At 51.1% G+C, this 57671-nt stretch carries 56 protein-coding genes (1 of these 56 running past the window's edge); 31 read left to right on the top strand and 25 right to left on the bottom strand.

Annotation, left to right across the window (positions count from 1 at the left end; all coding sequences use genetic code 11):
• From A0G03_RS08845 to trpS, 5 genes are all read left to right on the top strand, one after another.
• A protein-coding gene (locus tag A0G03_RS08845; protein ID WP_048262750.1) for an SPOR domain-containing protein crosses the window boundary here: on the top strand, positions 1 to 586 show its 3' portion. 431 nt of this gene lie to the left of the window's left edge; 586 of the gene's 1017 nt are visible here — the last part of the coding sequence; the start codon falls outside the window, past its left edge; its stop codon occupies positions 584 to 586.
• A 79-nt stretch (positions 587 to 665) separates the two neighbouring features.
• Positions 666 to 1478, top strand: coding sequence for an adenine-specific DNA-methyltransferase (gene dam, locus A0G03_RS08840; RefSeq protein ID WP_048262748.1), 813 nt, complete (start codon positions 666 to 668; stop codon positions 1476 to 1478).
• A 123-nt stretch (positions 1479 to 1601) separates the two neighbouring features.
• On the top strand, positions 1602 to 2279 hold the full coding sequence (gene rpe / locus A0G03_RS08835; RefSeq protein WP_005969459.1) for a ribulose-phosphate 3-epimerase: 678 nt from the start codon (positions 1602 to 1604) through the stop codon (positions 2277 to 2279).
• Positions 2272 to 2976, top strand: coding sequence for a phosphoglycolate phosphatase (locus A0G03_RS08830; protein WP_048262746.1), 705 nt, complete (start codon positions 2272 to 2274; stop codon positions 2974 to 2976). Before rpe ends, A0G03_RS08830 begins: the two co-directional genes overlap by 8 nt.
• Positions 2973 to 3977 carry a tryptophan--tRNA ligase gene (trpS, locus tag A0G03_RS08825; RefSeq protein ID WP_048262745.1) on the top strand — a complete coding sequence of 335 codons (1005 nt, stop codon included), beginning with the start codon at positions 2973 to 2975 and terminating at the stop codon, positions 3975 to 3977. The genes A0G03_RS08830 and trpS overlap by 4 nt, the downstream gene beginning before the upstream one ends.
• 74 nt (positions 3978 to 4051) lie before the next feature.
• On the opposite strand, the gene A0G03_RS08820 is transcribed toward trpS, so the two are convergent.
• The 9 genes from A0G03_RS08820 to A0G03_RS21750 all read right to left on the bottom strand — a co-directional run bounded on the left by A0G03_RS08820 (position 4052) and on the right by A0G03_RS21750 (position 14050).
• Positions 4052 to 5509 (bottom strand): M20 family metallopeptidase, encoded by a 1458-nt coding sequence (locus tag A0G03_RS08820; protein WP_048262742.1) that lies wholly within the window; start codon positions 5507 to 5509, stop codon positions 4052 to 4054.
• Positions 5510 to 5601: 92 nt separating this feature from the next.
• Positions 5602 to 6471, bottom strand: coding sequence for a transporter substrate-binding domain-containing protein (locus A0G03_RS08815; RefSeq protein ID WP_048262741.1), 870 nt, complete (start codon positions 6469 to 6471; stop codon positions 5602 to 5604).
• 226 nt (positions 6472 to 6697) lie between these two features.
• Complete coding sequence (locus tag A0G03_RS08810) at positions 6698 to 7462, bottom strand: ABC transporter ATP-binding protein (RefSeq protein WP_048262738.1); 765 nt, start codon at positions 7460 to 7462, stop codon at positions 6698 to 6700.
• Positions 7459 to 8193 carry an ABC transporter permease gene (locus A0G03_RS08805; protein ID WP_048262736.1) on the bottom strand — a complete coding sequence of 245 codons (735 nt, stop codon included), beginning with the start codon at positions 8191 to 8193 and terminating at the stop codon, positions 7459 to 7461. The genes A0G03_RS08810 and A0G03_RS08805 overlap by 4 nt, the downstream gene beginning before the upstream one ends.
• Positions 8193 to 8909, bottom strand: a complete 717-nt coding sequence (locus tag A0G03_RS08800; protein ID WP_048262734.1) for an ABC transporter permease — start codon at positions 8907 to 8909, stop codon at positions 8193 to 8195. Before A0G03_RS08800 ends, A0G03_RS08805 begins: the two co-directional genes overlap by 1 nt.
• Positions 8910 to 9415: 506 nt before the next feature.
• Positions 9416 to 10795, bottom strand: a complete 1380-nt coding sequence (gene cysG, locus A0G03_RS08795; RefSeq protein ID WP_048262732.1) for a siroheme synthase CysG — start codon at positions 10793 to 10795, stop codon at positions 9416 to 9418.
• Positions 10796 to 10880: 85 nt separating this feature from the next.
• Complete coding sequence (gene nirD, locus A0G03_RS08790; protein WP_048262730.1) at positions 10881 to 11249, bottom strand: nitrite reductase small subunit NirD; 369 nt, start codon at positions 11247 to 11249, stop codon at positions 10881 to 10883.
• A complete protein-coding gene (nirB, locus tag A0G03_RS08785) occupies positions 11246 to 13798 on the bottom strand; it encodes a nitrite reductase large subunit NirB (protein WP_048262729.1) in 2553 nt (850 codons plus the stop codon). Before nirB ends, nirD begins: the two co-directional genes overlap by 4 nt.
• 54 nt (positions 13799 to 13852) lie before the next feature.
• A complete protein-coding gene (locus A0G03_RS21750) occupies positions 13853 to 14050 on the bottom strand; it encodes a hypothetical protein (protein ID WP_048262727.1) in 198 nt (65 codons plus the stop codon).
• Between the two features lie 383 nt (positions 14051 to 14433).
• Here A0G03_RS21750 and A0G03_RS08775 point away from each other — a divergent pair, with 383 nt between their 5' ends.
• The 7 genes from A0G03_RS08775 (at position 14434) to ppiA (ending at position 21918) form a co-directional block, all read left to right on the top strand.
• Positions 14434 to 15588 (top strand): mandelate racemase family protein, encoded by a 1155-nt coding sequence (locus A0G03_RS08775; protein WP_048262991.1) that lies wholly within the window; start codon positions 14434 to 14436, stop codon positions 15586 to 15588.
• Between the two features lie 98 nt (positions 15589 to 15686).
• Positions 15687 to 17297, top strand: coding sequence for an ABC transporter substrate-binding protein (locus A0G03_RS08770; protein ID WP_048262725.1), 1611 nt, complete (start codon positions 15687 to 15689; stop codon positions 17295 to 17297).
• Positions 17298 to 17429: 132 nt separating this feature from the next.
• Complete coding sequence (locus tag A0G03_RS08765) at positions 17430 to 18470, top strand: ABC transporter permease (protein WP_011095549.1); 1041 nt, start codon at positions 17430 to 17432, stop codon at positions 18468 to 18470.
• Between the two features lie 38 nt (positions 18471 to 18508).
• The gene (locus A0G03_RS08760) at positions 18509 to 19390 is read left to right on the top strand and encodes an ABC transporter permease (protein ID WP_167389295.1); all 882 of its coding nucleotides are present in this window, start codon (positions 18509 to 18511) and stop codon (positions 19388 to 19390) included.
• Complete coding sequence (locus A0G03_RS08755; RefSeq protein WP_080965267.1) at positions 19362 to 20249, top strand: ABC transporter ATP-binding protein; 888 nt, start codon at positions 19362 to 19364, stop codon at positions 20247 to 20249. Before A0G03_RS08760 ends, A0G03_RS08755 begins: the two co-directional genes overlap by 29 nt.
• A 44-nt stretch (positions 20250 to 20293) precedes the next feature.
• Positions 20294 to 21070 (top strand): ABC transporter ATP-binding protein, encoded by a 777-nt coding sequence (locus A0G03_RS08750; protein ID WP_189315160.1) that lies wholly within the window; start codon positions 20294 to 20296, stop codon positions 21068 to 21070.
• 278 nt (positions 21071 to 21348) lie between these two features.
• Positions 21349 to 21918, top strand: a complete 570-nt coding sequence (ppiA, locus tag A0G03_RS08745) for a peptidylprolyl isomerase A (RefSeq protein WP_048262719.1) — start codon at positions 21349 to 21351, stop codon at positions 21916 to 21918.
• 86 nt (positions 21919 to 22004) lie between these two features.
• Here the strand turns inward: ppiA and pelZ are convergent, their stop codons facing one another.
• The 4 genes from pelZ to pelA all read right to left on the bottom strand — a co-directional run bounded on the left by pelZ (position 22005) and on the right by pelA (position 27958).
• A complete protein-coding gene (gene pelZ / locus A0G03_RS08740; RefSeq protein WP_048262717.1) occupies positions 22005 to 23282 on the bottom strand; it encodes a pectate lyase PelZ in 1278 nt (425 codons plus the stop codon).
• Between the two features lie 168 nt (positions 23283 to 23450).
• On the bottom strand, positions 23451 to 24575 hold the full coding sequence (gene pelC / locus A0G03_RS08735) for a pectate lyase PelC (RefSeq protein WP_048262716.1): 1125 nt from the start codon (positions 24573 to 24575) through the stop codon (positions 23451 to 23453).
• 595 nt (positions 24576 to 25170) lie between these two features.
• A complete protein-coding gene (pelB, locus tag A0G03_RS08730) occupies positions 25171 to 26295 on the bottom strand; it encodes a pectate lyase PelB (RefSeq protein WP_048262714.1) in 1125 nt (374 codons plus the stop codon).
• 538 nt (positions 26296 to 26833) lie between these two features.
• Positions 26834 to 27958, bottom strand: a complete 1125-nt coding sequence (gene pelA, locus A0G03_RS08725) for a pectate lyase PelA (RefSeq protein WP_048262712.1) — start codon at positions 27956 to 27958, stop codon at positions 26834 to 26836.
• Between the two features lie 681 nt (positions 27959 to 28639).
• On the opposite strand from pelA, the gene A0G03_RS08720 reads away from it, so the two are divergent.
• Positions 28640 to 29215, top strand: coding sequence for an aminodeoxychorismate synthase component II (locus tag A0G03_RS08720; RefSeq protein ID WP_048262989.1), 576 nt, complete (start codon positions 28640 to 28642; stop codon positions 29213 to 29215).
• A gap of 119 nt (positions 29216 to 29334) precedes the next feature.
• A complete protein-coding gene (gene argD, locus A0G03_RS08715; protein ID WP_048262710.1) occupies positions 29335 to 30561 on the top strand; it encodes a bifunctional acetylornithine/succinyldiaminopimelate transaminase in 1227 nt (408 codons plus the stop codon).
• A gap of 154 nt (positions 30562 to 30715) precedes the next feature.
• On the opposite strand, the gene crp is transcribed toward argD, so the two are convergent.
• Positions 30716 to 31348 (bottom strand): cAMP-activated global transcriptional regulator CRP, encoded by a 633-nt coding sequence (gene crp, locus A0G03_RS08710; RefSeq protein WP_005969523.1) that lies wholly within the window; start codon positions 31346 to 31348, stop codon positions 30716 to 30718.
• Between the two features lie 375 nt (positions 31349 to 31723).
• Here crp and A0G03_RS08705 point away from each other — a divergent pair, with 375 nt between their 5' ends.
• The gene (locus A0G03_RS08705; RefSeq protein ID WP_048262709.1) at positions 31724 to 32131 is read left to right on the top strand and encodes an OsmC family protein; all 408 of its coding nucleotides are present in this window, start codon (positions 31724 to 31726) and stop codon (positions 32129 to 32131) included.
• A gap of 100 nt (positions 32132 to 32231) precedes the next feature.
• On the opposite strand, the gene A0G03_RS08700 is transcribed toward A0G03_RS08705, so the two are convergent.
• From A0G03_RS08700 to A0G03_RS08690, 3 genes are all read right to left on the bottom strand, one after another.
• Positions 32232 to 33101, bottom strand: a complete 870-nt coding sequence (locus tag A0G03_RS08700; RefSeq protein WP_048262707.1) for a phosphoribulokinase — start codon at positions 33099 to 33101, stop codon at positions 32232 to 32234.
• A 124-nt stretch (positions 33102 to 33225) separates the two neighbouring features.
• A complete protein-coding gene (locus tag A0G03_RS08695; RefSeq protein WP_048262706.1) occupies positions 33226 to 33462 on the bottom strand; it encodes a YheU family protein in 237 nt (78 codons plus the stop codon).
• 1 nt (position 33463) lies between these two features.
• Positions 33464 to 34483 carry a hydrolase gene (locus A0G03_RS08690; RefSeq protein ID WP_048262704.1) on the bottom strand — a complete coding sequence of 340 codons (1020 nt, stop codon included), beginning with the start codon at positions 34481 to 34483 and terminating at the stop codon, positions 33464 to 33466.
• Positions 34484 to 34589: 106 nt separating this feature from the next.
• Here A0G03_RS08690 and A0G03_RS08685 point away from each other — a divergent pair, with 106 nt between their 5' ends.
• Positions 34590 to 35192: a LysE family translocator gene (locus A0G03_RS08685; protein ID WP_005969536.1), complete on the top strand. Its 603-nt coding sequence runs from the start codon at positions 34590 to 34592 to the stop codon at positions 35190 to 35192.
• A gap of 97 nt (positions 35193 to 35289) precedes the next feature.
• Here the strand turns inward: A0G03_RS08685 and A0G03_RS08680 are convergent, their stop codons facing one another.
• The 3 genes from A0G03_RS08680 to A0G03_RS08670 form a co-directional block, all read right to left on the bottom strand.
• Positions 35290 to 36303, bottom strand: a complete 1014-nt coding sequence (locus A0G03_RS08680; protein WP_080965266.1) for a 5-bromo-4-chloroindolyl phosphate hydrolysis family protein — start codon at positions 36301 to 36303, stop codon at positions 35290 to 35292.
• 34 nt (positions 36304 to 36337) lie between these two features.
• On the bottom strand, positions 36338 to 37411 hold the full coding sequence (locus A0G03_RS08675) for a toxic anion resistance protein (RefSeq protein ID WP_048262985.1): 1074 nt from the start codon (positions 37409 to 37411) through the stop codon (positions 36338 to 36340).
• 334 nt (positions 37412 to 37745) lie between these two features.
• Positions 37746 to 39653, bottom strand: a complete 1908-nt coding sequence (locus tag A0G03_RS08670) for an ABC transporter ATP-binding protein (protein WP_048262702.1) — start codon at positions 39651 to 39653, stop codon at positions 37746 to 37748.
• A gap of 125 nt (positions 39654 to 39778) precedes the next feature.
• Here A0G03_RS08670 and kefG point away from each other — a divergent pair, with 125 nt between their 5' ends.
• The 4 genes from kefG to slyD all read left to right on the top strand — a co-directional run bounded on the left by kefG (position 39779) and on the right by slyD (position 43119).
• Positions 39779 to 40330 (top strand): glutathione-regulated potassium-efflux system ancillary protein KefG, encoded by a 552-nt coding sequence (gene kefG / locus A0G03_RS08665; RefSeq protein WP_015731339.1) that lies wholly within the window; start codon positions 39779 to 39781, stop codon positions 40328 to 40330.
• A gap of 1 nt (position 40331) precedes the next feature.
• Positions 40332 to 42143 (top strand): glutathione-regulated potassium-efflux system protein KefB, encoded by a 1812-nt coding sequence (gene kefB, locus A0G03_RS08660; protein WP_048262700.1) that lies wholly within the window; start codon positions 40332 to 40334, stop codon positions 42141 to 42143.
• A gap of 76 nt (positions 42144 to 42219) precedes the next feature.
• Positions 42220 to 42414: a YheV family putative zinc ribbon protein gene (locus A0G03_RS08655; protein WP_048262698.1), complete on the top strand. Its 195-nt coding sequence runs from the start codon at positions 42220 to 42222 to the stop codon at positions 42412 to 42414.
• A gap of 120 nt (positions 42415 to 42534) precedes the next feature.
• Positions 42535 to 43119, top strand: coding sequence for a peptidylprolyl isomerase (slyD, locus tag A0G03_RS08650; protein WP_048262697.1), 585 nt, complete (start codon positions 42535 to 42537; stop codon positions 43117 to 43119).
• A 123-nt stretch (positions 43120 to 43242) separates the two neighbouring features.
• Here the strand turns inward: slyD and A0G03_RS08645 are convergent, their stop codons facing one another.
• Positions 43243 to 43461, bottom strand: a complete 219-nt coding sequence (locus A0G03_RS08645) for a protein SlyX (protein ID WP_048262695.1) — start codon at positions 43459 to 43461, stop codon at positions 43243 to 43245.
• Between the two features lie 282 nt (positions 43462 to 43743).
• On the opposite strand from A0G03_RS08645, the gene fkpA reads away from it, so the two are divergent.
• Positions 43744 to 44562 (top strand): FKBP-type peptidyl-prolyl cis-trans isomerase, encoded by an 819-nt coding sequence (fkpA, locus tag A0G03_RS08640; protein ID WP_048262693.1) that lies wholly within the window; start codon positions 43744 to 43746, stop codon positions 44560 to 44562.
• A 183-nt stretch (positions 44563 to 44745) separates the two neighbouring features.
• Here the strand turns inward: fkpA and pdxR are convergent, their stop codons facing one another.
• Positions 44746 to 46242: a MocR-like pyridoxine biosynthesis transcription factor PdxR gene (pdxR, locus tag A0G03_RS08635; RefSeq protein ID WP_048262692.1), complete on the bottom strand. Its 1497-nt coding sequence runs from the start codon at positions 46240 to 46242 to the stop codon at positions 44746 to 44748.
• 103 nt (positions 46243 to 46345) lie between these two features.
• Here pdxR and A0G03_RS08630 point away from each other — a divergent pair, with 103 nt between their 5' ends.
• Together A0G03_RS08630 and glyA are read left to right on the top strand one after the other, a co-directional pair.
• Positions 46346 to 47182, top strand: a complete 837-nt coding sequence (locus A0G03_RS08630) for a YggS family pyridoxal phosphate-dependent enzyme (protein ID WP_048262690.1) — start codon at positions 46346 to 46348, stop codon at positions 47180 to 47182.
• Positions 47183 to 47192: 10 nt separating this feature from the next.
• Positions 47193 to 48464 carry a serine hydroxymethyltransferase gene (gene glyA / locus A0G03_RS08625; RefSeq protein WP_048262688.1) on the top strand — a complete coding sequence of 424 codons (1272 nt, stop codon included), beginning with the start codon at positions 47193 to 47195 and terminating at the stop codon, positions 48462 to 48464.
• A 71-nt stretch (positions 48465 to 48535) separates the two neighbouring features.
• Here glyA and pmrB read toward each other — a convergent pair whose 3' ends face one another.
• The 3 genes from pmrB to eptA are packed head-to-tail and all read right to left on the bottom strand — an operon-like array spanning position 48536 to position 51938.
• Positions 48536 to 49630, bottom strand: a complete 1095-nt coding sequence (gene pmrB, locus A0G03_RS08620) for a two-component system sensor histidine kinase PmrB (protein ID WP_048262687.1) — start codon at positions 49628 to 49630, stop codon at positions 48536 to 48538.
• A complete protein-coding gene (gene pmrA / locus A0G03_RS08615; RefSeq protein WP_048262686.1) occupies positions 49627 to 50295 on the bottom strand; it encodes a two-component system response regulator PmrA in 669 nt (222 codons plus the stop codon). The genes pmrB and pmrA overlap by 4 nt, the downstream gene beginning before the upstream one ends.
• On the bottom strand, positions 50292 to 51938 hold the full coding sequence (gene eptA, locus A0G03_RS08610; RefSeq protein ID WP_048262684.1) for a phosphoethanolamine transferase EptA: 1647 nt from the start codon (positions 51936 to 51938) through the stop codon (positions 50292 to 50294). Before eptA ends, pmrA begins: the two co-directional genes overlap by 4 nt.
• 373 nt (positions 51939 to 52311) lie before the next feature.
• On the opposite strand from eptA, the gene A0G03_RS08605 reads away from it, so the two are divergent.
• The 8 genes from A0G03_RS08605 to A0G03_RS08570 form a co-directional block, all read left to right on the top strand.
• Positions 52312 to 53034: a helix-turn-helix transcriptional regulator gene (locus A0G03_RS08605; protein WP_010296984.1), complete on the top strand. Its 723-nt coding sequence runs from the start codon at positions 52312 to 52314 to the stop codon at positions 53032 to 53034.
• Positions 53034 to 53423: a sulfurtransferase complex subunit TusD gene (gene tusD, locus A0G03_RS08600; RefSeq protein WP_048262683.1), complete on the top strand. Its 390-nt coding sequence runs from the start codon at positions 53034 to 53036 to the stop codon at positions 53421 to 53423. Before A0G03_RS08605 ends, tusD begins: the two co-directional genes overlap by 1 nt.
• 9 nt (positions 53424 to 53432) lie before the next feature.
• Positions 53433 to 53792 carry a sulfurtransferase complex subunit TusC gene (tusC, locus tag A0G03_RS08595; protein WP_048262681.1) on the top strand — a complete coding sequence of 120 codons (360 nt, stop codon included), beginning with the start codon at positions 53433 to 53435 and terminating at the stop codon, positions 53790 to 53792.
• Between the two features lie 18 nt (positions 53793 to 53810).
• A complete protein-coding gene (gene tusB / locus A0G03_RS08590) occupies positions 53811 to 54098 on the top strand; it encodes a sulfurtransferase complex subunit TusB (protein ID WP_048262679.1) in 288 nt (95 codons plus the stop codon).
• Between the two features lie 131 nt (positions 54099 to 54229).
• Positions 54230 to 54604, top strand: a complete 375-nt coding sequence (gene rpsL, locus A0G03_RS08585) for a 30S ribosomal protein S12 (RefSeq protein ID WP_005969567.1) — start codon at positions 54230 to 54232, stop codon at positions 54602 to 54604.
• A 96-nt stretch (positions 54605 to 54700) separates the two neighbouring features.
• The gene (gene rpsG / locus A0G03_RS08580) at positions 54701 to 55171 is read left to right on the top strand and encodes a 30S ribosomal protein S7 (RefSeq protein ID WP_005969574.1); all 471 of its coding nucleotides are present in this window, start codon (positions 54701 to 54703) and stop codon (positions 55169 to 55171) included.
• Positions 55172 to 55267: 96 nt separating this feature from the next.
• Complete coding sequence (fusA, locus tag A0G03_RS08575) at positions 55268 to 57382, top strand: elongation factor G (RefSeq protein WP_048262677.1); 2115 nt, start codon at positions 55268 to 55270, stop codon at positions 57380 to 57382.
• 69 nt (positions 57383 to 57451) lie between these two features.
• A partial coding sequence (locus tag A0G03_RS08570; protein WP_045142993.1) for a GTP-binding protein occupies positions 57452 to 57671 on the top strand: 220 nt, incomplete at its 3' end.

Here is a 57671-nt window from a genome sequence, read left to right as displayed (position 1 = left end):
ACCGCCAGTGGCAGGCCAACAGCGCATTGAGTTGCCGGGCAACATCACTGATGCGCTGTCGCAACAGCAAGGGCGCGTTAGCGAGTTCTCCCAGGGCGCGACAGGAAATTCGACGCTGCCGACGGCACCTGCGACGGTTGTTCCAACGGGGAAAACGCCTGCGACATCGTCCGCTAAAAATACGCACAATACGACGCCTGCACACGCTAGCAACGCTAAGCCTGCCGCAAACAATGCGCCAAAAGCGCCAGTAGTAAGCAAGCCTGCAGCGAATGCAAAAGCTGCTCCGGCGACTGCTGGGCAGAACGTTTCCGTACAGAATGCCCCAGCCAGCCACTTTACTTTGCAACTGAGCAGCGCTTCACGCTCGGACACGCTGAAAGCCTACGCGAAACAGCATAACCTCGCCCATTCGTGGGTGTATGAAACGAAACGAGACGGAAAATCCTGGTATGTGTTAGTGACCGGAGTCTATGCTTCTTCTGCGGAAGCGAAACAGGCGATTGCCGCCTTGCCCGCAGAGGTACAAGCGAAAAAACCATGGGTTAAGCCGATCCGCCAGGTGAAGCAGGACTTGAATAAGTAACACCAATTTTAGCCCTGATGTGCTGTCTGACACAGAGTACAATCCGCGGCTCTGAAACGTATGAGTAACTAACGACGGCATGAAGAAGAACCGCGCTTTTTTAAAATGGGCTGGTGGTAAATATCCGCTGGTAGAAGAAATTCGTCGCTATTTACCCGCAGGAGACTGTCTGATTGAGCCTTTTGTTGGCGCGGGTTCCGTATTTCTGAATACGGAATACGATCGCTACATACTGGCTGATATTAATAGCGACCTGATTAACCTCTACAATATCGTTAAATCGAATGCAGATGAGTTTGTTACCGATGCTCGTAAACTTTTTACGGATGAGGTAAACACGTCAGAGACGTTCTATTTGCTGCGTGAAGAATTTAACCTTTGTCGCGATGCCTATCGGCGTGCGCTGCTGTTTCTCTATTTGAATCGCCACTGTTATAACGGCCTGTGCCGTTACAACATGCGCGGTGAATTCAATGTTCCTTTCGGGCGCTACAAAAAACCCTATTTTCCTGAAGAGGAAATTCGCTGGTTCGCCTTGAAAGCGCAAAATGCCACGTTCATCTGTGAGCATTATCAGGACACGCTGGAAAAAGCAGAGAAGGGGTCGGTTATTTATTGCGATCCGCCTTATGCACCGCTGTCTGCTACCGCGAACTTTACGGCCTATCACACCAATAATTTCAGTCGTGCCGACCAGCAGAGTTTGGCGTTATTGGCACGTCGTTTGTCCGTAGAAAGCCAGATTCCCGTGCTGATTTCCAACCATGACACGGTGCTGACGCGTGAATGGTATCAGGAGGCCGTGCTGTATGTTGTTAAAGCACGCCGAACGATTAGTCGTAATATTTTAGGGCGTAGTAAAGTCAGTGAGTTACTCGCCTTATATCGGTAATACCATATTGTGTACAGGTGGGGTAAACAGAGCGCAGTGAATCGGTTAATGTCGTCAGAGAGGCGTTATTAGTCGAGAATAGGTTACCCGCAGGCATTCAGACTTTACCGTTTGGAGAAATGAATGAAACCGTTTTTAATCGCGCCGTCCATTTTGTCGGCTGATTTTGCCCGTCTTGGTGAAGATACTGCTAACGTATTGGCTGCCGGGGCTGATGTGGTCCATTTTGATGTCATGGATAACCACTATGTGCCAAATTTAACGATTGGCCCACTGGTTCTGAAATCCCTACGCGATTACGGCATTACCGCGCCGATTGATGTTCATCTGATGGTGAAACCCGTTGATCGTATCATCCCCGATTTCGCCAACGCGGGAGCCAGTTTCATTACCTTTCATCCCGAAGCCACGGATCACCTCGATCGTTCACTGCAACTGATCAAGGATCACGGCTGCAAAGCCGGGCTGGTGTTTAACCCTGCGACCCCGCTAAGTTACCTCGATTACGTCATGGATAAGCTGGATATCATTCTGCTGATGTCGGTTAATCCTGGATTTGGCGGTCAGTCCTTTATTCCCAGCACGTTGGATAAATTGCGTCAGGTTCGTCGCTTGATCGACGACAGCGGTTACGACATTCGACTGGAAGTCGATGGTGGCGTTAAGGTGGAGAATATCGGCGCGATTGCTGAAGCTGGCGCGGATATGTTTGTAGCGGGATCGGCTATTTTTGGTCATCCAGATTACCGAACTGTCATTGATCAAATGCGTAATGAAATTTCAAGGACGAAACATGACTGAATTAGCCGCGATTCGCGGGTTGGCTTTTGATTTGGACGGTACGTTGATTCATAGCGCACCGGGTCTGGCGGCGGCTATCGATCAGGCATTAGTCGCACAATCGTTGCCTGCGGCGGGCGAAGCCCGTGTCGCAACCTGGATTGGTAACGGTGCGGACGTGATGGTTGAACGAGCGCTACGCTGGGCTGGTGTTGAGCCGACTACCGTACGCTTGCAGGAAACCCGTGAGCGGTTCGATAGCTATTATGCGCAGACGGTGGATAGCGGCAGCACGCTGTTCCCGCAGGTCAAAGAGACGCTGGCGCAGTTGGCACAGCAAGGTGTTCCGATGGCAGTGGTGACCAATAAACCCACGCCGTTTGTTGCGCCGTTGCTGGCAGGATTAGGGATCGGCGATTATTTTTCGCTGATCATCGGTGGCGATGACGTCATCGTGAAAAAACCTCACCCTGCGCCGCTTTATCTGGTGCTGGGTAAGCTGGGATTACGCACGAGTGAACTCTTGTTCATCGGTGATTCCCGCAATGATATTCAGGCGGCACAGGCGGCAGGTTGCCGCAGTGTTGGCATGACGTATGGTTATAACTATGGTGAAGCGATCGAGCTGAGTCAGCCGGACGTCGTTCTGGATCGTTTTGCCGATATTTTGCCCCTGATCGGGCACTCCTCTTCACACAATCAGGAACCCTTAGTATGAGCAAGCCCATTGTATTTAGCGGTGCGCAACCGTCTGGTGAATTGACCATTGGTAACTACATGGGGGCGTTACGTCAGTGGGTCAGCATGCAGGACGATTACGACTGCATCTATTGCATCGTGGATTTGCATGCCATCACGGTGCGTCAGGATCCGCAGGCGCTGAGAAAAGCGACGCTGGATACCCTGGCGTTGTATTTGGCCTGTGGTATCGATCCGAAAAAGAGCACCATTTTCGTTCAGTCTCACGTGCCTGAGCATAGCCAACTGAGCTGGATATTGAACTGCTACGCGTATTTCGGCGAGTTGAGCCGCATGACGCAGTTCAAGGATAAATCTGCGCGTTATGAAGAGAACATCAACGCCGGTCTGTTTGATTATCCGGTGCTGATGGCGGCGGATATCTTGCTGTACCAAACAAATCAAGTGCCAGTGGGCGAAGATCAGAAGCAGCATCTGGAATTGAGTCGCGACGTTGGTCAGCGCTTCAACAGCCTGTATGGCGATATTTTCAAAGTGCCTGAGCCGTTCATTCCGAAGTCGGGCGCACGTGTGATGTCGCTGCTGGAGCCTACCAAGAAGATGTCCAAGTCCGACGATAACCGCAACAATGTTATCGGGCTGCTGGAAGATCCGAAAGCAGTGGTGAAGAAGATCAAACGCGCGATGACCGATTCCGATGAGCCGCCAGTCGTGCGCTATGACGTTGCGAATAAAGCCGGGGTATCGAATTTGTTGGATATTCTGTCTGGTGTTACGGGAAAAAGCATCCCTGAGCTGGAGCAGGAGTTTAATGGCCAGATGTATGGTCACCTGAAAGGTGCGGTAGCGGATGCCGTATCCGGCATGCTGTCTGAGCTGCAAGAACGTTATCACCGTTTCCGTAACGATGAGGCTTTCCTGCAACAGGTGATGCGTGAAGGGGCTGAAAAAGCCAGCGCTCGCGCACAGGAAACGCTGAAGAAAGTGTACGACGCAGTCGGCTTTGTTTCTCGCCCGTAAGTCTTAATTACCGTCAGGAGGATCTCTCCTGACGGTTTTCTGATACGTCTTATTTATCCCTTCAAATCAGCTTCTTATTCCTGCGGGATAGGCGCAAACACGTCGTCTGGAATCGGGTTCTCAAACGGTGTGTGCTGCAATCGTTCCTGGTGGTCGGCTTTTGCCTGTGCAATCAGTTCAGGCGTTACCAGCAGATCGATAGCCAGTGATGCCATCGCCTTTGCCGCATATTCCATGCCTTTGTGTGCTGCGCCAGTTTTCCCTTGTGCAACCAATTGCCACGAATGCGCCGGTGTACCAATAGCGTAGGTGGCGCTGCGGATTTGCACGGTCGGCACAACCCAACTGACCGTTCCCACATCGGTGGAACCGATGAAGGCTTCATTCGGGCTATACAGTGGATAAATCCCGTCGTGCAGTGTTAAACCCGGTTGAGGTTTGACGCCGAAACGTGCGTAGGATTCGGCGATGTCTTCGGCGCTCAGCGCCGTCTGGAACATTGCCGCCATCTTGCGATCTTCGTCATCGAACGCTATCGGGCCGAGTGCCAGCAGGTGTTCGTGCATACGCGCTTCCAGCGGTGGGTTTGCCAGTAGGTTGGCATCACCGCTAATCACTTCGCTGCTGACCTCGGTTTCTGTCATCAGCGCCGCGCCTTCGGCAATTTTTTTCACGCGTTTGACTAACTGATGCAGTTCCGGCAACTGGCGTGCTCGTACAAGGTAACGCACGGTCGCGTTAGCCTGTACGACGTTTGGTGCGTGACCGCCGCTGTCGGTAATCGCGTAGTGAATGCGCGCGGAGGACGGCATGTGTTCGCGCATATAGTTAACGCCAACATTCATTAATTCAACGGCATCCAGCGCGCTGCGCCCCAAGTGTGGGCTGCTGGCAGCATGAGCGGCACGGCCTTTGAAGTAAAAATTCAGTTCGTTACAGGCCAGCGATACCGGGCTGTTGACGCCGGTGAAGGTCGCTGGATGCCAGCAGATGGCAATATCGACGTCATCAAATACGCCTTCCTTGACCATAAAACCTTTGGACGATCCGCCTTCTTCTGCAGGGCAGCCGTAAAAACGTACCGTTCCGGCCAGCGCATGTTTTTGCAGATAATCCTTCACTGCCGTCGCAGCCTGTAGCGCCGCGGTGCCGAGCAGGTTATGTCCGCAACCGTGGCCATTGCCACCATTTTCGAGCGGCTTCGGTTCTGCGACATTTGCCTGTTGGCTCAGGCCCGGAAGCGCATCATATTCACCCAGAATGGCGACAATCGGCAGACCTTCACCGAATTCCCCGAGTAGCGCAGTCGGCATGTCGGCGATGCCTTTGGTCAGGCGGAAGCCTTCTGCTTTCAGGACGGCTTCGTGCTGTGCTGCTGAACGATGTTCTTCGTAGTTCAGTTCTGGCGTGTCCCAGATACCGTCGCTCAACGTACAGAATTGCTGCCGCTTGGCCGCAATCAGGCCGCAGATCTCTTCCACGGTCTGGTGATTGACGGCAGGCAGCGTTCCTTCATTGTGTGTTGCATTCATGCGTGGTGTGCTCGTTTGATTTCTTTGATGCATTGGCGCGGGACGCGTCATAGCCCGTTGGCTATGACGCGTGATTCACTAGAAGGTCACACTCAGAGTGGCGTGGTGTCCATACCGAACCATTTTTCACTCAGTTTTCTGATGGTGCCGTCTTGCTTGGCCTGATCGATCGCCTTGTCGAACATGGCTTTCAGCTCAGGATCGCTTTTACGCAGGCCAACGGAGGAGCCGCTACCCAGAATGCCGCCGATGAACTGTGGCCCTGGCATTACGATGTTGTCATTGCCCGGTTTGTCCGTCGTACTTTTCAAGTAAGGCGCGGAAGCGATGACCAGATCCACACGGCCTGCTTTCAGATCCAGATCGTGTTCCTGGGTGGTTTTATATTCGCGTACTTTCATCACGCCTTTCATATATTTATCTAAAAAGGCGCTGGCGATAGAAGCAGACTGCACACCGATGGTTTTGCCTTCCAACAGCGGTTTCAGTTTCTCGACTTCTGCCAATGCTTTAGCTTCATCAGCTGGGTCAATGGAGAAACGCACGCCTGCATCTGGGAAATCTTTGGCGAGTGAACTGGATTTCAGCACGGCGAAAGTCTGCCCTGACTGCGTGTACGGCTGGCTGAAATCGATCACCTCACGGCGTTTTGCCGTGGCGGACATACCTGCAATGATCGCGTCATATTTACCGGCATTCAGTGCAGGAATGGCGCTGGCGAAAGGTTGAACCATGATTTCGCATTTCACCTGCATGTTGTTACACAGCACTTTGTACAGCTCGATCTCCATGCCATCGAGCGTACCGTCTGGCTTGGTGAAGTTATACGGGTGGTAAGCGCCTTCGGTCGCGATGCGGACGGTTGTCCATTTTTTCTCTTCCGCTGATGCGGTGAATGAGGCGGCCAGCGTGCCTGCCATACACAGTGAGCAGGCAAGCAGAGTGAGTTTTGATTTGATCATGATGGTGTTCTCCCGGCGTTTTATATCGTTATATACCCGTCATACTTCAAGTTGCATGTGCGTTGGCCGCGTTCAGTCACCCGAATCACTTACCTGAGTAAGCTCATCGGGACTCCTTCTCTTGCCGCCTTCCTGAAACTCGAATTATTTAGGGTATGTTTTGTTTATTCCCTCTGAATTTCGTGGCAGAGGTAGATGTCTGAACACGAAATCTGCGGGGTTGTGTTTACCAACTGGCAATAAATTGCCGGAAGCGAGCCGACTGGCTGGCGGTGAAAACGTGCTCCGGCGTTCCCTGTTCTTCAATTTCCCCCTGATGGAGGAAGACGATGCGGTTAGAGACTTCGCGGGCAAAATCCATTTCGTGAGTCACGACCAGCATGGTCATCCCTTCGTCCGCCAGCGTGCGCATGACGCGCAGCACTTCGCCAACCAGCTCTGGGTCGAGTGCAGAGGTTGGCTCATCAAACAGCATCACTTTAGGTTCCATCGCGAGCGCACGGGCAATCGCTGCGCGTTGTTGCTGACCACCGGACAGGTGAGCGGGATAGTAGTGACGCTTATCCGCTAGCCCGACCTTCTCCAGCAACTGCTCGGCGTGTTCCACGCATTCCGCCTGTGGACGTTTTAAGACGTGTACGGGCGCTTCGATGATGTTTTCCAGCACGGTCTTGTGTGACCAGAGGTTAAAGTTTTGGAATACCATGCCCAACTGGCTGCGAATTCGGTCGATCTGTTTGAGGTTCGACGGGCGGTTCTGCCCTTTACGGTTCGGCTTCATTTCAATCGCTTCTCCGCCGACGATAATCTCGCCCTGATCGGGAAGCTCAAGTAGGTTGCTACAGCGCAGCAGCGTCGATTTGCCTGAACCAGACGATCCCAAAATTGAGATGACTTCCCCTTGGTTGGCCTCAATCGAAATCCCTTTCAGGACGTCCAGAGAACCAAAGCTTTTATGAATGTTGCGCAGGCTAATGGCGGGTGTCGTCATTGCAGATCTCCCAATTTCTTAATTTTTTTCGCTGCCGGTTGCGCACCCGGCGCACGGAGATGAGGTGTAAGCCTAAATTCTGTCCACATCAGTAAACGTGTCAGAATAAGGTTAATAAACAGATAAATAGCACCGGCGACTAGGAAAACTTCGAGCGCTCGGTAGGTTTCTGCAATGAGGCGTGCGGCGATACCGGTGATTTCCATCAGCGTGATGATGGAAGCCAGCGAGGTCGATTTAACCATCGAAATCAGCTCATTGCCGTAAGCAGGGAGCGCCTGACGGATTGCCAGCGGAAAAACGATACGTTTAAAAATCATGAACGACGGCATGCCGCAGGCGCGTGCAGATTCGATCTGGCCTACGGGAACGGACTGCAATCCGCTACGGATAATTTCACTGGCATAGGCACCGGTACACAGGCTGAGCGACAGCAGGGCGCACCAGTGGGGCTCTCGCAGGAACGGCCAAAGCATGCTTTCCCGAACCCAAGGAAATTGTCCCAGCCCGTAGTAAATCAGGAACAGCTGCACCAGCAGCGGTGTGCCGCGGAAAAACAGCACGTAGGTTCGTGCAATTGAGCGCAGCACGGCAAAAGATGACAACTGCATCAGTGCTAAGCCCAGCGCCAGAAAAAAGCCCAGAAAAACAGAGCTAACCGCCAACTGTAGGGTCAGCGGGATACCGGGAATAATCTCCAGAAACGTTTCGTACAGAAAAGGAAAATCCATCAGCGTTTCACACCCCGGGAATAATGAGACTCAGCACGGCGCATAATCCAGCCGGAACAGATTGAGATAAGCAGATACAGCAGCGCGGCCGCCATGAAGAAATCGAACGGTTTGCCAGTAGAACCGGCGCCGGTTTGTGACTGCGTCATCAGCTCTGCGACACCGGTAACGGAAACCAGCGCAGAGGTTTTCAGCACCAATTGCCACACATTACCGAGTGGGGGGATCGCGTGGCGCAGCAGGAGCGGGACGATGATGCGGCGCAGGCGTAATAGCGTTGGCATACCACAGGCTTTGGCCGCTTCAATTTCCCCTTTGGACACTGCGTAAAAGGCGCCGCGGTAGACTTCCGTCTGTTGCGCACCGGAGGAAATGCCGACGGCGAGTACCCCAGCGAGGAAGCCCGGAAAGCCAAAGAACTCATTGCTGCCAAACAGTTTGGCGAGCAGGGTTAACGCAGAGCTGCCGCCGAAATAAAGCAGGTAGATGATGAGTAGATCGGGGACGCCACGGATGAGCGTCGTGTAACCATCTGCCAGATAGCGCACGGGGCGATTGCCGCAAATTTTGGACCAGGCACCGATCGTGCCGATCACTGCCCCCAGCAGGAAGCCGCAGATCGCCAGCGCGAGCGTCATTCCTGCCCCAATCAGTAATAATTTCCCCCAGCCGTGTTCACCAAAACTGATGAGCTGCCAGAAAGTAACGTCTTCCACAAGTGACTCCAAACTGCTTGCTGATTGTTCTGTTGAACAGAACTGTTTTTGTGATGAGAGGACTACATACTCCGTTCATGAACGAGAGTAGAAATACGTAATGACGCGATGTATCTGTACTAATGCGATGTATCACCCTTCGATATGTACTAAAGCGGTGAAGCACTAGTGTAATGAACCACGATGGTTTGACGATGAAATCGGTTCGATATGAACGACTCAGAGGTCGCGCCGCGAATCTATTAGAAGACTAAGCAATAGTCGGGCCACGTTTTACGTAAATTATTATTGATTATTTATTCATATAGTCTGCTTATTAATGAGTTTTATTTTAATCAAAATAAGGCAGATGTGGCCTGTGGTAAAGCATTAAAGTGACATTTTGTAAGGGGGTATGTTTAAAATAGTGCATTGTTATGCTATTTGATGGGGCGTTGCATTATGATGGTGCAATAACCGCTATCCAGTAGGACGGATAGCGGGTGAGTCTAGGGATAGGGAGAGGATTATGCTGTCTGTTCAGCGAACCAGCTCAATTTTTCCCGCAGTCCGACGACGCTGCCGATAATGATCAAGCTTGGGCTGCTGGCTTGTTGGGCTAATTCGCCCAGCTGTGAGAGCTGTCCACTTAGAACACGCTGTTTCGTTGAGGTGCCATTTTCGATAATGGCGACCGGCACGGTTTCCGGTAGTTGCTGCTCAATGAGCTTATTTTGAATGTGTTCAGCCTGTTGAAGCCCCATGTAAAACACCAGCGTTTGTTTTTCTGCTGCCAGGCTGGACCAGTCGAGATCGGTGTCGTGTTTGACGTGCCCGGTGATCAGCCTGACGCCCTGCGAGTGATCGCGATGGGTGAGTGGGATACCGCTGTAGGCCGAGCAGCCTGATGCAGCGGTAATACCGGGAACGACAGAGAAGGGCACGCCTGCCAGTTGCAGATATTCTAGCTCTTCGGCACCACGGCCGAAGATAAAGGGATCGCCGCCTTTTAGCCTGACGACGCGATGGCCAGCCCGTGCCTTTTCTTCCAACAACTGATTAATTTGATCTTGAGGAACGCTGTGATACCCAGACGCTTTGCCGACAAAGATGCGCTCGGCGTCACGGCGTGACAGATTGAGAATCTCTTTCGACACCAGCCGGTCGTAAACGACGATGTCGGCCTGTTGTAGATGCTGTAGACCTTTCAACGTCAGTAATCCTGCATCACCCGGTCCGGCACCCACTAGCGTTACTTCACCTCTGTCATCCAACGGCGCGGAGAAAAGCAGTTCCGTCAGTTGTTGAACGCTTTGTTTGTCTTCATTGGCCAGCGCCTGTGCCAGCCGATCGTGTACGAAGAGTTTTTCCCAGAATCGGCGGCGCGCGCTCATATTGCAGAAGCGGTTTTTGACGCGGCTGCGTAATTCGCCTGCGAGTGTTGCCAGCTTACCGAGATTTTGCGGCAGGATGCTTTCCAGTTTTTCCCGCAGTAGCCGAGCCAGAACCGGCGCGGTACCGCCAGAAGACACGGCGACCATCAGCGGTGAACGATCGATGATTGACGGCATAATAAAGCTGGCGCGTTCAGGGGAGTCGACGACATTACAAAAAATTCGGCGCTCGCTGGCGCTGGCATAAACGTGGTTGTTGACGTCCTGATCGTCTGTGGCGGCAATCACTAGCCATACCTCGTTCAGTAACGTGGGATCGAAGGTGCTGTGTACCAGCGTTAATTGAGCATCCTTCTCCCACGCCCGAAACTGATCGTTAAAATCGAGCGCATTGACGGTAATCACTGCGCCAGCATCCAACAATAGCCGGGCCTTGCGCTCGGCTATTTCACCGCCTCCTACCAACAGACAAGGTTTATCGTGTAGCTGACAGAATATTGGCAGGTAATCCATGTAACGCCTCTTGAGAACTCAGATTATCTTAAAAAATAAGATGGTGGTGTGCCCTGCGATGTACGCAGGACACTGCCCATTAGGGCTAGGGTAATGGTTGGCTATTATCAACCGCTACGTCACTGTCTGCGATGGATATTTGCACATTACCGTTTGTTACCTGAGTATCATAAGCTGCAACAGAATAGGCACCATCCTCCAGACAGAAACCATCATAAAGGCGAAAGTGCTGTTTTTTCAATGGGCTTGCGACCCAAAGCTCTTCATGATGTTCGCCCACTATCCCACGGCTTAATACGCTAGCCTGTGCGAAGGGGTCGATATTACTGAGGGCGTAAACCTGTTCATCGTTACGTGGCCGGAATACGGCGATCTGCTGCTGCTCGACCAGTGCGCAAACGCCCGTACCGGGCAGGATGTCGTCTAACTTACATACCGTCGTCCACTGGCTCATGCGTTTTCCTCCTCTAGCTCAATCTGTTTCACTGGAATACGCTCGGTAGGGCGCGCTGGACGGTGTTGTTGACGTTCACCCACCATTTGTACATTTGGATCGCGTTCTGGGCTGTTAATGAAGTGGGCGAAGCGTTTCTGTGCCTCTGGGGCAGCCAGTGTGGCCTGCCATTCGCAGACATAGCCTTCTCGCAACCGTGCAATATCGGCTTCAAGCTGATCGTTAATGCCCAGTTTGTCTTTCACGATCACATTACGCAGATAGTCGATGCCGCCTTCGAGATTATCCAGCCACACGGACGTACGCTGGAGCTTATCGGCCGTGCGAATGTAGAACATCATGAAGCGATCCAGGTAGCGAATTAAAGTCTCGCGATCCAGATCGGCTTCCAACAGGTCGGCGTGGCGCGGTTTCATCCCGCCGTTGCCGCATACATAGAGGTTCCAGCCTTTTTCGGTGGCGATGATCCCTACGTCTTTACCCTGTGCTTCAGCACATTCCCGCGTACAGCCGGAGACGCCAAATTTCATTTTGTGCGGGGTGCGGATGCCTTTGTAGCGGTTTTCCAACTCGACGCCAAAGCCCACGCTGTCGCCGACGCCAAAACGACACCAGGTGCTGCCGACGCAGGTTTTCGCCATACGTAGCGCTTTGGCGTAAGCGTGGCCGGTTTCAAATCCGGCTTCGATGAGCTGCGCCCACACGTCAGGCAGGTCGTCTTTTTGTACGCCAAAGAGCGCCATGCGCTGAGAACCGGTCATTTTGGTGTACAGGTTATATTGTTTCGCGATACGGCCAATGGCGATCAGACCATCGGGGGTGATCTCCCCACCGGCGGAGCGTGGGATGACGGAATAGGTGCCGTCTTTCTGGATATTGCCGAGGAAGTTATCGTTGGAATCCTGCAATGGCGTGTGCTGTGGTTCGAGTACGTATTCGTTCCAGCAGGAAGCCAGCAGGGACGCGACGGTCGGTTTACAGACCTCACAGCCGTAGCCTGAACCGTGTTTTTGCAGCAGTTGATCGAACGTTTTGATTTTTTCGATTTGGATCAGGTGGTACAGCTCCTGACGCGAATAGGCAAAGTGTTCGCACAGGTGATTATTGACTTCAATCCCTTGCTTGCTGAGTTCCGCATTCAATACCTGTGTCAGCAGTGGAATACAGCCGCCGCAGCCCGTACCGGCTTTGGTGGTTTCCTTCAGCGCCGCGACGGTATGACAGCCACCGTTAATCGCTTTGATGATGTCGCCTTTGGACACGTCAAAGCAGGAACAGATTTGTGCACTTTCCGGCAGTGCATCAACGCCCAGCGTTGGTTTCGCACTGCCCGTCGTAGCCGGAAGAATCAGCGCTTCAGGGGAGTCCGGCAGCGGGATCTTGTTCAGCATGAATTGCAGCAGATTGCCGTAATCCCGCGTGTCGCCGACCAGTACGGCACCGAGTAACGTTTTGTTATCAGCGCTGACGATCAGACGTTTGTAGGTTTCTTTATTTTCATCCAGCCACATATAGCTGCGCGCACCCGGCGTATGACCGTGTGCGTCGCCAATCCCGCCAACATCGACGCCCATTAACTTGAGCTTGGCGCTCATATCGGCACCCTGGAATCGGTTCTCATGCCCTAACAGATGGTCGACAGTGACCTGTGCCATTTTGTAGCCGGGCGCAACCAGACCAAACGGTCTGCCCTGCCAGGCGGCACATTCGCCGATGGCATAGACATCAGGGTCGGACGTTTGGCACCAGTCGTTAATGGTGATACCGCCACGTGGGCCGATTTCCAGCGCACACTGGCGCGCCAGTTTGTCCTGCGCACGGATACCGGTAGAGAACACGATGAAATCCACTTCAAGCGTGCTGCCATCGGCAAACACCATCGTCTTGCGGCTTTCCAGACCGGAATGCTGAATGGCCTGCGTATTCTTTCCGGTGTGCACTCGCACACCCATGTTTTCAATCTTGCGTTGCAGCAGGGCACCACCCTGTGAATCTAGCTGCTCGGCCATGAGCACGGGGGCGAACTCAATGACGTGTGTTTCCACACCAAGGTGTTTGAGCGCACCAGCTGCTTCCAGACCTAATAGCCCTCCGCCGATCACTGCCCCACGTTTGCTACGGCGGGCGCAATTTTCGATGGCGTTCAGATCTTCAATGGTGCGGTACACAAAACAGTCTTGCCCGTTCGATCCTTTGATTGCAGGAATCCAGGGATAGGAGCCGGTTGCCATGATGAGTTTGTCGTAATACACGGTACGGCCGGAATTGGAGTGTATGGCTTTTTCACTGCGGTTGATGGTGATGGCGCGTTCACCTAGCAGGACGTTAACGCCATTTTTTTCGTAATAGCCTTCGCGTACTAAAGAGAGTTCTTCTACCGTGTGGTGAGCGAAGTAAGAAGAGAGGTGGACACGATCGTAAGCGACGCGGGGTTCTTCACAAAAAACGGTAATCTCGTAGGTGGACGTTGGGGCCTTATCCAGTAACTCTTCGATAAAACGGTGGCCAACCATCCCGTTACCGATAACAGCGAGTCTGACTTTGTTCATTTTTGCCTCAAAATTGCTTCTTCTGAGGTTACCTTATCGCGCTACAAGGGGCGCTTATTGATGTACATCAAGTTGTCTTTTATATACTTCTTTGTGGGTATGTTGATGATTTTGCTTATTTTTTATTAAGTCTTGGTTTTTGTTGGGTTTTTCATGACAAGTAAAAATGAGATCTATAGCACGCTTTTGGTCAGAAGCCGACTGATTAGCGGCCAATCCGCTATCAGAGTAATCATCCCCCTCATCAATCATTCACGTTTCAGAACGCTTAGAAATAAAACTAAGGGATTATCCATTTATTTAATAAGGATATGAAAGTTTCTGGTGATAATGCTCACAGCTTTATGTGCAATTGCACAGTTATCCGCAGCATAATTTCTTCATATGAAAGAAATTGCCTAATGACTAACGGCGTAACAACCTTAATAATTGAAAATAAAACGCTATTTTTTTTTAATTAGCACGCCATTTCTTTTTGTGATGTCGATCGACTTATAAGGTCGTACCAGAAAGATATCGGTGTTTTTTTATCTACCGACCCAACACAGCCAGTGGAGTTCTTCTTTAATTATTTATGTGGCTTACATTCGCAATCGCGTACATGAGTTGTGTTAAACATCAAGGCAGGTAACAACGTGAAAATAGAATCAATTGATGTCACCGTCTTCACTTATCCCACACGTCGGGTTTCCGACAGTGCGGGTCATTCACACCCGGGAGCTGAGAATCAGGCCAAGATGGCGTTGTTGACCATCACGGCGGATGACGGCCAAAAAGGTTACGCTTTCGCTCCGCCGGAAGTGATTCGTCCTCATATCGTTAACGCTTTCTTCCGCAAAGTGCTGATCGGGCAGAACCCGTTCGACCGCGAGCGTCTCTGGCAGGATCTGGTGCATTGGCAACGCGGCAGCGCCAACCAACTGACCGATCGTGCGCTGTCGATTGTGGAATCTGCACTGTGGGATCTGCAAGGTCGCGTGCTGAACATGCCGGTACATAAACTGCTCGGCGGCTATCGTGAAAAAGTCCCTGCTTACGGCAGTACCATGTGTGGCGATGAACTGGAAGGCGGTTTATCTACGCCAGAAGAGTTCGGCCAGTTTGCAGAAAAGCTGGTGCAGCGCGGCTATAAAGCCATCAAGCTGCACACATGGATGCCTCCGGTGTCATTCGCACCCAGCCCTAAGATTGACGTAAAAGCCTGTGCGGCGGTGCGTGAAGCGGTCGGCCCAGATATCTGCCTGATGCTGGATGGTTACCACTGGTACAGCCGCAGCGATGCGCTATACATCGGTCGTGAACTGCAAAAGCTCGATTTCACCTGGTTTGAAGAGCCAATGGAAGAACAGAGCATGGCATCCTACAACTGGCTGACCAAGAGCCTGGATATCGATGTGATTGGGCCGGAAAGCCTGTCAGGTAAATATTTCAGCCGTGCTGACTGGGTTAAAGAAGGCGCATGCGACATTTTACGCGCGGGCGTGCAAGGCGTAGGTGGTCTCTGGCCGTGTCTGAAAGTTGCGAGCCTGGCTGAATCCTTCGGTATGGATTGTGAAATCCACGGTAACGGTGCGCCAAACCTCAACGTTGTTGGAGCGATTAAAAACTGCCGTTGGTATGAACGCGGGCTGCTGCATCCTTTCCTCGATTACGACGAACCTGCTGCTTATCTGAATTCGATTGTCGATCCGATGGATGACGAGGGCTTTGTGCATCTGCCGCAACGTCCAGGGCTGGGAGAAGATATCAACTTTGATTGGATTGAGGAGCATACCCTAAGTAAAGAATAGTTTTTTATATGAATAGTTTGTTGTTCGATCTGAAAGATAGCCTTACCTAAAAAATAAAAAGTTGTCGTCTTCCATGCTCCCACACCTGGAGAATAATGATGAAAGCACGAGCAATACTCCGTACCCTGCTGTTAAGTTCACTCTGCATGGCCGCTACGCCGGCCATTCTATCGGCAAAAACTCCTGACGATCAGCTGATCGTGGGGATGAATATGAACAACATGCTCTCACTCGATCCGGCTGCAATGACCGGTAACGAAGTGGTGGGCATTATCGTCAACCTCTATGACTCGCTGGTGGTGCTCGATCCGGCCAACCTGAGTAACATCCTGCCTTCTCTGGCGAAAAGCTGGAGCGTCAATGATGCAGGCACCGTCATTACCTTCAATCTGGTGGACAACGCCAAATTTCATTCCGGTAACCCCGTGACGGCGCAAGATTTTGCCTGGTCGATGAAACGTCTGCTTAGCCTCAATATGGCTCAGGCCACGACCTGGAAATCCTACGGTTTCACTGCGGAAAACGTGGAGAAAATGATCCGCGCCAAAGACGCCCACACCGTTGAAATCGAACTGCCTAAACCGAACGACCCCAAGCTGGTGATCTATTCGCTGGCGACGCTGGGTAGCGGCTCGGTGCTGGACAGCAAAACGGTCATGCAACATGAGAAAAACGGTGACTGGGGTAACGGCTGGCTGACCACGAACGAAGCCGGTTCCGGCCCGTTCAAGCTGGATGTGTGGCAGGCGAAAGACGTGCTGCGCATCAGCAAGGTTGAGAACAACTGGCAGGGCGACGCGAAAATGCGGCGCGTAATTTTCCGCCACATGACCGAATCACAGGCGCTGCGTCTGATGATTGAAAAAGGCGATATTGATGTTGCCTCTGGGATGTCGGTGCCGGATATCAACGCGTTGAAACAAGACAAAGACGTTGTGGTTGATGAGGTGAAAAAAGGCACGCTGTACTACGTTGCAATGAGCCTGAAAAATGAATACTTCGCTAAACCGAAAGTGCGCGAAGCGGTTCGCTACCTGATTGATTACGATGGCGTCAATAAGACGGTGATGCCTGGCTATGGTTTCTATCATCAGCGCCCCATCCAAAAAGGGATGGATGCGACGTTGCCGGATCCTGGCTACAAACTTGACGTGCCGCGCGCCAAAGCGCTGCTGGCCGAAGCGGGCTACCCGAATGGATTTGAAACCACGCTGCGTGTCTTGTCCGATCAGCCGTTCCTGAATCTGGCTACGTCGGTACAGTCCACGCTGGCACAGGCGGGCATCAAAGCCAAAATCATCTCCGGCACCGGTAATCAGGTTTACGGCGCGATGCGCGATCGTAACTTCGATATGCTGGTTGGTCGCGGCGGTGGTGGCGTTGACCCGCATCCTCACTCCAGCCTGCGTTCTGTTGTCTATAACCCCGATAACAGCGACGAAGCCAAACTGACCAACTTCCAAGGGTGGCGCACCTCTTTCTACGACAAACCCTTGAACGACATGATCGATCAGGCGCTGTTGGAGAAAGATCCTCAGAAACAGAAGCAGATGTATATCGACGTACAGAATCGCTATGAAGAACTGTTCCCGGCCATTATTCCGGTGTCGCAGATGATCGATTCTGTGGTGTTGCGTAAGGACGTGAAAGGCTATGTGCCGCATCCGTCCTCCACGACGCATCTGCGCGAGGTCTATAAGCAGCGCTAGTGTCCACACGTTAAACCGGATGGTTAGCCGACACCTTTCCAGCTAATCATCCGGCTCAGATACGTTAAAAAGAGATGACCGCGTGAGTGGTGGTTTGCTGTCGCCGCTAACCGGGATATCAGGAGAAAGAACATGGTTTTCTCTGATTGGATCAAGCCGGGTGGAGTACTGCGTCGTTTGGCAAAACGTCTGTTTCAGGTCGTCATCACGCTGTTCGGGTTATTAATCCTGACCTTCGTGATCGGCCGCGTGATGCCAATCGATCCAGTCCTGGCTATTGTTGGGCAGGATGCTGACCAAAGTACCTATCAACAGGTTTACCAACAGCTGGGGTTGGATAAGCCGCTGTATGTCCAGTTCTTTATTTACTTCAATTCACTGATGCATGGGGATTTGGGCAATGCGCTTCTGACTGGGCGACCGGTCGTGGATGACATTATCCGGGTTTTCCCTGCCACCATCGAACTGGCCACTATGGCGATTATCGTGGGCGCGGGTCTGGGCGTGCCGCTAGGCGTGCTGGCTGCGGCGCGACGCGGTAAATGGGCAGATTATGTGGTGCGTTTTATTAGTCTGGCCGGTTATTCCACGCCGATATTCTGGGTCGGGATGATGGGGCTGCTGGTGTTCTATGCCTGGCTGAACTGGGTTGGCGGCGCTGGGCGGGTTGATATGGCCTACGACGGTTTGGTGGAGAACCGTACCGGTTTGCTGCTGGTGGATTCGCTACTGGCAGGTGAGTGGGATGTGTTCCGCAGCGCGCTGAACCATCTGGTGCTGCCAGCCACGATTCTCGGTTTCCATTCACTGGCCTATATCAGCCGTATGACGCGTAGCTTCATGCTGGCGCAGCTTTCGCAGGAATACATCATCACTGCGCGAGTGAAAGGGCTATCTGAGTTCCGTGTTGTCTGGGCGCATGCGTTTCGCAATATTCTGGTTCAGCTTCTGACGGTGGTGGCGCTGGCGTATGGCTCGCTGCTGGAAGGGGCGGTACTGATCGAAACGGTCTTCTCATGGCCGGGATTTGGTTCCTATCTGACAGGCAGCCTGCTGCTGGGGGATATGAACGCGGTTATGGGATGCGTGCTGCTGGTGGGGTTGATCTTTGTGACGCTTAACCTGCTGTCGGACATGTTGTATCAAATCTTTGATCCGAGGACGAACGCATGAATATTTCCTCTGAGCCGCCGGTCACTCGCGCATCAGTAATGCGGACACCGCCGGAAAAACGCGTGAGTCGTCTGCGGCTGCGTGGGGCGCGAATCGGCGGGTTTCTCTTGACGATGATGCGCAATCCACTTACCGCGATTGGTTCCGCGATTGTGCTGATGTTGGTACTGGTTGCCATCTTCGCACCGTGGATCGCCACGCACGATCCGCTGGTACAGGATTTGTCCAACGCGCTACAGGCGCCGAGTGCGGCACATTACTTTGGCACCGATGAGTTTGGGCGCGATGTATTTAGTCGTCTGGTCTACGGCTCGCGCATCACGCTGTATATCGTTGCACTGGTGTCGGTCACCGTTGGACCGATCGGGTTGGCGCTGGGTGTGATTTCTGGGTATTACGGCGGTATCGTCGATACCATCCTGATGCGTATCACCGATATTTTCATCTCTTTCCCCAGCCTGGTATTGGCGCTGGCGTTCGTTGCGGCACTCGGTCCTGGTCTGGATCATGTGGTGATCGCGATTACGTTGACGGCCTGGCCACCGATTGCTCGTTTGGCAAGGGCGGAGACGCTGTCGCTGCGTCACGCGGATTTTGTTTCTGCCGTGAAGCTCCAAGGGGCATCGTCTGTCCGCATCCTGCTGCATCACATTGTGCCGCTGTGTCTGCCGTCGGTGATTATTCGTATCACTATGAATATGGCGGGCATCATTCTGACAGCGGCGGGTCTGGGCTTTCTGGGGTTGGGGGCACAGCCGCCCGATCCTGAATGGGGCGCGATGATCTCTGCGGGTCGTCGTTACATGATGGAGTGCTGGTGGTTAGTAACTATTCCGGGGCTGGCGATTTTGATTAACAGCCTGGCATTCAACTTCCTTGGAGACGGCCTACGTGACATCCTCGATCCCAGAACTGAATAAGTTTTCTCAACGTGCGCCGGGAAGCTCGCCCCTGATGGAAGTGGAAAATCTGCGGGTAGGCTTCGTGAACCGTGGTGTTGTGACGGATGCCGTGCGCGGTGTCTCCTTCACGCTGGGCTGTGAAAAGCTGGCAATTGTCGGCGAGTCTGGCTCCGGTAAATCGACGGTCGGCCGTGCGCTGTTGCAGCTGCATCCGCATAGTGCGCGGATTACGGCGGACAAACTGCGCTTCGGTGATACCGATCTGCTGAAAGCGGATGAGGCGCGGATGCGTCAGATTCGCGGCAAGCGCATATCCATGATTATGCAGGACCCCAAATATTCGCTGAACCCGGTGGTTTGCGTCGGCGATCAGATTGCCGAAGCCTATCTGGCACACCATAAGGTGTCGCACCGGGAGGCGAAGGAAAAGGTCATGGCGATGCTGGACGTGGTGCGGATTCGTCAGCCAGAGCGTGTCTACAAGTTGTATCCCCATGAGATCTCGGGCGGACAGGGGCAGCGCATCATGATTGCGATGATGCTAATTACCGAACCCGAAATCGTGATTGCCGATGAACCGACCTCCGCACTGGATGTGTCCGTGCGCTTGCAGGTGTTGGCGATGTTGGACGATTTGGTGAGTGAGCGCGGTCTGGGGCTGATTTTTATCAGTCACGATATCAATCTGGTGCGCAGCTTCTGCGATCGGGTGCTGGTGATGTATGCCGGGCGCGTCGTGGAGTCGATTGCTGCCGCCGATCTGGACAACGCACAGCATCCGTACACGCGTGGGTTGCTGAATTCACTGCCGGATATCGACCACCGACGTCCGCGTTTGCCGGTGATGAATCGCGATCCAGCCTGGATCAATGGATAAAGGGGATAATCATGGCAACTGAAGCAATGGGTCAGCGCAAGCCGATGATCGAAGTGAATAGCCTGAATCTCTCTTTTGGTCAGGGCAGCACGAAGAATCAGGTGTTGTACGATGTGAATCTTACCGTCAACGATGGCGATATCTTTGGTCTGGTAGGGGAGTCGGGTTCCGGCAAAACCACGGTGCTGAAGTGTCTGGCAGGGCTATTTAATCACTGGGAAGGCACGTTGCTGATTGATGGGAAGAAGCTGGCGCACCGGATCGATCAGGCACGCTGTCGTCGGGTGCAGATGGTGTTTCAGGATCCGTACGGATCGCTGCACCCTCGTCATACGGTGGAGTCGATTCTGGAGGAACCGCTGTCGATCCACCGCTTTGACGATCGTGACGATCGCATCGATACCTTGCTGGAGAAAGTCGGGCTGGGAACCAATTTTCGTCGCCGTTATCCGCATCAGCTATCGGGTGGACAGCGCCAACGTGTGGCGATTGCCCGAGCGCTGATTCTGGAGCCGAGAGTGTTGCTGCTGGATGAGCCAACGTCGGCGCTGGATGTATCGGTACAGGCAGAAATTCTGAATCTGCTGACGGAGTTGCAGCAGCAGGAAAAGCTGACTTACCTGATGGTGACGCATGATTTGGGCGTGATTTCCCACCTATGCCATAAAGTCGCGGTGATGCAGTACGGTAAGATACTGGAAACGCTAGAAACCGACGACCTGACCAGCGATGTGCCGAAGGATGCTTATACCTCGATGCTGGTGGAAGCCAGTCGTCAGTACAGTCGCGATCTGGCGGTGCGCTCGGAGCGTATGGACTGAGTTTGCTGAGCGGTGATAATGGGTAGATCGTAAAGACGCTGCAAGTACGTCTCTGGCGCGGACGTTTTACTCTTCTATCCCATTCCCCCCGTTCTCGTTCCGTACGGTCTGAGGGCCGAGTAATCGGCCCTTTTTTTATCTTTCACGCAGGTTTTCGATCACAGTTGGTTACGAACAGACTTTTATACGTAAAAAAAGGTAAATGGGTGGCGTTGAAGAGTGCGGATACTTACAATCATTACGCTTTCTGTAGTCGGCCTCTTCAAAAAGGAATTCTCATGTTCAAACGTACTCTGGTTGCTGCGGCAGCCCTTATTTCACTGACGGCATTTTCTCCAGCCTTTGCGGCTTCCGGCACCACTCATGTGCTGTTGACGACGTCCGCAGGCAATATCGAACTGTCTTTAGATAATCAAAAGGCACCGGTTTCGGTAAAAAATTTCGTCGAGTACGTTAACAACGGTTTTTATAACGGGACGACATTTCACCGTGTGATCCCTGGCTTTATGGTGCAGGGTGGCGGCTTTTCTGGCGAAATGAACCAGAAAGCGCCGAATGCGCCGATCAAGAATGAAGCCGATAATGGTTTGCGTAACCAGCGCGGCACGATTGCCATGGCGCGTACGTCTGACAAAGACAGTGCGACCAGCCAGTTCTTTATCAACATAGCGGACAACGCTTTCCTCGACCACGGGCAGCGTGATTTTGGTTACGCTGTGTTCGGTAAAGTAGTGAAGGGCATGGAAATCGTAGATAAGATCTCGCAGGTACCAACGAAAAACGTCGGGCCTTATCAGAACGTACCGACTGCGCCGATTGTGATTCAATCCGCGAAAGTGTTGCCTTGATTGGTGAGATAGAGAAGTAAGACACTGAGAATATGAAAAAGGCCACGAGAGTGGCCTTTTGCGATCTTAACGTTTCAGCTAGCACGTTACTCCAGCGCTTTTGCCATCTGTTGTAGCCAGGCGTCCACGCCGGTACTGGGTACGTTCAGTTGACGGTAGGTTGCCGTTGCAACGGGGTAGCCGCCAACGTCTTCCTGGCTGTTCACGAAGCCACCTTTCCGCTGTTTGACGTTATCCACGATACGCTTATCGACGGCATCACGATCTCTGGGGCGTGCGCCTGCGCTTTGCAGTACCTGATTGGTGACGGCGCTGGCCGCTGATGCCGTTAAGCCCGCAGGCCAAATAGGGGACACCTTGAGTAACGTAATCCCAGTGCCTGACGTTTGCGGAGCAGCGCTGCCTTTGGCATCGTAGGCGAGGTTATCCGACATCCAGACATCGCCGGAGCTGTTGCTCCCTACCAGCCCTAAACCCGCTTTGGTATTTGCGCCGTAGTGCATCACGTTACCCGCGACGGAAACACGCGGGCTAGCGGGCATGGTTTTCCCTTCCCATTCTCCTTTTACACCACCAACGCGAACGCCCCAGATGCCAGGATTGTAGATCAGGTTATTGACCATGACGCCTGTTGAACCCGCCTTGAACCAGGCGTTGCGCTCGTTGTTGTGGGCATACAGGCTGCCCACGATCGACACGTCAGTCACGTTATCGTGAACCAGCGTCCCCATCGAGTGAATGCCTTTAGTGTGAGCCGAGTCGTATAAGCCTTCAGCAACGATATTATTTGAAAGCGTGATGCGGTGTGCGGTGCCCTGCGGCCCGTCGTAGCGTGGGCCGGAGATAGACAGATTCTCGTCTGTCCCCCAGGCGAAACTGGAGTGGTCGATCACCACGTTATAGGCATCTTTGCCGTTGATTGAAACATCGCGTTCAAAGCCGCTTTTTTTACCCGTACCGGCATCGCCGATGCGAAAACGAATATGCTGCATGAGCACATCATGCGTGCTAATCCCCATCCCGCCGCGAATGATGGTGATACCGGGAGAGGGTGCAGTTTGGCCAGCGATGGTGACAAACGGCTCAGCTAATCGAAGGTCACTTTTATTCAGGTCGATGATGCCACCAACCTCGAAAACGATAATACGTGGCCCTTTGGTGGCCAGTGCTTCTCTGAGTGAACCGGCTCCGGAAGAAGCCAGCGTTGTGACGCGAATAATGCGTCCACCGCTGCCTGCCACGGTATCCGTTCCGAATCCTTTCAACTCTGGTGCCGCTGGCGTGGCGGCGCTAGCCATCGGTATGCCGACACTGAATACTGTGCAGGTACTGAACAGTGCGGCGAACAGAAGAGAACGTTTCATTTCATTTCCTTGAATATTAACGATAAAAATGAGCGAGCCCTTAGGGCTCGCTCAAGTATGGCCCGAACGATAAATCGACGGGCGTTAAGCTCGCTTGCAGGCTCCTGCTAGCACAGGACAATGAGGGTAGGAGCCTGAAGTCCGCTTAGTACACTTTACACTTCGTGATTAGTTGCAATTTGCTGCTGTCAGCACGGCCAGGTTTTTGTTCACACCAGCATAGTTTGCCAGTTTGTCCTTCACGCACTGTGGTGAAACCGGAGAGTAGCTGTAAGGGAGTGAAGCGAACGTGCCGGTGCTTTTCCAGTCTTCAGCATTCACGTAGGCCTTGGTGTCTTTATCCCAAGTGATATTGTATTTAGCGAAGTCGGCTGGGCTCATGACGTTGTTATTACGCAGTTCCCAGGTACCGAAGTTGGAACCGTCGTAACGTGAGGTCACCGGGTTTTTCGCATTCTCGAACCAGTTACGTTCGATCAGTGCAATCCCTTTCTGGCGTACGTTCAGACCAGAACTGGTGATGCCGGTATACAGGTTGTTGTAAGCGTGAACCTGACCGCCACGTTGCAGTGGGAGACGCGCGTTAACGTCGTCGTAAATATTGTGATGGTAAGTCAGATCGCGGCCCGTATCGCTGCTGCTGAAGCCGCTCAGCCCCACCTTTTTGATGCCGTGAATGTAGTTGTACGACACCGTCACGTTGGTAGAGGCTTTCTTGATATCAATCGCAGATTCGAAGGTGGTGTCACCGTCTTTTGTACCTGCGCATTCAAAGTTTTTCGCGAAGATTTCGTTGTGGTCAATCCAGACGTTCGGCGTGTTATCGATACGAATGGCATCACCGTCCTGCGCGCCGCCCGGCATGTAACCAAAGCGCATATTACGGATGATGACATCGGATGATTTTGTCAGCCAGATCCCGAAGTTAGCGGAAGATCCGTTGGTACCGATGATGGTAACCCCTTTGGTAAACTCTTTGATTTCCACACCGCGAGCATCTTTACTCCACTGGCCGCAGATATTGTTCTCAGCAGCTTTGATCAGCGCGTCTTCATTACCGTTATAGGTGATGATGAGTGGGTAAGCCCCACCTTTGACTTTCTTACCTTTAGAATCCAGCTTCGCCTCTTCGATAATATCAATGATATCTTGCATAGAGCGCGCCGTTTTGTTCACTGCACCAGCAACGTTACCACCGTCAGTGGTGGCATAACCTCCCGTATTTGCCGCCATTGTCGGTTGAGCCGCAAGTAATAACAGCCCAGCGGCTGTAGAAGGCAGTAGGTATTTCATTAGGGTACTCTCCTTGGAATAGAATTTTTTGGGTATTAATGTTCCACATCACCCAGATTATATTATTTTGGTGTTTCAATAAAAATGAAATCTAGGTTTATTGAAACCCAGATTAAGTGTTATCATAAAAATAAAATAATTCAATATTTAGATATTAAATATATCGACTGAATAACGCAGGGGAATGCTGATGATTAATAAGTCTCTATTTTAAATGATGATATTTTTTTCATTTTTTCTAAAATAGATGCATTCAGAGTTTTTATGAAAAATAAAATTATATTTCGTTTTGTTATTCTACGTTGGGAGAGTTTTGATAAAGGTGATAAATGTGAGCGCCATCAAGAAATAAGTAAAATCCTTCATTGAGATGACCATGTCAAAAAATAATTGACGCCGATCAAATTATTAATTAATCCCGTGTTGTGAATTATTTTTGATTACATCAATAACAAAGATAATTAACTCATAAAATAATTAGCATGATATTTAATTTATTCCCTCTTTATTGGGATGCATACTCATGTTCATTTGTCGGTCCTCATAAAAAATAAGCGAGCTCTAAGAGCTCGCTCAAGGGTAAATCAGACCGCGTTTATTTGCAGTTAGCTGCTGTCAGTACCGCCAGGTTTTTACCCACGCCAGCGTAGTTTGCCAGTTTATCCTTCACACACTGCGCCGAAACCGGAGAGTATTTGTAAGAAATGGAAGGGAACTTGCCGGTGCTTTTCCAATCATCAGCATTGACGTGAGGCGTAGAAGGGCGACCCCAGGTGATGTTGTATTTGGAGAAGTCCGCTGGTTTTGTGATGTTGTTGTTACGCAACTCCCAAGTACCGAAGTTGGAGCTGTCGTTACGTGCCGTCACTGGGTTGAGCGCATTTTCGAACCAGTTGCTTTCGATCAGCGCAATCCCTTTCTGGCGGACGTTAAAGCCGGAGCCAGTGATGCCGTCATACAGGTTGTTGTAGGCGTGAACCAGACCACCACGCTGCAGCGGCAGACGTGAGTTAACATCGCTGTAAATATTGTGATGGTAAGTCAGGTTACGTCCCGTATCCGTATTGCTTGCGCCGCTCAGACCGACTTTCTTGATGCCATGAATGTAGTTATATGACACCGTGACGTTGGTTGACCCTTTTTTGATATCGACGGCCGATTCAAAAGTCGTGTCATTGTCTGGTGTGCCTTTACACTCAAAGTTCTTGGCAAAGATCTCGTTGTGGTCAATCCAGACGTTTGGAGAGTTATCAACACGAATGGCGTCACCGTCTTGCGCACCGCCTGGCATATAGCCGAAGCGCATATTACGTACTACGACGTCAGAGGAGTTCACGATCCAGACACCGAAGTTGGCGGATGAACCATTGGTACCTTGGATGGTAATGCCTTTGGTGAACTCTTTGATTTGTACGCCGCGAGCGTCCTTACTCCATTGGCCGCAAATATTCTTTTCAGCCGCTTTGATTAATGAATCTTCATTACCGTTATAGGTGATGATGAGCGGGTAAGCACCGCCTTTGACTTTCTTGCCTTTTGAATCCACTTTCGCAGCTTCAATAATATCCACAATTTCTTGCAGAGAACGTGCGGTTTTCTTCACAGCGCCGGAAACTTCTCCACCATCTGTGGTGGCATAGCCGCCCGTATTTGCTGCCATCGCTGGCTGAGCCGCGAGTAATAACAATCCAGTGGCTGCCGTAGGCAATAGGTATTTCATTATGACTGTCTCCTTGGAATAGAATTTCATGGGCATTTATCGCTCCATATGCCCGACACACATTTTTCAACAAAAATGAATCATCAATTTTGATGAAAAACCAAGGGGAGTGTGGTCAAAAAATAAGTTCAATTCAAGGGTGAAATGTTAAATGTATTACAGTGGAAACATTTTGTAATACTGATGATTGGATGATTTGGATTTTATAGGAAACGATATTCTTTTAAAGTAATTGAAAATCAGTAGGTTATTATTTAAATGGATGATTGATTTATTCTGGTTTCTTTATCTATATGATTTTACATCGCTACTTTTATGATGGTGAGCGCTGAGACTAACGTAAATAATTCATCTTAAGTCAAAATATAATATCACAGGCACATTCAGTTTTGTTTTTGTATGGGTTAATTTTACATTGAATTTTAGTTTGTTAAGAAATAATTATTATTCATCTCCATGTGCCGTAAAAAATGATCGAGCCCAAAGAACTCGCTCAGGAAGAACCCGGCGTAGAGTGAATACGCCGGGATTAATGCATTTATTTACAGTTGGCTGCTGTCAGTACTGCCTGGTTTTTACCTACGCCAGCATAGTTCGCCAGTTTATCCTTCACGCACTGTGCGGAAACAGGGGAGTAGCTATACGGGACGGCAGGGAATTTTCCGGTGCTCTTCCAGTCATCCGCATTGATGTGCGGTGTGGATGGTTTACCCCAGGTGATGTTGTATTTAGCAAAATCAGACGGGCTGGTAATGTTGTTGTTACGCAGTTCCCAGGTACCGAAGTTGGAGTCGTCATTACGTGCGGTCACAGGGTTGAGGGCATTTTCGAACCAGTTGCTTTCGATCAGCGCGATCCCTTTCTGACGGACGTTAAAGCCTGAACTTTTGATGCCGTCATACAGGTTGTTATAAGCATGCACCTGACCACCACGTTGCAGTGGCAGACGTGAGTTAACATCGCTGTAAATATTGTGATGGTAAGTCAGGTTGCGACCCGTATCCGTGTTGCTTGAACCGCTCAAACCGACCTTTTTCACGCCATGAATATAGTTGTATGACACGGTGACGTTGGTTGAGGCTTTCTTGATATCGACAGCCGATTCAAAAGTGGTGTCGTTGTCTGGTGTACCAGCGCATTCGAAGTTCTTGGCGAAGATCTCATTGTGGTCGATCCAGACGTTCGGTGAGTTATCAATACGGATAGCGTCACCATCTTTTGCGCCACCCGGCATATAACCGAAGCGCATGTTACGTACGACAACATTGGAAGAGTTAACCACCCAGATGCCGAAGTTAGCGGAAGACCCATTAGTACCGAGGATAGTGATCCCTTTGGTGAACTCTTTGATTTCTACACCACGCGGATCTTTGCTCCATTGGCCACAGATGTTAGCTTCAGCCGCTTTGATTAGTGCATCTTCATTACCGTTATAGGTAATGACGAGCGGGTAGGCTCCACCTTTGACTGCTTTACCACTTGAATCCTTTTTCGCTGCCTCAATGATATCGACGATCTCTTGCAGAGAGCGTGCGGTTTTTTTCACAGCGCCGGAAACATCGCCGCCGTCAGTGGTGGCATAACCCCCCGTATTTGCCGCCATTGTCGGTTGGGCAGCAAGCAGCAACAGCCCAGCGGCTGCAGAAGGCAGTAGGTATTTCATTGTGTACTCTCCTTGACATAGAATTTTTTGGGTATTTATCACTACACACCCTGTGTAATAAAATGGCTGTTTCAACAAAAATGAAATTAAGGTTTGTCTATAAAGCCGAGCTAAGTGTTAACAGAAAAAATAAACAAAACAAGATGGGGCGTTAAATATATTAATTAAATAACAGAGGACAGCTGAGAGGATTTGTGTTTATTGCTTTTAAATAGAAACTAATTTCCACTTAAAGTCATTTAAATCAATGTCTTGTATTTTTTATTTAAACTTTGTTCTTTATTTTTCATCCGTTTAATTTCTAGGGTTTTATTCGCTTATTAGCAATTGTGATCGTCATCAAAAGTTAAAGATAAATATTGGTTAGAAAGATAAATCCCATGAACTAACCTGCCTAATCTAAAAACTCTAATTAATTCATGGGGGTTTTTTGTTTATTATTTTTTTTGTTAAAAATGATTTCAGAAAAATAGTTTTCTATAGAGATAAATAATAAATATTACCTATTAATAAAAGTGATTTTTGTATAAATAAATCATTTGTGATCGTCATAATTATTATCGTGCTAATTTATTGCATAGGGATGGCATGCCTTTTGTCTTTGCTGGCGACAAGGGCTGGGTACCTGATGTGAATTTCATGTATGTTAGTACCGCTTTCCCGACTAACTGTGCAATGACTATGCTACTGATTATTGATAACTACGACTCCTTTACCTACAACCTTTACCAATACTTTTGTGAGCTTGGCGCAGAGGTCGTGGTGAAGCGTAATGATGAACTGACGCTGCGTGAGATTGAGCAGCTTGCGCCTGAGCGATTGGTCATTTCACCGGGTCCCTGTACGCCGGATGAAGCGGGCATTTCACTGGCTGCTATTCGTCACTTTGCCGATAAATTGCCTATTCTGGGTGTGTGTCTTGGTCATCAGGCGATGGGGCAGGCGTTCGGCGCGCGGGTGGTGCGGGCACGGCAGGTGATGCACGGTAAAACCTCAGCGATTGCGCACAGCGATGCGGGGGTTTTCACCGGGTTGGCTCAGCCTTTGACGGTCACCCGCTATCATTCACTCATTATTGAGTCCACTTCGCTACCTGATTGCTTTGAGGTCACGGCCTGGAGCGAATATGAAGGGCAGCGTGATGAGATTATGGGGATACGCCATCGCTCCTTACCACTAGAGGGGGTGCAGTTTCACCCCGAGAGTATTCTTAGCCAGCAAGGGCATCAGCTTCTGGATAATTTCCTTAAAATTTAACTATATAGAGAGTTATTCTTTTCAATAGCCGATTTAATATTGCCTGTTATTGATTTTTTATGCATATTTATTGACTATATTTTCATTTCGACATGATGGACAGCAGAGTGAGGCAGCAAATGGCAGCAGAGCAGAAAGCAGTGACACGGGATACTCACGATAAAGTGATTTTGCCGGTTTATGCACCCGCGAAGTTTGTACCAGTGAAAGGTAAAGGGAGCCGCGTTTGGGATCAGGACGGTCGTGAATATATCGATTTCTCCGGTGGTATCGCCGTCACGGCGCTCGGTCACTGCCATCCTGCGCTGGTTAACGCATTGCAGCAGCAGGGCGAAAAACTGTGGCACACCAGTAATATTTTCACCAATGAGCCTGCGCTACGCCTTGCCAGCAAATTGATTGATGCCACTTTTGCCGACCGCGTGTTCTTTGTTAACTCCGGTGCAGAGGCAAACGAGGCCGCATTTAAGCTGGCGCGCCACTATGCGGTTAAACGCCATAGTCCATATAAAACCAAGATCATCGCCTTCTACAATGCGTTCCATGGCCGTACGCTGTTCACCGTTTCAGTTGGCGGACAGCCTAAATATGCCGATGGCTTCGGACCTAAGCCTGCGGATATTGTGCACGTTCCGTTCAACGATCTGGCGGCTGTTAAAGCGGTGATGGACGATCATACCTGTGCGGTCGTGCTGGAGCCGATTCAGGGCGAAGGCGGTATTACACCCGCGACGCCTGAGTTTTTACAGGGCGTTCGTGATTTGTGCGATCAACATAAAGCGCTGCTGGTGTTTGATGAAGTGCAGAGCGGGATGGGGCGTACCGGTAAATTATTCAGCTATATGCACTATGGTATTACGCCGGATATCCTGACAACGGCTAAAGCGTTGGGCGGTGGTTTCCCTATTAGTGCGATGCTGACGACGGAAGAGATCGCATCAGTCATGACCGTTGGGGTACACGGTACCACCTATGGCGGCAATCCTCTGGCCTGTGCGGTGGCGGAAGCCGCGCTGGATGTCATCAACACGCCAGAAGTATTGTCTGGTGTCGCGGATCGTCACGATCGTTTTATCAGTGAACTTGATAAAATCAACCAGCAGTATGGTGTATTTGATCAGGTTCGCGGTATGGGGCTTTTGCTGGGGGCTGAGCTGAAACCTCAATGGCATGGCCGTGCGGGCGAGTTCTTGGCTGCTGCAACGGCTCAGGGGCTGATGGTGTTGATGGCAGGGCCGAACGTGATCCGCTTTGTACCGTCTTTGATCATTGATGAAGATGATATCGCGCAGGGGATGGATAAATTCGCCAAAGCCGTCGCTCAAGTGGTTAACGCAGCACACTGATTACGCTCTCAAAAGCGCAGCGATAAAAACGTAGGGAACGTTTTTCAACATCGCTTGCGACTTCCCGTTAGGTGGCGAGCAGGAAGCTCGGCATAAAAAAAGCGTGAGGCCGAGGCTTCACGCTTTTTTATTGGTAGGGTACCGCGACAAGGGTTTAGCGAGTGCCGTAAACGACGATCGTTTTACCGTGCGCAGAGATCAGATTCTGGTCTTCTAACATTTTCAGAATGCGGCCCACGGTTTCACGCGAGCAGCCAACGATTTGCCCAATTTCCTGACGGGTAATTTTAATTTGCATGCCATCTGGATGCGTCATGGCATCAGGTTGTTTGGCCAGGTTGAGTAAGGTTTGGGCGATACGGCCAGTCACATCAAGGAAGGCGAGATTGCCGACTTTTTCTGAAGTAACCTGAAGTCTGTTTGCCATTTGCGCAGACAAGCGCATGAGGATATCCGGGTTAACCTGAATGAGCTGGCGGAATTTTTTATAGGAAATTTCAGCCACTTCACAGGCGGTTTTTGCCCGAACCCAGGCACTGCGTTCCTGACCTTCTTCAAACAGGCCGAGCTCACCAATAAAATCGCCCTGATTGAGATAGGAAAGAATCATTTCCTTGCCTTCTTCATCTTTGATTAGCACTGCTACAGAGCCTTTCACGATGTAGTAAAGCGTTTCTGCTTTTTCACCTTGGTGAATCAGCGTGCTCTTCGATGGATACTTGTGAATATGACAATGGGAAAGGAACCATTCGAGAGTTGGGTCTGTCTGCGGTTTGCCGAGAACCATTCGCTATCATCCTCTGTTGTAATTCACTGCGCAAATTACAGGGGTCAGAGTTCCCTGTACGGCGTGTTTAACTGCTAAAAAAAATAAAATTCAGTCTAGGCAGAATGACGTCAGGGAATATACTGGAACCACTGTACCCTTGGTTTTTCGGTTGCTGCCTTGCCGCACCGTAAACGTGGCTGGGTATTTCTGGCTACGTCATCATCTTCTTCGTTTCTGGGTTTGTCCAGAAAAGGTCTATTCTATTTTCGTTTTAACACAGCTTTAAGGATGTGTCTTGTGTTGTCTCGCTTCAGCATGACAAAGCTCTGATTAACGCTGGTTTTTGTACAGTAACGGTATAAATTTTCAAAAAATTTTTAGTGGAGAGGCATCATGCAGGCTCGGGTAAAATGGGTTGAAGGCTTAACGTTTTTGGGCGAATCCTCATCGGGACATCAGGTATTGATGGACGGTAATTCTGGCGATAAAGCGCCCAGTCCGATGGAAATGGTGTTGATGTCCGTAGGGGGATGCAGCGCGATTGATGTGGTATCGATTCTGCAAAAGGGCCGTAATGATGTGGCGGATTGCGAGGTGAAATTAACCTCAGAGCGTCGGTCTGAAGCACCGCGCTTATTTACCCATATCAATCTGCATTTTATCGTGACGGGGAAAGGGCTGACCGATAAAGCCGTCGAACGTGCCGTCGAGCTGTCAGCGGAAAAATACTGCTCTGTGGCATTGATGCTGGGTAAAGCCGTTGAGGTGACACACAGCTACGAAATTAGAGTACTGCCATAATTCCTTTCTCTGAGCCCTAATTCTGGTCACTTAAGCCCGTTATTAGGGGAAACACAGGGGAGGTTCCCGTAGGGAGGCCTCACCCTGTGTTTCTCGATGCTTATTCTATCGTTTTCCCTTCGATTAACCGCTGCACCAGCGGTGCCATGATTAATTCCATAGCCAGTCCCATTTTCCCGCCGGGAACGACCAACGTGTTGATGTGGGAGATAAACGAGCCCTGCAACATGGCGAGCAGATAGGGATAATCAATATTATCCAATCCCTGAAAGTGGATGACGACGAAGCTTTCATCCAGTGAGGGGATAGACTTGGCAGCAAACGGGTTGGAGGTATCCACGGTGGGTACGCGCTGGAAGTTGATATGGGTGCGAGAGAACTGCGGCGTGATGTAGGTGATGTAGTCTTCCATGGAGCGGACAACGGAATCCATTACCGCTTCACGCGAGTGGCCGCGCTCATTGACGTCACGGATCAGCTTTTGTATCCACTCCAGGTTGACGATCGGCACCACGCCGACGAGCAAATCGACATGCTGTGCCACATCATTTTGTTCGGTGACTACGCCGCCGTGCAGTCCTTCATAGAATAGGATGTCGGTAGGTTCCGGCATCGGTTCCCACGGTGTGAACGTCCCAGGAACCTGGTTATAGGGAATCGCTTCATCATAGGTATGAAGGTATTTACGCGTCTGACCACGCCCATGTAGGCCATATTCAATAAACGACTGTTCCAGCAGGCTGAAATCATTCGCTTCTGGGCCGAAGTAGCTGATGTGGCGTCCTAAATCACGCGCTTTGCGGATTGCCATATCCATTTCCGGGCGGGTATAGCGGTGAAAGCTGTCACCTTCCAACTGGGCTGCGCGTAGGTCGAACTGTTGGAATATCTTACGGAAGGCCAGACTGGTGGTCGTGGTTCCCGCTCCGCTGGAGCCCGTAACCGCAATAATCGGATGCTGATGTGACATAAGGCGCGTGACTCCGTGATCGCGATGCCCGCATAGACTGAGAGCCTGCGCGCATTCTCAAAAATGACGTAATTGTTCCCATTGTTAGCATGTTTGACGCGTTCTTTCACGTCTTTCGCCATGCTCAATAAGGGGCATGTCCACCGGCATTTAGCTGACCGCGCGGCATAATGTTTAGCGTTTCATGTAACTCAGACCACACCAAAACGACTTCGCCGGATTGGAGCTGACTACGGATATCTTCGACTTTCTGCGCCAGCGAGCGCTCCTGTTCGCCGTAATCGGTGCCTTCGCGCAGCACGAAAGATTCGATGATGTTATCCAGCGTTTCTGGATCGAGCTGTTGCCAGGGAATTATCACGCTATGTTTCCTGAGTAAAAATTGTTTCTGAATAAAAAGAACCAGTGGCGTGGTCCAAAAATGGACTAAGCCAATTGGGAATGCGATGTTCCAGCCACATTTCCGGTTTCAGCAATGTTCCACCGACGAAGCCGACATGCCCACCGTGTTCCGTTAGCTGATACTCAATATTAGACGGTAACTGCGACAGATCGGGAATGACCTCGGACGTCATGAAAGGATCGTCCTTCGCGTGGATGATCAGCAGCGGTTTACGAATCTGAGGCAACAACGGCAGGGCGCTACAGCGTTTGTAATAGTCGGCCGCATCGCGAAAACCGTGGATGCGTGAAGTAATGACATCATCAAACTCCCGTAGCTGGCGAATTCGCTTCAACTGCGGTAACTGAATCGGCAATGTGTCTGGGTAGGCTGCCAGCTTGCGGCTGGCATTTTGTTTCAACAGGTGCAGCAGGTAGTGCTGATAGACGCGGGAGAAACCTTGTTCCATCCGGCGGCTACAAGGTTCGAGCATCAATGGTGCGGAAACGATGACCGCGGCGGACAGGGAACAGGCTTCACCCTGCTGGCCGAGCAGATAGGCCAGCATGTTGCCGCCGAGAGAAACGCCGATGGCAGCGGTAGGAGCCTCACCCTGCGTCTCTTGCATCCAGCGCAGGAAATAGCTGGCATCGCTGGTTTCGCCGGAGTGATAAATACGTTTCATCCGGTTGGGCTTCCCACTGCACCCGCGAAAATGCATGATAACGGCCAGCCAGCCGCGCTGTTTGCAGGCATGCAATAGGCCGTGAGCGTAGGGGCTATGAAAGCTGCCTTCCAATCCGTGAAACAACACTACGCGTGGTTTATGCCTCGCCTGTTCGGGCGCTTCGCTCCACGCCAGATCGACGAAATCACCGTCCGGTAATTCGAGCGCTTGCCAGACAGGTGAGAACTGCGCGTGACGGCGAATCAAGCGCGGCAATAGCGTTTGCAGATGCGGATTATGGGCGCCGCTCAGCGGACGAAAATGGTCATGCATAAAGGATATGAAAATCTTGTTGTCGGCTCTTGTACGATCAATATCACACTGTTAGCTTCAATGCTGCCAGTTGGTACGACATTTGGGTCAGGAGCGCCCACAAATAATGGAACTGAGTTTATTTCTTTCGATGTTGGGTTTTTTGTGGGTAGCGGCTATCACACCGGGGCCGAATAATATGCTGTTGACCACCTCGGGCGCGAATTTTGGCTTTATGCGTTCACTGTGGCTGATGGTCGGCATCATGCTGGGGATGCAGAGCATTTTGCTGCTGGTGGCATTCGGCGTCGGTGGTTTGATTCTGATTTATCCTTCGCTGCATTTTATCCTGAAAGTCCTCGGCAGTGCCTATCTGCTCTGGCTGGCGTGGAAAATCGCCACGGCGGCTTACGAACGACTGGAAACGTCCGTTGCGCCGCCCCAACCGATCCGGCTTTATCAAGGGTGGTTGCTGCAATTCCTGAATCCGAAAGCGTGGCTCATGGCGCTGGGCGCGGTTGCCAGTTTTAGTCTGGCTGGTGAAGGTTATAACCATTCCGTGATCGCGATAAGCATCGGCATTGTGCTGGTCAATCTGGTGTCCGGTGTCATCTGGCTCGGATTCGGCACGATGATTGGGCGACTGCTGCGCAGTAAGAAAGCGTGGATTATCTTCAACGTATCAATGGGGCTGCTGACCGCCGCTTGCGTACTGTTGATTTGGCATTAATGCTGATCTGGCATTGATGCTGGTTTGATAAAGTCGCGAGCGGTTTTTCGCCCGCGACTTAAGAATCACTCTGTTGGCTGCATGCCATCAGTAGTGATTACTTATAACCATCTGTTTTTAATAGATTATCAACAAGGTTGAGTTCTGCATCAAAATCCAGCGTATCGTTCTCCAGCAGTCGTGCGTGTTGTTGTTGAAAGGCGGAGCCCAGCGCTTTCAGTGCGGTAACATTCTTCAGCAGAAAATCGTCTGATTTGCCATGTTTCTCTAATTGGTTGGAAAGTCTGACAAATTCACCGGCCACTTTTTCTACGGCAGGAAGGTAGCGATTAAGAAACGCTGTTCCCGGCTCAACATCCTTGGGATCTTCCTTCATACACGTGACAATAAGCTGCGCATACTCAACGATCGTTTTCAGTTCGTCGAGAAGCTCGCTGGGGAGCTTCTGTAGGTTTTGCAACCGTACTATACGGCTCTCAAATGTAACGGCTTCCTGAACGGGTGGTGTAATAACGACCGGTGAAGGTTGAGGCGACATAGGTGCTGGTGCCGGAATGAGCGTTTTGGGTTGGTCTTTCCTTATTTTGAAAGCCGTTTTCCCTTGGTAATGGCTCATCGTACCTAGCACAATGCACGTGGCGAAGGCCGTATTATAGAAAGGGTGTTCACCAAACTGATGTGCATCGGTGTAGCCCATGATGATGATGAAAACTAAAAGAAACTGGATAACGGTGCCGAGACGAGGGTGGGAAATCTCGGAGCATGCTTTGATTATCCACCACGCTACGGCAATCCATCCCAGAACGAATAGGGCATCATGCGCAATGAACCAAATTACGCCAGCCACAAGTGGCCAAATCATATCAACCTGAGACCGTGTAAAGGCGTACCACAGCAGAATTAAGCTGAAAGCATTCACAATGAAAACACAGGTTTGAACGTTTTTATCCGCCATGAGGTCTGGATATAATTCACCTAGAAACACTATAGTGATGAGCGTAGAGACGATAAAAGCAGCGCAGACTAATCCCCAGAGCTTAAGCAGCGTCAGGCACAAACGACCTAGTTTCTTTTGCCATCCCTCATCTGGAGGGGAAGATGCGTTTTGCATATTCAATAAAGACCACTTATCAAAACGAAATTATTTATGCAGAACGTTGCTGCATCGCGTGTTGTTGGTTCGCTGCAATCTCGGCCAGACGCGTTCTTAGCTCTGTTTCCATCGTGCCCAGTTCTTTCTCTACATCAGTGCGACGTACTCTGGCGTCATTGGCAATCGTGACGGTTTCTTCGATGGTGTTCAGAAGGCGGCTTTGCACTTCGCGTAAGGTTTCGATGTCCACAATCGAGCGTTCGACTTCCCGCGCGGTTTCAACGGTACCGAGCTGGAGCATTTCTGCATTTCTCCTCAGCATGGCATTGGTGGTATCAGAGACTTCTTTTTGCAGTTTTGCCGATTTGCGCTGTGAATGCAGCGTTATCGCCATCACGATCTGGCTCTTCCACAACGGGATCGTAGAGAGAATGCTGCTCTGAATTTTCTCGGCGAGCGACTGGCTATTACTTTGCATCAAACGAATTTGAGGCGCGGTTTGGATCGCGATGGTGCGTGACATCATCAGGTCGTGTAGTCGTCTTTCAAAGCGCTGTATGTTGCTCACTAAATCACGCACGTACTGCATATCCATCGGGTCGTTGGTACGCTGTGCTTTTTCCTGTGCGGCGGTCAGATCGCCAGACTGAATGGCTGCCAATTTCTGTTTACCGGCAATGATATGCAGCGTGATTTGTTGAAAATACTCGCGGTTGCGTATGAAAAGCTGTTCCAGCGTGGAGATATTGCGCAATAGCTCCATCATGGCGCTTTCGAGTTTTTTAGAAACGGTATCAACCTGCTGCGCCAGCGTTTGATACTCCAGCAGCGTACGTTGGATGGTGCTGAACAATTTCCCTATCAATGGGAATGAGGCGAGGAAGCTTTGCTTAGTGTCAAAAACGGTGAGGTCAACCGACTTTACTTTCATCAGAAGGTCTGTCAACTGTTCACCAATCACGCCTGCATCCTTCGCTCTGACTTCTTGCATTAAGGATTCTGAAAAGCGCGAAATATTACCCATCGTGTTTGCTGCATAAGAGATGGAAAGCATAGGGTCAGTAATATCAATTTTATTGACCAGTACCGAGACTTCGCTTTTTTCCTGCTCGCTAAGTTGCGACATGTTTAATTCAGATAACGCATCGCTTGCTGTCGTGGTGACGGCGTTGTTGCCGGAAGCTGTGAGCGTAGCAGAGAGCGAATCAGTAGAAACAGACGGCGTATTTTCCATCATAAATATTGTCCTTGCCTTATTGTCCGGCCGTTTTATGCCTTGCGGCCTTCAATGTCAGTGAATAGGTAAGTGTGTAGAAATCAGTAGATTAATCACTAAATATTACCTTGGGGGAATATTGCGCTCAATGCGCTTTATCATCACTTTTTAAGATAATGTCGTGAGAAGGAAAGAAAAACGTGGGAAAGCGAGCGGGGGCTACCCGCTCGTAGGGAAATACCACTTACTCGCTTTGCATCATCTGCTCTAGCTGTTCCTGCGCGTCTAGCCAGGACAGCTCTGTTTCTTCCAGCTCGATTTTAACTTTGGTTTGCTGTTGCAGGCAGTCGGTGAGTTCGGCTTTGCGGCTGATATCATAGATGGCACTGTCCGCCAGCCGAGCTTCCAGTGCTGCGAGCGTTTCTCCCAGTTTTTCCATCTGCTGTTCAAGCTTGGTGATCTGCTTACGCAGCGGCTGCGTTTGCGTTCTCAACTCGGCTTCGCGACGTTTCTGATCTTTTCTACCCTGCGCGCTATTGGCGGCATTTTCTTTTGGCGTTTCATCGGCCGCATTTTCCTGACGTTGAAGGCCGACCAGCCACTGTTGGTAGTCTTCCAAGTCGCCATCGAACGGTTCGACTTTTTGGTCGTGTACCAGATAGAGATCGTCGGTGGTGGAACGGATCAGGTGTCGATCGTGCGAGACGACAACCAGCGCGCCTTCAAAATCGATTAGCGCTTCGGTCAATGCCTGACGCATATCCAGATCGAGGTGGTTGGTCGGTTCGTCGAGTAGTAGGAGATTCGGACGCTGCCAGACGATCAGCGCCAGCACCAGACGGGCTTTTTCGCCGCCGGAGAAGCGCTCGGTGATCTCGGTGACTTTGTCGCCCTGAAAACCGAAGCCGCCGAGGTAGTCGCGCAGTTGCTGCTCTGTTTCTCGTTCTGCCAGACGTACCAGATGTTGCAAGGGTGACTCGTCTGCACGCAGGAACTCTAGCTGATGCTGGGCGAAATAACCGAGCTTAACGCCTTTCGCGAGCCCAATTTCCCCTTTCAGCGGGGCAAGCGTGCCAGCAAGCAGCTTGATCAGCGTTGATTTACCCGCGCCGTTATGGCCAAGCAGCCCGATGCGGGAGCCTGGCACTAAATTGAGTTTGATGGATTCGAGAATCAGCGTGTCGTTGTAGCCTGCGCTGACCTTTTCCATCTTCATGAGAGGATTGGGCAACGACTCCGGGGCGCGAAAGCTGAAGCGGAAAGGGTTATCGACATGCGCCGGCGCAATCATCTCCATGCGTTCCAGCATTTTTATTCGGCTTTGGGCCTGCTTGGCTTTGGTCGCTTGCGCACGGAACCGATCAATGTAGTGTTGTAGATGCGCGACACGTTCCTGTTGGTGCTCATAAAGCGATTGCTGCTGTGCGAGACGGGTAGCGCGCTGGCGTTCAAACGAGGAATAGTTGCCGGTGTACTCGTTGAGCGACTGTTGCTCGATGTGCAGAATCTTGGTCACTACCGGATCGAGGAAGTCACGGTCGTGCGAGATCAGAACCAGAGTACCAGCGTAGTTTTTCAGCCATTTCTCCAGCCAGATTACCGCATCCAGATCGAGGTGGTTGGTCGGTTCATCCAGCAGCAGCAAGTCTGAACGGCAAATCAGCGCCTGTGCCAGATTCAGACGCATCCGCCAGCCGCCGGAAAAGGCGCTGACAGGCTGTTGCAACTGTGGCTGAGAAAACCCTAATCCGCTGAGCAGGCTCGACGCTCTGGCTTGTATCGTCCAAGCCTGAATGGCATCCAGTTTGCCGTGCAGGGTGGCAATAGCGTTGCCGTCGTTCTCTTCGTTGGCGGTCTGTAACGCGGCTTCCAGTTGACGAAACTCGCGGTCACCGTCAATGACGTAGTCCAGCGCCGGTTTGTCCAATGCTGGGGTTTCCTGATTGACCCAGGCCAGTGACCAGTTTTGTGGGAATGTCGCGCTACCACCGTCGGCGGTGATTTCACCTTTGAGTAATGACAGCAGCGTAGATTTACCACAGCCATTTTTGCCAACCAGACCGACTTTCTGGCCAGGATTAACCGTTGCTGTCGCGTTGTCGATCAGAACGCGTACACCACGTCGAATTTGCAGCGAAGAGAAAACAATCATAAAGCGCCGTATGTTCAGAGTATGTTAAATTATGGACATATCAGGACACGGGGTGTCCTGTTTTTAGTCGTTGCGCTGCATGGTAACGGAAAACGATTATCATGACGACGCTTTGGAGGGGAATGATGTCGCAGCCACCGAAGATTTTGCTGCTGTATGCCCATCCGGAACCACAGGACTCGGTCGCAAACCGCGTCTTATTGCAACCGGCGCAGCAGTTGGCAAATGTAACCGTGCACGATCTTTATGCACACTATCCTGATTTTTTTATCGATATTCATCACGAACAACAGTTGCTGCGCGAGCATCAGATCATTGTTTTCCAACACCCGTTTTACACCTATAGCTGTCCGGCTTTACTGAAAGAGTGGCTCGATAGGGTGTTATCCCGTGGTTTTGCCAATGGGATTGGCGGCAATGCATTGGCGGGCAAATACTGGCGTTCGGTGATTACGACCGGCGAACCGGAAGATGCCTACCATGCGGATGGCAATAATCGCTACCCGATGGAAGATTTGCTACGCCCGTTTGAGCTGACGGCCGCCATGTGCCGTATGCACTGGATGCGCCCCATGATTGTTTACTGGGCACGTCGTTTACAGCCCGATGTGTTATCGAGTCAAGCCAGAGCTTACGGTGAATGGCTATCCTCACCTTTATCTGAAGAGGAACGCTAATATGGAGAGTTCTGCGCTACTGACTGCCGGAGTCTTGTTTTTGTTTGTGGCGGTAGTAGCCGTACCGATCGCTGCCCGATTAGGGATTGGCGCCGTATTGGGCTATTTGATCGCCGGGATCGCCATTGGCCCTTGGGGGCTCGGCTTTATCCGTGACGTGGAAGCTATCCTGCACTTTTCGGAGCTGGGTGTAGTTTTCCTGATGTTCATCATCGGTCTGGAATTGAATCCGGGAAAGCTGTGGACGCTACGTCGTTCAATCTTCGGCGTTGGGGCGGCTCAGGTTGGCCTCAGCGCGTTGATTTTAGGCGGAGCCTTATATCTGACTGATTTCTCGTGGCAGTCTGCGCTGATTGGTGGTGTGGGGCTGGCGATGTCGTCAACGGCCATGGCGCTGCAACTGATGCGCGAAAAAGGCATGAACCGCAATGAATCGGGACAGCTTGGCTTTTCTGTGCTGCTTTTTCAAGATCTTGCGGTGATTCCCGCGTTGGCGTTGATTCCTATTCTCGCTGGGGTGCAGGGTGACTTCGGCGATTGGGAACGGATTGGACTGAAGGTTGCTGCGTTTCTCGGCATGCTAATCGGTGGGCGCTATCTGGTACGTCCGCTGTTCCGTTTTATTGCGGCATCCGGCGTGCGCGAAGTATTCACTGCCGCTGCGTTGTTGCTGGTGCTAGGTTCTGCGCTGTTTATGGAAGCATTAGGTCTTTCTATGGCGTTAGGCACCTTTATCGCCGGTATTCTGCTGGCGGAAAGTGAGTATCGGCATGAACTGGAAATTGCGATTGAACCGTTCAAAGGGTTGCTGCTTGGGCTGTTCTTTATTTCTGTAGGAATGGCGCTAAATCTCGGGATCCTCTACACCCACATCGTGAAGATTATGATTGCGGTATTGGTGCTGGTAGCGGTGAAAGCAGCTGTACTTTATCTCCTTGCGCGGATTAACCGAATGCGCCGTTCCGAACGCTTGCAGTTTGCTGGCGTGCTGAGTCAGGGCGGCGAGTTCGCTTTCGTTCTGTTTTCCGCTGCGGCTTCATTCAACGTATTGAAAGGTGAGCAACTGCCGCTGTTGCTGGTGACGGTGACGCTATCGATGATGACGACGCCTCTACTGATGCAGGTGATAGACCGCATTCTGGCGCGTCGTTATAACGTGCAGGATGTGCCGGATGAGAAACCGTATGTCGAAGACGACGAACCGCAGGTCATTGTGGTGGGCTTCGGACGTTTTGGACAGGTGATCAGCCGTTTGCTCATGGCGAACAAAATGCGGATTACGGTTCTGGAGCGCGATATCAGCGCCGTCAGCCTGATGCGCAGCTATGGTTATAAAGTTTATTATGGTGATGCCACGGAACTGGAACTGCTGCGTTCGGCGGGAGCAGATAAAGCACGATCGATTGTGATTACCTGTAATACGCCGGAAGATACGATGGAAATTGTACATCTGTGCCAGCAACATTTTCCGAATTTGGAGATTTTGGCACGGGCGCGTGGACGTGTTGAAGCCCATGAGTTGCTGCAAACTGGCGTAAGGCATTTCTCGCGTGAAACCTTTTCCAGCGCCCTGGAATTGGGGCGGAAAACATTGGTAACGTTAGGCATGCATCCCCATCAGGCGATGCGCGCGCAACAGCATTTTCGCCGCCTTGATATGCGTATGCTGCGTGAGCTGGTACCGCAACTGACGGGAGATGTCGCACAGATTTCTCGTGTAAAAGAGGCGCGCCGTGAGCTGGAAGATATTTTCCAGCGGGAAATGCAGCGTGAGCGTCGTCGGCCAAGTGTGTGGGATGAGGACGACGAGTAAGAATCAATAACGCCTATCTGAATAGGTTCTAGGTTCTAGGTTATAGGTGCTGGAACGGAGAGAAGTGGGAGCGAGCATGCGTAAACGTTTTATTGCCGGGGCGGTGTGCCCGACGTGTCAGGCTCAGGACACGCTAGCGGTTGGACGAGAGGATGAGGCTGAGGTGGTGGTGTGCGTAAAGTGCGGATATCGCCAGAGTCGGGCAGATGAACCCACGACGGCACCCGCCCCGCAAGCTAGCGATATTATCGGGATCTTCCGGCCAGAATGATGGATGAATGTCATGGTGGCATTGTCACCAACCGTTGACGTTTTTTGATTCCAGACGGTACATAGGGACATTTTTCAGCTACAATTTGCGCCAGTTTGATTTCCAACGGTAGGAGATATCATGAAAGTAGCAAAAGATCTGGTGGTCAGCCTGGCCTATCAGGTACGTACAGAAGACGGTGTGTTGGTTGATGAGTCTCCGGTGAGCGCGCCGTTGGACTATCTGCATGGTCACGGTTCCCTGATTTCAGGTCTGGAAACCGCGTTGGAAGGCCGTGAAGCTGGCGAAACGTTTGATGTGAACATTGGTTCCAGCGACGCTTACGGCAACTATGATGAGAATTTGGTTCAGCGCGTACCAAAAGATGTCTTTATGGGCGTTGATGAGTTGCAGGTTGGCATGCGTTTCCTGGCTGAGACCGATCAGGGTCCAGTTCCAGTTGAAATCACCGAAGTTGAAGATGAGCACGTTGTTGTCGACGGCAACCACATGCTGGCAGGCCAGAATCTGAGCTTCCACGTTGAAGTGATTGCCATTCGCGAAGCGACGGAAGAAGAATTGGCTCACGGTCACGTTCATGGCGAACACGATCATGAACACGGCGACGGCTGCTGTGGCGGTCACGGCCATGACCACGATCATGACCATGATCACCAACATGGTAAAGGCGGCTGCGGCGGCAACGGTGGATGTGGCTGCCACTAATTACACTAATTAGTTGTAGTGCATAAAAAAACCTCAGGTTGATGAATATCACCTGAGGTTTTTTTATATCTGGCCTGTAGTAAGCACCGATAGAGTAAGCGCAGATACCACGTGGCTCGGGCCTCAATAATGCGGTGGTGGCGTTTCTTCCGACTGGGAAGCAACAAGCGACGTTTGCTGATTGCGCAGTCTGTCGGTGAGTAGACGGACGTGCTCACGCAAGCGGCTAATTTCCCGCTCGTGTTGAATCACCGTTTGGTTAAGGTCTTCTATGGTTAATTCCTGAAAGGCCTGTCGGCTTTCCAATTGTTCAAGCCGTTCTTCGAGTGCTGATGGTGACATCGGTGTTCCCCTTACTTCTTGTTACCCGCGAGTTTGTCAGAAAGCGGAAACTTCTGGTAGTAAAAACGGTCGCAGTAGGGCGCAATGACGTATCCGGAATGGGGCATATCGTTGCCAGATGGCCTTAGGACGATACAAATGGTGTCGGAAAAGCTTCCTGACGTTTTTTATCAAAGGATTGTCGAGTGCGTCGTTGTGTTGTCTTCGTCCGCACAGTTATAGTAGGCGCGAATTTATTTTAATGATGGCTGGAGCGTGTCGCTCCAGATGCTGGAGAAATGGATGAAATCACTGTTTAAAGTAACGCTGTTAGCAACAACGATGGCTCTGGCTCTGAACGCGGGCCAGGCTCTGGCGGCAGACAAAGCACAGGCGTCTGAGAGCACTGCGGCAGCCAAATTCAAGAACGATGAGCAGGCAGCGGCTTATGCGTTAGGTGCATCTTTAGGGCGTTATATGGATAACTCTCTGAAAGAGCAAGAAAAATTAGGTATCAAACTGGATAAGGATCAGCTGATTGCTGGCGTTCAGGATGCCTTTGCTGATAAGAGCAAGCTGACTGACGAAGAAATCGAAAAAACGCTGCAAGGCTTTGAAGGTAAAGTAAAAGCTGCTGCTGAAGCCAAGATGAAGCAAGATGCGAAAGATAACGCTGATAAAGGCACCAAGTATCTTGAGTCCTTCGCCAAAGAAAAAGGCGTGAAGAAAACTGAATCTGGCCTTCTGTATCAGGTTGAGAAAGAAGGTAGCGGCAGCGCGCCGAAAGACAGCGATACCGTAGTCGTTAACTACAAGGGTACGCTGGTTGACGGTAGCGAGTTCGATAACTCCTACAAACGTGGTGAGCCGCTTTCTTTCCGTCTGGACGGTGTGATCCCAGGTTGGACTGAAGGTCTGAAGCACGTTAAGAAAGGCGGAAAAATCAAGCTGGCTATCCCACCAGCGCTGGCCTATGGTGAAACCGGCGTGCCTGGCATTCCGGCTAACTCTACGCTGGTGTTTGACGTTGAACTGTTGGACATTAAATCTGAAGCTGACCTGAAAGCAGCCGATGATGCGAAAGCTGAGAAACCAGCCGCCGCAGAGAAAACCGCTAAATAAGCATCGCTGTTATGGCGATATGACCGCAGGCTTGGCCTGCGGTTTTTTTGTGTTTCACAATCACGTCCCTGCACCGAATCCCTTTTCCAGCTACTCATCTTTCGATGACGCTTATCTTCAGTCTGACTGATATTTTCCCACTGACTGTACGGCTCATACCTATCATCCACCGCTTACCACCTATTAGCGGCACAGCGCACTTAGCACCTTCGCCAACGTCTTGACGGCAATTTCCAGTTCATGCGGAGCGTGGGCAGCAAATCCCATGAGGAAACCTGCTTTATGCTGGCCCGATGCATACAGCGCTGTTAGCCCGAGTAGATCGATACCGGCCCGGCGTGCGGATTCCACCGCATCGTGTTCAGGGATGTCGCGGATGAAGATACAGGGCATCTGCATGCCTCCAGTCGGCACCCGTGGCTCTACGAAATCAGCCAGATGCTGGCGAACCAGTTGTGCCAGCACATCGCGGCGTTTCGCGTAAATGGTGCGCATCGTGCGTACATGGGCACCGAAGTGGCCGCCTTCGATAAAGCGTGCCAGCGTGAGCTGCGGAATTGGTGCGCTGTGCCCATCCATCAAGGTACGGCCCACGGTCATCGGTGCGACCAACTGCGGCGGCAGTACCATGTAGCCGATGCGCAGGCCGGGAAACAGCGATTTGGTGAAGGTGCCGATATAGATCGTGCGATCGTGCGGGTCGAGTCCCTGTACGCAGGCGGTGGGTTTGCCCGCGTAGTGAAACTCGCTGTCGTAGTCGTCTTCAATAATCCAGCTTTGGTGCTGCCTAGCCCATTCGATCACTGCCAGCCGCCGATCCAACGCCAGCGTCGCGCCGGTTGGAAACTGGTGTGAGGGCGTGAGGAATACGGCTTTAGCGGGCGCATTGTGTCCGCTGCTTGCTTCAAGCAGGTGATCGACCTGCAAACCATCCGCATCTAACGGTATAGGCACGCACGCGAGCCCGGCGGCCTCGAATGCCTTGCGTGCGCCGTGGTACACAGGATCTTCAAGGAAGATCCTATCGCCAGCATCCATCAGCACATTCGCGCACAGAGTGAGTGCTTGCTGGGAACTGGTCAACACTAACACGCGGTCTGGCGTAGCGCGGGCTCCTCGTTCGAGGTTGACATAATCTGCGATGGCTCGTCTCAACGTTTCCATACCCTGCGGCGGGCTGTGTAACAGCGCTTTAGTGCCATATTCTTTTAGCACCTGCCGCTCTAGTCGTTCCCACGTCTGGAGGGGAAAGCTGCGTGTTTCCGGCACGCCGGGCGCGAACGCTCGCGGTATGATGAAATCTCGTACACCGCCATTCTGGAACATGGCGCTGCCGCGTTGACTGAGACGCAGCTCTGCTTTGCTATCTCCTGTTTTTCTGGCTTTACCACGTCCTGAAAGACGTTTTGCCCGCTCTGACACGAAACTGCCGCTGCCTACGCGACGCTCAATGAACCCTTCTGCATGCAGCTGGCTGTAAGCCGATTCGACCGTATCACGCGATACCTCCAGCGATGTAGCCAGCGCGCGCGAAGCGGGTAAGGGTTTTCCCACATCGAGAATGCCATCGAGGATGAGCTGACGAATCGCCCGCTGGATACGAGCATGCAGTGGCAAAGCGCCGTGCGCGGGATCGCCAATCCAGGCTTTGACAGATTCGAGCTGGGCGTGTTTGAACAATTGGTCTGCCTCTTATAAGAAAAATGGTGGGGAACATCCGGCTATTTTAAATCTATAAATACGTTTCACAATCCATTCATCCTCTTTATCAGGAGTTAGGCCGATGCCGATATCTTCCGATACACCCACTCGCCACGATAGTCACGGTCGCTACCCTGAAACCGCCACGGTTGAGGATTTTCAACGTAATCTGGCGGCAGTACAGATGCGCATCGAGGCGGCTTGTCACCGCGTTGGCCGCGATCCAGCAACCGTGCGCTTGCTGCCAGTCAGCAAGACCAAGCCAGAAAATCGCCTGCGTATGGCCCATATAGCAGGCTGCCGGATATTGGGTGAGAACAAGGTGCAGGAGGCGTACCGCAAATGGGAAGCCATGCAGGACTTAGCCGACTTACAGTGGTCGGTCATTGGCCATCTACAAACCAACAAGGCTAAGCTGGTGGCACGCTTCGCTAGCGAATTTCAGGCATTGGATAGCCTGAGACTGGCTGAAGCGTTGGATCGTCGCTTGCACGTTGAAGGACGCTCACTGGATGTCTTCGTGCAGGTTAACACCTCTGGTGAGGCGAGTAAGTACGGCCTGTCTCCTGAAGACGTTCCTGCTTTTATTCAGGCGCTTCCCACATTCTCTGCGCTACGTGTGCGTGGGCTCATGACGCTGGCGTTGTTCTCCAGCGAGGCCGAACGCGTACGTCAGTGTTTTATTCGGCTGCGTAACCTACGCGATCGGTTGCAGCAAAACGCGCCTGCTGGCATCGGACTGGATGAATTATCCATGGGGATGTCCGGCGATTTTGAGATCGCGATCGAGGAAGGTGCCACCGTAGTGCGCGTCGGTCAGGCGATCTTCGGTGCACGCCCTTTGCCGGATAGCTACTACTGGCCTGATGAAACCACCACCGAAGTATCCCCTTTAAAAAAACCAACGATTAACGCATAGGATGATGCCCATGTATGACACCTCTTTAACTCTTACCGATTTCGACCCTGAGTTGGCCGATGCCATCTTGCACGAAGAACACCGTCAGGAAATCCACGTTGAACTCATCGCTTCAGAGAACTATGCCAGTCCGCTGGTGATGGCGGTCCAGAATTCCGTGTTCACCAACAAATACGCAGAGGGTTACCCCGGCAAGCGCTACTACAGCGGCTGTGAGTATGTTGACGTAGCCGAACGTCTGGCTATCGAGCGGGCCAAAGTGCTGTTTGACTGCGATTACGCTAACGTCCAGCCCCATGCTGGCGCTCAGGCGAATGCCGCCGTATTTCTGGCCTTGACTAACCCCGGTGACACCGTGATGGGTATGAATCTGGCTCAGGGCGGGCATTTGACTCACGGGAACCCCTCCAACTTCTCTGGTCGCCACTACAAGATCGTACCGTATGGTCTTGACCCTGAAACAGGGCTTATCGACTACGACGAAATGGAGCGTATTGCCTTGGAAACCCGGCCAAAAATGTTAATAGGAGGATTTTCCGCTTATTCACGCCACAAGGACTGGGCGCGTATGCGCACTATTGCTGACAGAGTGGGGGCTATCTTCTGGGTGGATATGGCTCATGTTGCTGGTTTAGTGGCGGCGGGTGAATACCCCAACCCGCTCCCTCACGCACATGTTGTGACCAGTACAACGCATAAGACCCTGCGTGGCCCACGAGGTGGCATTATTTTGGCCAAGGGGCAGAGTGAGGATTTTTACAAAAAGCTCAACGCCGCCGTGTTCCCCGGTATTCAAGGTGGCCCGCTGATGCACGTTATTGCAGCTAAAGCGGTAGCCTTCAAGGAAGCGTTACGCCCTGATTTCATGGTTTATCAGCGTCAGGTCGTGACTAACGCCCGGGCAATGGCGCGCATTATCCAACTGCGTGGTTACAAGATCGTCTCCGACGGCACCGACAACCATTTGCTGCTGATCGACCTGTCTGCTAAGCCGTATACCGGTAAGGATGCCGACGCTGCGCTGAGCGATGCTTACATCACGACAAATAAGAATTCGGTGCCTAACGACCCACGTTCACCTTTTGTTACCTCAGGCCTGCGTATTGGTACGCCAGCTGTGACGACGCGCGGTTTCGGTGTGACAGAGTGTGAGCAACTGGCAGGGTGGTTATGTGATGTGCTGGATGGGCTAGGTGCTGGGAATGAAGCGTTAACGGTGATACGCGATCGTGTTCGCGAGCAGGTTGTCGCGCTGTGCCGCCGCTATCCTGTGTATCAATAAGGCGTATAAGGCGCGTGCACAGGGATGTGTCGTCGCGATGTTATTTTGACGTGGTTTTCTGTTGTTGTTCTTCAGGCTGAGTCTGGGTATTCCTCAGGCGTGGTTAGTACCACCTGCGCGAGTGCACCAGAGCCTTGCGGTCGGTTACTAAGGAAAAATCTTCCATCGTGCAACTGAGCAATGCGCGTCACGATGCTCAGTCCGAGACCGATACCACCATAGCGACTATCCATGCGAACAAACGCCTTACTTAATTCACCAACCTTACTTTCATCGATACCCGGCCCTTCATCTTCGATCTGTAGTTCAAGGTGTTGCCGTTTAATCAGGCTAACCGTGATCTGACTTGCTTCCGGGCTATAGCGATAGGCATTTTCTACCAGATTGCGTAACAACAATTGGAGTAACGTGGCATCACCGTGGAGAGAGACATCTTCCTGCGGTAATACCCATTTCAGCCTTTGCTGGCGCTTTTGCAGCATCTCCGCTAGTTCATCCTGCATGGGAAAAATAACGTCTTTCAGGAATGCGACATTTTCGTGGTGGCCTGCCGAAAATTCTTGTCCGACACGCGCAAGCAGTAAGAGCTGTTCCACCGTCTTCACCATCTTATCGATCCGTTTGATAAGTGAACCGCAGTCAATCTGATGCTGTTGCTGGTGTAATTCAAGATGTAGCCGAATACCGGCTAGCGGAGTTCGTAACTCATGAGCGACATCGGCAGTAAATTGCCTGTCGCGTTTCAGCGTTTCGTCTAAGCGTTGGAAAAGCTGGTTGATGGTATGGGTGACCGCGGCGATTTCTTTAATGTCGCTCTGCTGTGGCAGCGGTTCCAGATTTTCGGCCGTGCGATCCTGCAATTCTTCCTGTAGACGAGAAAGCGGGCGGGTGATCCAACTGACCGCCTGAAAGCACATGAGCAATGTCAGGATGACCATCACCAGACTGGGAATACTGAGCGACGCGATTGCTTCATTAATCTCTTGATCGATCTGCATGTTCTGGGCACTGGCGCTCAGGGATTTATCAACCAGCAGGCCGATCTGTTCTTCGCTTTCGTGCCAGAGCCAGAATACGCTGATCATCTGGCAAACGAGGAGGATGCCGCCCAGTGCCAGCACCAAACGGCGACGCATACTGGTGACGGCGTCGGCATCGCTCTTCATGGTTGATCCCCTTTGGTCAACAGGTAGCCAAAACCTCGCAGGGTTCGGATACGGTCTTTGCCTATCTTTTGACGCAGATTGTGGATATGGACTTCTAGCGAATTGGAGGACGGGTCGTCGTTCCAGGCATAAATATCCTGATGTAGAAGCTCTCGGTGTACCTGAGAACCGGCTTTCAGCACTAGTCGGGAAAGTATCGCGAACTCTTTTGGCGTCAGTACCACTGGTTTTTCGTCCAGCAGCACCTGTTGATTATTTAAATCCAGCGTAATGTTGTCGACCTGTATCTTGCTGTTGCTTGATCCCTGATTGCGGCGAATCAGCGCACGTACGCGCGCTTGTAATTCTGTCAGTGCAAAAGGCTTGGCAAGATAATCGTCGGCGCCAACATCCAATCCGCTGACGCGATCGTTGACCTTATCCCGCGCCGTTAAGATAAGTACGGGATGCTGGTAATTATTTTTACGCCAGCGTGATAACAACGCGAGCCCGTCATCGTCCGGTAAGCCAAGATCGAGAATGACCAAACTGTAGTGCGCACTGCTGATGAGCGCGTCCGCTTCTTTGGCCGTGCCTGCGCAATCGCAGGCATAACCTTCATGACTCAGTGCCAAGAATAATCCTTCCTGCAACAGCTTATCGTCTTCAACAATCAATAATTTCATGTTGTCTTATCCCTGCACGGCTGAAGGATATCGAGCTGAGGCTGATATTCTTTCGTGGCGATACTAAACATCCCCAGTATGGTATGGAAAAGATTATCTTGCGAGTAATCCTGCTGCTTCGCGTTCTGGCGCAGGCAGGTGTCTTGAATCGCCTGTTGCTGCTGGTAACCTGCTGATAACCACATCAACATCGGCACATGCGTTTGCTGCTTCGGCGCAATAGAGTAGGGCATGCTGTGCAGGTAGATGCCGTTCTCGCCTAACGATTCGCCGTGGTCAGACAGGTAAACCAGTGAGGTATTAAATTTATCCTGATGCTGCTTCAGTAGGTTGATCGTTTTATCCAGAATAAAATCGACATACAGAATGGTATTGTCATACGTGTTGGTCAGTGCCTCCTGCGTACAGGTTTGAATCTGATTGGTATCACAGGTTGGGGTAAATTTCTTAAAGGCGTCAGGATAGCGCTGGTAATAGCTCGGGCCGTGGCTGCCTATCGTATGTAATACAATAATCCCATCGTTATCGAGCTTGTTAATATAGTCTTCTACACCGTGGAATAACGCTTCATCGTGGCACTCGCCGCGGGTGCATAACACTGGTAGTTTCAGCGATGTCACATCAACTGTTGGCACACGCGTACAGGCATCTTTGCAGCCACCGTCATTTTCCTGCCAAAGCACGTTAACTTTTGCCCGTTGTAAGATATCGAGCAACCCTTCCTGATGGCTGGCTAAGCCACCATCAAAGTTTTGTCGCGGCATGTTGGAAAACATGCACGGAACGGAAACACCTGTTGATGTGCCACACGATGACGTGTTCTCAAAGTAAACCACATTGTCTTTCGTCAGCAACGGATTGGTTTCCTTCTCATAGCCTCCTAGCGAAAAGTTTTGTGCCCGAGAGGTCTCGCCGACCACCAGAATAACCAGATTCTTTTTTGCCGTAGGAGATGACGGCGGCACTTTGCGGGCATCCAGACCAATTTGCACCAGAGGCAAATTAGCCAGCGCGCTATGCTTATGGTAGGACAAACTGGCTGCCACAATATTGCTGGGCGTAATCGCTTTTACCAACTCTTTGTTATTACGCATGAACGAGGCGTAATCTTTATAAAAGAATGCTGCGACAGATAAAATAGCGAATAACGAGATAATGACGCTGAGAAAGCGCAGGCCAATATAGAGCGTTGTTGGCTTGGCGGGTTTTATTTTTATCCAGATGGCCGCCGCTGCGGGAATGACGCCAGTGAAAAATACCCAGACGATCAGCTGCGGCGTAAGAAGCGAAAAGGACTCGCTGGCCGTCGTCTCAACGATATTCTGGATCATGGTGCGGTCAATGATAATGCCGTAGTTCAGCATAAAGTATTGCACTGCAGCGCCGGACAGCAGGAAGAAAACAATGACGGCCTTACGCAGATAAGGCGCTGCCAGAAGCGTGAAAATGATATTCAGCACGGCGAAAATCACTACCGGCATGCTGAGGAAGAAAGGGATATTGATCCAGTCCGCCATATCCAGCAGTTGCAGCGTTTGACGGTAGTAGGCGATGTTCTGGACCAGAGTAATAAAGGCAGAAAATATCAGCACAAACGTAATGCTGTTTAGGTGTGGTCTGCCCATTGGTATTAGATTTTTCATACACGTCTCTCGTGATTTCCATTATGGAGAGGAAAGAAGACGCAGACTCTAGCGGGATTAAATTAATACAACCTTAAGAGGGAGCCCGTTAAATTCAGGGACGCGAGAGTGGACATTTGCTAGACTATGTCCCCTGTCAATACAAAATAAATATATCCGTCATACTTCAAGCTGCTTGTGCGTTGGCCGTCCTCACTGACCCCAGTGACTTACTGATGTAAGCTCCCGGGGATTTGCGCGGTTGCCGCGTTACAAGGCTCATAAATGGGCCTTGCCCTAAAGGGCCAACGCGGGGCGTTGTTTAAAACGCTAACGTTTTATCACGCAACTCGAATTATTTACGGGATAAATGACGTTGAGGGTGGTGTCTGCCATGTCTAATTCGCTTGTATCTGGCGAATCTTATGAGCTTGATTTGCTGGATGAACGGCCGTTCAGTCAAACGGACTATGAGATCCTGAAATCGTATGAAGCGGTGGTTGATGGCTTGGCCATGTTGATTGGCGAGCATTGTGAGATTGTCTTGCACTCGCTTGAGGATCTTAAATGTTCCGCTGTGCGCATTGCAAATGGGGAACATACTGGCAGGAAGATTGGCTCGCCGATTACGGATCTTGCATTGCGCATGCTGCATGACATGGCAGGCGAAGATAGCAGCGTGTCGAAGGCCTATTTTACCCGCGCAAAAAGCGGCGTGTTGATGAAGTCAGTAACGATTGCGATCCGTAATCGCGATCAGCGCGTGATTGGGTTGTTGTGTATCAACATGAATTTGGATGTACCTTTCTCCCAGATTGTGCAGACCTTTATTCCACCTGAAACGCATGACGCCGCGTCTTCTGTTAACTTCGCATCATCCGTTGACGATCTGGTTGCACAAACGCTGGAATTCTCTATTGAGGAAGTCAATGCGGATCGCAATGTTTCCAATAATGCGAAAAATCGCCAAATCGTACTGAGCCTGTACGAAAAAGGCATCTTTGATATTAAAGACGCCATCAATCAGGTTGCCGAGCGCCTTAATATCTCCAAGCACACTGTTTATCTTTATATTCGTCAATTCAAAAGCGGCGACTTCAGCGGGCACGAACGTTGATGCTGACTTACTGCTTGCTGGTGACCGGCCCTGCTTACGGCACACAGCAAGCGAGTAGCGCGTTGCAGTTTGCGCAGGCGCTGTTGGCTGAGGGGCATAAACTGAAAAGTGTGTTCTTCTACCGAGAAGGCGTGCTGAATGCTAACCAACTGACATCACCAGCTAACGATGAGTTTGATGTTGTTCGCGGCTGGCAACAGCTGGGCGACGTGCATCAGGTGGCGCTGAATGTTTGCGTTGCCGCCGCGCTGCGTCGAGGCATTACTGACGCTCAGCAAGCCACTCAGCTCAACCTTGCGGGAGCGAATCTGCAACCCGGTTTTATTCTGAGTGGGCTGGGTGAGCTGGCACAGTCGGTGCTGACCTGCGATCGGGTTATTCAGTTTTAAGGTAGCATTATGAAGCGAGTCGCATTTGTTTTTACGCATTCTCCGCATGGGAGTGCGTCTGGGCGAGAAGGGCTGGATGCGCTGTTGGCGATGTCGGCACTGACGGAAGAGATTGGTGTGTTTTTTGTTGGCGATGGCGTGCTTCAACTGCTGCCGCATCAACAGCCGGAAAAGATTCTGATGCGCAATTACATCGCCACGTTTGGTGTGTTGCCGTTGTACGACATCGAATCTTGCTATCTGTGCGAGACTTCCGTGCGCCAGCGCGGGCTGAGTATAGATACGGACTGGGTTTTGGATGTGGGGCTGTTAGCGCCAGAAGCATGGCGTAGCAAGCTGGCCGATTATCATTCCATCCTTTCATTCTAGCGACGGGCCTCTCCATTTATGTTACATACGCTCTCAAGTTCTCCTTATCACGCTGACCTGGATACACTTTTACGTAGTCTGGAGCGGGGCGATGCATTGGTCTTGCTACAAGATGGTGTGATTGCGGCTCTGGCTGGTGGGGACATTATTCAACGCCTGCTTGATTCAGCGGTTCTTATCTATGCGCTCCAGCCTGATACTGAGGCAAGGGGTGTGACTGAACAAATTTCAAACAGCGTGACGCTCATTGGCTATAATGAGTTTGTTCAACTGACAGTGGAACATCCGCAGCAACTCGCGTGGTAACGCCGAATTATTGTATATTTCTTGACTCCTTCCACTGCCAGCAATAGAATTCTGCGTCCTCATACTTTGCCTTGCGCAAACATGAGACGATTTATTACGTGTTTACGAAGCAAAACCCAGGAGCTTTTTTAATGGCAACAATTAACCAGCTGGTACGCAAACCACGCTCCCTGAAGGCTGCTAAAAGCAACGTTCCGGCGCTGGAAGCATGCCCGCAGAAACGTGGCGTATGTACCCGTGTATATACTACCACCCCTAAAAAACCGAACTCCGCACTGCGTAAAGTATGTCGTGTTCGTTTAACTAACGGTTTTGAAGTTACCTCCTATATCGGCGGTGAAGGTCATAACCTGCAGGAACACTCCGTGATCCTGATCCGTGGCGGTCGTGTTAAAGACCTGCCAGGTGTGCGTTACCACACCGTTCGTGGCGCGCTGGACTGCTCAGGTGTTAAAGACCGTAAGCAATCCCGTTCCAAATACGGCGTGAAGAAGCCAAAGGCTTAATGGTTCTTCGTTAAGTAAGGCCAAACGTTTTAACTTAAATGTCAAACTAAACTCGTAGAGTTTTGGACAATCCTGAATTAACAACGGAGTATTTCCATGCCACGTCGTCGCGTCATTGGTCAACGTAAAATTCTGCCGGATCCTAAGTTCGGATCAGAACTGCTGGCCAAATTTGTAAACATCCTGATGGTAGATGGTAAAAAATCTACTGCTGAAGCAATCGTCTATACCGCGCTGGAGACCCTGGCTCAGCGTTCTGGTAAAGGCCATCTGGAAGCTTTTGAAGTAGCTCTGGACAACGTTCGCCCGACTGTTGAAGTTAAGTCGCGCCGCGTTGGTGGTTCTACTTATCAGGTACCAGTAGAAGTCCGTCCGGTTCGTCGTAATGCGCTTGCAATGCGTTGGATCGTAGAAGCTGCTCGTAAACGCGGTGATAAATCTATGGCTCTGCGCCTGGCGAACGAACTTTCTGATGCAGCAGAGAACAAAGGTACTGCTGTTAAGAAACGTGAAGACGTTCACCGTATGGCCGAAGCTAACAAGGCGTTCGCTCACTACCGTTGGTAATCCCTTCGCTGTAGTCATGCTAACCAAGCGGGCGCTAAAAATAGCCAACCCGCTTGGGTTAACTAAATTGAACGCCCTAGTAAATAGAGGATACAAATGGCTCGTACAACACCCATCGCACGCTACCGTAACATCGGTATCAGTGCGCACATCGACGCCGGTAAAACCACTACTACCGAACGTATTCTGTTCTACACTGGTGTAAATCATAAAATCGGTGAAGTTCATGACGGCGCAGCTACCATGGACTGGATGGAGCAGGAGCAGGAACGTGGTATTACTATCACTTCCGCAGCGACTACTGCATTTTGGTCTGGTATGGCTAAGCAGTATGAACCGCATCGCGTAAACATCATCGACACCCCAGGACACGTTGACTTCACTATCGAAGTAGAACGTTCTATGCGTGTACTTGATGGTGCGGTAATGGTTTACTGCGCAGTTGGTGGTGTTCAGCCGCAGTCTGAAACCGTATGGCGTCAGGCAAACAAATATAAAGTTCCACGCATTGCGTTCGTTAACAAAATGGACCGCATGGGTGCGAATTTCCTGAAAGTTGTTGGTCAGATCAAATCCCGTCTGGGCGCGAACCCTGTTCCGCTGCAGTTGGCGATTGGTGCTGAAGAAGGTTTCACCGGTGTTGTTGACCTGGTGAAAATGAAAGCCATCAACTGGAATGATGCCGATCAGGGCGTGACCTTCGAATACGAAGAGATCCCGGCTGATTTGCAAGATCTGGCTGACGAATGGCACCAGAACCTGATCGAATCCGCAGCTGAAGCTTCTGAAGAGCTGATGGAGAAGTATCTGGGTGGTGAAGAACTGACTGAAGAAGAGATCAAAAAAGCTCTGCGTCAGCGCGTTCTGAACAACGAAATCATCCTGGTAACCTGTGGTTCTGCATTTAAGAACAAAGGTGTTCAGGCGATGCTGGATGCGGTAGTCGATTACCTGCCATCCCCAGTTGATGTACCTGCGATCAACGGTCTTTTGGATGACGGTAAAGACACACCGGCTGAGCGTCATGCAAGTGATGACGAGCCGTTTGCTGCGCTGGCATTCAAAATTGCTACCGACCCGTTTGTTGGTAACCTGACGTTCTTCCGCGTGTACTCTGGTGTGGTTAACTCCGGTGATACCGTACTGAACCCAGTTAAATCAGCACGTGAACGTTTTGGTCGTATCGTTCAGATGCACGCTAACAAGCGTGAAGAGATCAAAGAAGTTCGTGCGGGCGATATCGCTGCGGCTATCGGTCTGAAAGATGTAACGACGGGTGACACACTGTGTGATCCGAACAACGTTATCATTTTGGAACGTATGGAGTTCCCAGAACCGGTTATCTCCATTGCGGTAGAACCGAAAACCAAAGCTGACCAAGAAAAAATGGGTCTGGCATTGGGCCGTCTGGCTAAAGAAGACCCATCTTTCCGCGTATGGACTGATGAAGAATCTAACCAGACTATCATCGCTGGTATGGGTGAGTTGCACCTCGATATCATCGTTGACCGTATGAAACGTGAATTCAACGTTGAAGCAAACGTGGGTAAACCACAGGTTGCTTATCGTGAAGCGATTCGTTCGAAGGTTACTGATATTGAAGGTAAACACGCCAAGCAGTCTGGTGGTCGTGGTCAGTATGGTCATGTTGTTATCGACATGTACCCACTGGAGCCGGGCTCAAATCCTAAAGGTTACGAGTTCGTCAACGACATTAAAGGTGGTGTAATTCCTGGTGAATACATCCCTGCCGTTGATAAAGGCATCCAGGAGCAGCTGAAAGCGGGTCCTCTGGCTGGTTACCCAGTGGTTGATCTCGGTGTGCGTCTGCACTTCGGTTCTTTCCATGACGTTGACTCCTCCGAGCTGGCGTTTAAACTGGCTGCTTCTATCGCCTTTAAAGATGGCTTTAAGAAAGCAAAACCTGTTCTGCTTGAGCCGATCATGAAGGTTGAAGTTGAAACGCCGGAAGAGAACACTGGTGACGTCATCGGTGACCTTAGCCGTCGTCGTGGTATGCTGCGTGGTCAGGAATCCAACGTTACTGGCGTTGTGATCCATGCTGAAGTTCCGCTGTCTGAAATGTTCGGATACGCAACTCAACTGCGTTCTCTGACCAAAGGCCGTGCTTCTTACTCCATGGAGTTCCTGAAGTACGATGATGCGCCTAACAACGTTGCTCAGGCCGTAATTGAAGCCCGTGGTAAATAAGCCTCAGGGTTAAAACAAAATCCCGTGCTCTCTCCATAGGGGGAGAGCATTTGAGTAAGGAATATCGCCGTGTCTAAAGAAAAATTTGAACGTACAAAACCCCACGTTAACGTCGGTACTATCGGCCACGTTGACCATGGTAAAACAACGCTGACCGCTGCAATCACTACCGTTCTGGCTAAAACCTACGGTGGTAGCGCGCGTGCATTCGACCAGATCGATAACGCACCAGAAGAAAAAGCACGTGGTATCACCATCAACACGTCTCACGTTGAATATGATACCCCTG

This window comes from Pectobacterium peruviense (genome assembly GCF_002847345.1).
Taxonomy (GTDB): domain Bacteria; phylum Pseudomonadota; class Gammaproteobacteria; order Enterobacterales; family Enterobacteriaceae; genus Pectobacterium; species Pectobacterium peruviense.
The sequence above is the reverse complement of the archived record's forward strand: the minus strand, read 5'-3'. Positions and strand labels throughout refer to the sequence as shown.

Excerpts from the sequence above, each read along its gene's own strand:
- dam (WP_048262748.1), top strand. The coding sequence starts at position 666 with ATGAAGAAGAACCGCGCTTTTTTAAAATGGGCTGGTGGTAAATATCCG.
- rpe (WP_005969459.1), top strand. The coding sequence starts at position 1,602 with ATGAAACCGTTTTTAATCGCGCCGTCCATTTTGTCGGCTGATTTTGCC.
- A0G03_RS08830 (WP_048262746.1), top strand. The coding sequence starts at position 2,272 with ATGACTGAATTAGCCGCGATTCGCGGGTTGGCTTTTGATTTGGACGGT.
- trpS (WP_048262745.1), top strand. The coding sequence starts at position 2,973 with ATGAGCAAGCCCATTGTATTTAGCGGTGCGCAACCGTCTGGTGAATTG.
- A0G03_RS08820 (WP_048262742.1), bottom strand. The coding sequence starts at position 5,509 with ATGAATGCAACACACAATGAAGGAACGCTGCCTGCCGTCAATCACCAG.
- A0G03_RS08815 (WP_048262741.1), bottom strand. The coding sequence starts at position 6,471 with ATGATCAAATCAAAACTCACTCTGCTTGCCTGCTCACTGTGTATGGCA.
- A0G03_RS08810 (WP_048262738.1), bottom strand. The coding sequence starts at position 7,462 with ATGACGACACCCGCCATTAGCCTGCGCAACATTCATAAAAGCTTTGGT.
- A0G03_RS08805 (WP_048262736.1), bottom strand. The coding sequence starts at position 8,193 with ATGGATTTTCCTTTTCTGTACGAAACGTTTCTGGAGATTATTCCCGGT.
- cysG (WP_048262732.1), bottom strand. The coding sequence starts at position 10,795 with ATGGATTACCTGCCAATATTCTGTCAGCTACACGATAAACCTTGTCTG.
- nirD (WP_048262730.1), bottom strand. The coding sequence starts at position 11,249 with ATGAGCCAGTGGACGACGGTATGTAAGTTAGACGACATCCTGCCCGGT.
- nirB (WP_048262729.1), bottom strand. The coding sequence starts at position 13,798 with ATGAACAAAGTCAGACTCGCTGTTATCGGTAACGGGATGGTTGGCCAC.
- A0G03_RS21750 (WP_048262727.1), bottom strand. The coding sequence starts at position 14,050 with ATGATTGATGAGGGGGATGATTACTCTGATAGCGGATTGGCCGCTAAT.
- A0G03_RS08770 (WP_048262725.1), top strand. The coding sequence starts at position 15,687 with ATGAAAGCACGAGCAATACTCCGTACCCTGCTGTTAAGTTCACTCTGC.
- A0G03_RS08765 (WP_011095549.1), top strand. The coding sequence starts at position 17,430 with ATGGTTTTCTCTGATTGGATCAAGCCGGGTGGAGTACTGCGTCGTTTG.
- A0G03_RS08760 (WP_167389295.1), top strand. The coding sequence starts at position 18,509 with ATGCGGACACCGCCGGAAAAACGCGTGAGTCGTCTGCGGCTGCGTGGG.
- A0G03_RS08750 (WP_189315160.1), top strand. The coding sequence starts at position 20,294 with ATGATCGAAGTGAATAGCCTGAATCTCTCTTTTGGTCAGGGCAGCACG.
- ppiA (WP_048262719.1), top strand. The coding sequence starts at position 21,349 with ATGTTCAAACGTACTCTGGTTGCTGCGGCAGCCCTTATTTCACTGACG.
- pelZ (WP_048262717.1), bottom strand. The coding sequence starts at position 23,282 with ATGAAACGTTCTCTTCTGTTCGCCGCACTGTTCAGTACCTGCACAGTA.
- pelC (WP_048262716.1), bottom strand. The coding sequence starts at position 24,575 with ATGAAATACCTACTGCCTTCTACAGCCGCTGGGCTGTTATTACTTGCG.
- pelB (WP_048262714.1), bottom strand. The coding sequence starts at position 26,295 with ATGAAATACCTATTGCCTACGGCAGCCACTGGATTGTTATTACTCGCG.
- pelA (WP_048262712.1), bottom strand. The coding sequence starts at position 27,958 with ATGAAATACCTACTGCCTTCTGCAGCCGCTGGGCTGTTGCTGCTTGCT.
- A0G03_RS08720 (WP_048262989.1), top strand. The coding sequence starts at position 28,640 with ATGCTACTGATTATTGATAACTACGACTCCTTTACCTACAACCTTTAC.
- argD (WP_048262710.1), top strand. The coding sequence starts at position 29,335 with ATGGCAGCAGAGCAGAAAGCAGTGACACGGGATACTCACGATAAAGTG.
- crp (WP_005969523.1), bottom strand. The coding sequence starts at position 31,348 with ATGGTTCTCGGCAAACCGCAGACAGACCCAACTCTCGAATGGTTCCTT.
- A0G03_RS08705 (WP_048262709.1), top strand. The coding sequence starts at position 31,724 with ATGCAGGCTCGGGTAAAATGGGTTGAAGGCTTAACGTTTTTGGGCGAA.
- A0G03_RS08700 (WP_048262707.1), bottom strand. The coding sequence starts at position 33,101 with ATGTCACATCAGCATCCGATTATTGCGGTTACGGGCTCCAGCGGAGCG.
- A0G03_RS08690 (WP_048262704.1), bottom strand. The coding sequence starts at position 34,483 with ATGCATGACCATTTTCGTCCGCTGAGCGGCGCCCATAATCCGCATCTG.
- A0G03_RS08685 (WP_005969536.1), top strand. The coding sequence starts at position 34,590 with ATGGAACTGAGTTTATTTCTTTCGATGTTGGGTTTTTTGTGGGTAGCG.
- A0G03_RS08680 (WP_080965266.1), bottom strand. The coding sequence starts at position 36,303 with ATGCAAAACGCATCTTCCCCTCCAGATGAGGGATGGCAAAAGAAACTA.
- A0G03_RS08675 (WP_048262985.1), bottom strand. The coding sequence starts at position 37,411 with ATGTCGCAACTTAGCGAGCAGGAAAAAAGCGAAGTCTCGGTACTGGTC.
- A0G03_RS08670 (WP_048262702.1), bottom strand. The coding sequence starts at position 39,653 with ATGATTGTTTTCTCTTCGCTGCAAATTCGACGTGGTGTACGCGTTCTG.
- kefG (WP_015731339.1), top strand. The coding sequence starts at position 39,779 with ATGTCGCAGCCACCGAAGATTTTGCTGCTGTATGCCCATCCGGAACCA.
- kefB (WP_048262700.1), top strand. The coding sequence starts at position 40,332 with ATGGAGAGTTCTGCGCTACTGACTGCCGGAGTCTTGTTTTTGTTTGTG.
- A0G03_RS08655 (WP_048262698.1), top strand. The coding sequence starts at position 42,220 with ATGCGTAAACGTTTTATTGCCGGGGCGGTGTGCCCGACGTGTCAGGCT.
- slyD (WP_048262697.1), top strand. The coding sequence starts at position 42,535 with ATGAAAGTAGCAAAAGATCTGGTGGTCAGCCTGGCCTATCAGGTACGT.
- A0G03_RS08645 (WP_048262695.1), bottom strand. The coding sequence starts at position 43,461 with ATGTCACCATCAGCACTCGAAGAACGGCTTGAACAATTGGAAAGCCGA.
- fkpA (WP_048262693.1), top strand. The coding sequence starts at position 43,744 with ATGAAATCACTGTTTAAAGTAACGCTGTTAGCAACAACGATGGCTCTG.
- A0G03_RS08630 (WP_048262690.1), top strand. The coding sequence starts at position 46,346 with ATGCCGATATCTTCCGATACACCCACTCGCCACGATAGTCACGGTCGC.
- glyA (WP_048262688.1), top strand. The coding sequence starts at position 47,193 with ATGTATGACACCTCTTTAACTCTTACCGATTTCGACCCTGAGTTGGCC.
- pmrB (WP_048262687.1), bottom strand. The coding sequence starts at position 49,630 with ATGAAGAGCGATGCCGACGCCGTCACCAGTATGCGTCGCCGTTTGGTG.
- pmrA (WP_048262686.1), bottom strand. The coding sequence starts at position 50,295 with ATGAAATTATTGATTGTTGAAGACGATAAGCTGTTGCAGGAAGGATTA.
- eptA (WP_048262684.1), bottom strand. The coding sequence starts at position 51,938 with ATGAAAAATCTAATACCAATGGGCAGACCACACCTAAACAGCATTACG.
- A0G03_RS08605 (WP_010296984.1), top strand. The coding sequence starts at position 52,312 with ATGTCTAATTCGCTTGTATCTGGCGAATCTTATGAGCTTGATTTGCTG.
- tusD (WP_048262683.1), top strand. The coding sequence starts at position 53,034 with ATGCTGACTTACTGCTTGCTGGTGACCGGCCCTGCTTACGGCACACAG.
- tusC (WP_048262681.1), top strand. The coding sequence starts at position 53,433 with ATGAAGCGAGTCGCATTTGTTTTTACGCATTCTCCGCATGGGAGTGCG.
- tusB (WP_048262679.1), top strand. The coding sequence starts at position 53,811 with ATGTTACATACGCTCTCAAGTTCTCCTTATCACGCTGACCTGGATACA.
- rpsL (WP_005969567.1), top strand. The coding sequence starts at position 54,230 with ATGGCAACAATTAACCAGCTGGTACGCAAACCACGCTCCCTGAAGGCT.
- rpsG (WP_005969574.1), top strand. The coding sequence starts at position 54,701 with ATGCCACGTCGTCGCGTCATTGGTCAACGTAAAATTCTGCCGGATCCT.
- fusA (WP_048262677.1), top strand. The coding sequence starts at position 55,268 with ATGGCTCGTACAACACCCATCGCACGCTACCGTAACATCGGTATCAGT.